This window comes from Kluyvera sp. CHPC 1.2972 (genome assembly GCF_036759925.1).
Classification (GTDB): Bacteria; Pseudomonadota; Gammaproteobacteria; order Enterobacterales; family Enterobacteriaceae; genus Kluyvera.
The window spans coordinates 114,782-167,487 of sequence record NZ_JAPKIB010000010.1; the positions used below are offsets into that span (position 1 = coordinate 114,782).

Annotated in this window: 44 protein-coding genes, 1 other RNA gene and 1 other annotated feature; of the genes, 30 read left to right on the forward strand and 15 right to left on the reverse strand. The window is 51.5% G+C overall.

Annotated features, from left to right (window positions below; all coding sequences use genetic code 11):
* The first annotated feature begins 43 nt into the window (after window positions 1-43).
* Together V6944_RS16030 and V6944_RS16035 are read left to right on the forward strand one after the other, a co-directional pair.
* Entirely contained in the window at window positions 44-580 is a 537-nt protein-coding gene (locus V6944_RS16030) for a hypothetical protein (protein ID WP_333499670.1), read from the forward strand.
* Window positions 581-1,143: 563 nt separating this feature from the next.
* Window positions 1,144-1,347, forward strand: a complete 204-nt coding sequence (locus tag V6944_RS16035; protein ID WP_053896513.1) for a helix-turn-helix transcriptional regulator — start codon at window positions 1,144-1,146, stop codon at window positions 1,345-1,347.
* 910 nt (window positions 1,348-2,257) lie between these two features.
* Here V6944_RS16035 and V6944_RS16040 read toward each other — a convergent pair.
* The 3 genes from V6944_RS16040 to mobQ form a co-directional block, all read right to left on the reverse strand.
* On the reverse strand, window positions 2,258-2,635 hold the full coding sequence (locus V6944_RS16040; RefSeq protein ID WP_333499671.1) for a hypothetical protein: 378 nt from the start codon (window positions 2,633-2,635) through the stop codon (window positions 2,258-2,260).
* 36 nt (window positions 2,636-2,671) lie between these two features.
* Entirely contained in the window at window positions 2,672-3,166 is a 495-nt protein-coding gene (locus tag V6944_RS16045; RefSeq protein WP_333499672.1) for a DUF4755 domain-containing protein, read from the reverse strand.
* Window positions 3,167-3,528: 362 nt separating this feature from the next.
* Window positions 3,529-4,830 (reverse strand): MobQ family relaxase, encoded by a 1,302-nt coding sequence (gene mobQ, locus V6944_RS16050; protein ID WP_333499673.1) that lies wholly within the window; start codon window positions 4,828-4,830, stop codon window positions 3,529-3,531.
* Window positions 4,831-5,170: 340 nt separating this feature from the next.
* On the opposite strand from mobQ, the gene V6944_RS16055 reads away from it, so the two are divergent.
* From V6944_RS16055 to V6944_RS16090, 8 genes are all read left to right on the forward strand, one after another.
* The gene (locus V6944_RS16055; protein ID WP_085335200.1) at window positions 5,171-5,356 is read left to right on the forward strand and encodes a hypothetical protein; all 186 of its coding nucleotides are present in this window, start codon (window positions 5,171-5,173) and stop codon (window positions 5,354-5,356) included.
* Window positions 5,353-5,688 carry a hypothetical protein gene (locus V6944_RS16060; protein WP_085335201.1) on the forward strand — a complete coding sequence of 112 codons (336 nt, stop codon included), beginning with the start codon at window positions 5,353-5,355 and terminating at the stop codon, window positions 5,686-5,688. The genes V6944_RS16055 and V6944_RS16060 overlap by 4 nt, the downstream gene beginning before the upstream one ends.
* Complete coding sequence (locus V6944_RS16065) at window positions 5,678-6,019, forward strand: hypothetical protein (protein ID WP_085335202.1); 342 nt, start codon at window positions 5,678-5,680, stop codon at window positions 6,017-6,019. The genes V6944_RS16060 and V6944_RS16065 overlap by 11 nt, the downstream gene beginning before the upstream one ends.
* Entirely contained in the window at window positions 6,012-6,425 is a 414-nt protein-coding gene (locus V6944_RS16070) for a hypothetical protein (protein ID WP_130953981.1), read from the forward strand. The genes V6944_RS16065 and V6944_RS16070 overlap by 8 nt, the downstream gene beginning before the upstream one ends.
* Entirely contained in the window at window positions 6,422-6,658 is a 237-nt protein-coding gene (locus V6944_RS16075) for a hypothetical protein (RefSeq protein ID WP_085335204.1), read from the forward strand. The genes V6944_RS16070 and V6944_RS16075 overlap by 4 nt, the downstream gene beginning before the upstream one ends.
* A gap of 1 nt (window position 6,659) precedes the next feature.
* Window positions 6,660-7,118 carry a hypothetical protein gene (locus tag V6944_RS16080; RefSeq protein WP_333499674.1) on the forward strand — a complete coding sequence of 153 codons (459 nt, stop codon included), beginning with the start codon at window positions 6,660-6,662 and terminating at the stop codon, window positions 7,116-7,118.
* A gap of 312 nt (window positions 7,119-7,430) precedes the next feature.
* Entirely contained in the window at window positions 7,431-8,258 is an 828-nt protein-coding gene (locus V6944_RS16085; protein ID WP_085335206.1) for a hypothetical protein, read from the forward strand.
* Window positions 8,259-9,035, forward strand: coding sequence for a hypothetical protein (locus V6944_RS16090; protein WP_109885629.1), 777 nt, complete (start codon window positions 8,259-8,261; stop codon window positions 9,033-9,035).
* A 63-nt stretch (window positions 9,036-9,098) separates the two neighbouring features.
* On the opposite strand, the gene V6944_RS16095 is transcribed toward V6944_RS16090, so the two are convergent.
* Together V6944_RS16095 and ssrA are read right to left on the reverse strand one after the other, a co-directional pair.
* On the reverse strand, window positions 9,099-10,319 hold the full coding sequence (locus V6944_RS16095; RefSeq protein ID WP_333499675.1) for an integrase domain-containing protein: 1,221 nt from the start codon (window positions 10,317-10,319) through the stop codon (window positions 9,099-9,101).
* A gap of 167 nt (window positions 10,320-10,486) precedes the next feature.
* Window positions 10,487-10,849, reverse strand: a transfer-messenger RNA (tmRNA) gene (gene ssrA / locus V6944_RS16100).
* 554 nt (window positions 10,850-11,403) lie between these two features.
* On the opposite strand from ssrA, the gene V6944_RS16105 reads away from it, so the two are divergent.
* From V6944_RS16105 to V6944_RS16120, 4 genes are all read left to right on the forward strand, one after another.
* Entirely contained in the window at window positions 11,404-23,589 is a 12,186-nt protein-coding gene (locus V6944_RS16105) for an Ig-like domain-containing protein (RefSeq protein ID WP_333499676.1), read from the forward strand.
* 97 nt (window positions 23,590-23,686) lie between these two features.
* Window positions 23,687-25,000, forward strand: coding sequence for a TolC family outer membrane protein (locus V6944_RS16110; RefSeq protein ID WP_333499692.1), 1,314 nt, complete (start codon window positions 23,687-23,689; stop codon window positions 24,998-25,000).
* A gap of 23 nt (window positions 25,001-25,023) precedes the next feature.
* Window positions 25,024-27,171 (forward strand): type I secretion system permease/ATPase, encoded by a 2,148-nt coding sequence (locus tag V6944_RS16115; RefSeq protein ID WP_333499677.1) that lies wholly within the window; start codon window positions 25,024-25,026, stop codon window positions 27,169-27,171.
* The gene (locus V6944_RS16120; RefSeq protein ID WP_333499678.1) at window positions 27,168-28,337 is read left to right on the forward strand and encodes an HlyD family efflux transporter periplasmic adaptor subunit; all 1,170 of its coding nucleotides are present in this window, start codon (window positions 27,168-27,170) and stop codon (window positions 28,335-28,337) included. Before V6944_RS16115 ends, V6944_RS16120 begins: the two co-directional genes overlap by 4 nt.
* Window positions 28,338-28,381: 44 nt before the next feature.
* Here the strand turns inward: V6944_RS16120 and smpB are convergent, their stop codons facing one another.
* Complete coding sequence (smpB, locus tag V6944_RS16125; protein ID WP_035894933.1) at window positions 28,382-28,864, reverse strand: SsrA-binding protein SmpB; 483 nt, start codon at window positions 28,862-28,864, stop codon at window positions 28,382-28,384.
* Window positions 28,865-29,015: 151 nt separating this feature from the next.
* Here smpB and V6944_RS16130 point away from each other — a divergent pair, with 151 nt between their 5' ends.
* Together V6944_RS16130 and V6944_RS16135 are read left to right on the forward strand one after the other, a co-directional pair.
* Window positions 29,016-29,453: a type II toxin-antitoxin system RatA family toxin gene (locus V6944_RS16130; protein ID WP_035894934.1), complete on the forward strand. Its 438-nt coding sequence runs from the start codon at window positions 29,016-29,018 to the stop codon at window positions 29,451-29,453.
* Window positions 29,443-29,727 carry an RnfH family protein gene (locus V6944_RS16135; protein WP_333499679.1) on the forward strand — a complete coding sequence of 95 codons (285 nt, stop codon included), beginning with the start codon at window positions 29,443-29,445 and terminating at the stop codon, window positions 29,725-29,727. The genes V6944_RS16130 and V6944_RS16135 overlap by 11 nt, the downstream gene beginning before the upstream one ends.
* Window positions 29,728-29,873: 146 nt before the next feature.
* Here the strand turns inward: V6944_RS16135 and bamE are convergent, their stop codons facing one another.
* From bamE to nadK, 3 genes are all read right to left on the reverse strand, one after another.
* Window positions 29,874-30,212 carry an outer membrane protein assembly factor BamE gene (gene bamE / locus V6944_RS16140; RefSeq protein ID WP_333499680.1) on the reverse strand — a complete coding sequence of 113 codons (339 nt, stop codon included), beginning with the start codon at window positions 30,210-30,212 and terminating at the stop codon, window positions 29,874-29,876.
* A gap of 148 nt (window positions 30,213-30,360) precedes the next feature.
* A complete protein-coding gene (gene recN / locus V6944_RS16145; protein ID WP_333499681.1) occupies window positions 30,361-32,022 on the reverse strand; it encodes a DNA repair protein RecN in 1,662 nt (553 codons plus the stop codon).
* 85 nt (window positions 32,023-32,107) lie between these two features.
* Window positions 32,108-32,986 carry an NAD(+) kinase gene (gene nadK, locus V6944_RS16150; protein WP_185668761.1) on the reverse strand — a complete coding sequence of 293 codons (879 nt, stop codon included), beginning with the start codon at window positions 32,984-32,986 and terminating at the stop codon, window positions 32,108-32,110.
* A 121-nt stretch (window positions 32,987-33,107) separates the two neighbouring features.
* Here nadK and grpE point away from each other — a divergent pair, with 121 nt between their 5' ends.
* Window positions 33,108-33,701 (forward strand): nucleotide exchange factor GrpE, encoded by a 594-nt coding sequence (gene grpE / locus V6944_RS16155; protein WP_333499682.1) that lies wholly within the window; start codon window positions 33,108-33,110, stop codon window positions 33,699-33,701.
* Window positions 33,702-33,743: 42 nt separating this feature from the next.
* Here the strand turns inward: grpE and V6944_RS16160 are convergent, their stop codons facing one another.
* Both V6944_RS16160 and V6944_RS16165 read right to left on the reverse strand, forming a co-directional pair.
* Complete coding sequence (locus tag V6944_RS16160; protein ID WP_333499683.1) at window positions 33,744-35,030, reverse strand: HlyC/CorC family transporter; 1,287 nt, start codon at window positions 35,028-35,030, stop codon at window positions 33,744-33,746.
* Between the two features lie 16 nt (window positions 35,031-35,046).
* Window positions 35,047-35,838, reverse strand: coding sequence for a cytochrome C assembly family protein (locus V6944_RS16165; protein WP_185668764.1), 792 nt, complete (start codon window positions 35,836-35,838; stop codon window positions 35,047-35,049).
* Between the two features lie 225 nt (window positions 35,839-36,063).
* On the opposite strand from V6944_RS16165, the gene ffh reads away from it, so the two are divergent.
* The 10 genes from ffh to V6944_RS16215 all read left to right on the forward strand — a co-directional run bounded on the left by ffh (window position 36,064) and on the right by V6944_RS16215 (window position 45,033).
* On the forward strand, window positions 36,064-37,428 hold the full coding sequence (gene ffh, locus V6944_RS16170) for a signal recognition particle protein (protein ID WP_185668765.1): 1,365 nt from the start codon (window positions 36,064-36,066) through the stop codon (window positions 37,426-37,428).
* A 221-nt stretch (window positions 37,429-37,649) separates the two neighbouring features.
* A complete protein-coding gene (rpsP, locus tag V6944_RS16175; RefSeq protein WP_185064520.1) occupies window positions 37,650-37,898 on the forward strand; it encodes a 30S ribosomal protein S16 in 249 nt (82 codons plus the stop codon).
* A gap of 18 nt (window positions 37,899-37,916) precedes the next feature.
* Window positions 37,917-38,465: a ribosome maturation factor RimM gene (rimM, locus tag V6944_RS16180; protein ID WP_035894946.1), complete on the forward strand. Its 549-nt coding sequence runs from the start codon at window positions 37,917-37,919 to the stop codon at window positions 38,463-38,465.
* A 30-nt stretch (window positions 38,466-38,495) separates the two neighbouring features.
* Complete coding sequence (trmD, locus tag V6944_RS16185) at window positions 38,496-39,263, forward strand: tRNA (guanosine(37)-N1)-methyltransferase TrmD (protein ID WP_333496747.1); 768 nt, start codon at window positions 38,496-38,498, stop codon at window positions 39,261-39,263.
* Between the two features lie 41 nt (window positions 39,264-39,304).
* A complete protein-coding gene (rplS, locus tag V6944_RS16190; RefSeq protein WP_006687325.1) occupies window positions 39,305-39,652 on the forward strand; it encodes a 50S ribosomal protein L19 in 348 nt (115 codons plus the stop codon).
* 250 nt (window positions 39,653-39,902) lie between these two features.
* On the forward strand, window positions 39,903-40,244 hold the full coding sequence (locus tag V6944_RS16195; protein ID WP_442910749.1) for a DUF2946 domain-containing protein: 342 nt from the start codon (window positions 39,903-39,905) through the stop codon (window positions 40,242-40,244).
* Window positions 40,245-40,299: 55 nt separating this feature from the next.
* Window positions 40,300-41,670, forward strand: a complete 1,371-nt coding sequence (locus tag V6944_RS16200) for a PepSY-associated TM helix domain-containing protein (RefSeq protein WP_333499685.1) — start codon at window positions 40,300-40,302, stop codon at window positions 41,668-41,670.
* A 226-nt stretch (window positions 41,671-41,896) separates the two neighbouring features.
* The gene (gene aroF / locus V6944_RS16205) at window positions 41,897-42,967 is read left to right on the forward strand and encodes a 3-deoxy-7-phosphoheptulonate synthase AroF (protein ID WP_185668768.1); all 1,071 of its coding nucleotides are present in this window, start codon (window positions 41,897-41,899) and stop codon (window positions 42,965-42,967) included.
* Between the two features lie 9 nt (window positions 42,968-42,976).
* Window positions 42,977-44,098 carry a bifunctional chorismate mutase/prephenate dehydrogenase gene (gene tyrA, locus V6944_RS16210; RefSeq protein ID WP_333499686.1) on the forward strand — a complete coding sequence of 374 codons (1,122 nt, stop codon included), beginning with the start codon at window positions 42,977-42,979 and terminating at the stop codon, window positions 44,096-44,098.
* Between the two features lie 62 nt (window positions 44,099-44,160).
* Window positions 44,161-45,033, forward strand: coding sequence for an SMP-30/gluconolactonase/LRE family protein (locus tag V6944_RS16215; protein WP_333499687.1), 873 nt, complete (start codon window positions 44,161-44,163; stop codon window positions 45,031-45,033).
* On the opposite strand, the gene pheA is transcribed toward V6944_RS16215, so the two are convergent.
* The 4 genes from pheA to bamD all read right to left on the reverse strand — a co-directional run bounded on the left by pheA (window position 45,030) and on the right by bamD (window position 47,814).
* Window positions 45,030-46,190: a bifunctional chorismate mutase/prephenate dehydratase gene (pheA, locus tag V6944_RS16220; protein WP_333496757.1), complete on the reverse strand. Its 1,161-nt coding sequence runs from the start codon at window positions 46,188-46,190 to the stop codon at window positions 45,030-45,032. The two genes, V6944_RS16215 and pheA, sit on opposite strands and share 4 nt — an antisense overlap.
* A gap of 23 nt (window positions 46,191-46,213) precedes the next feature.
* Window positions 46,214-46,338, reverse strand: a sequence feature (Phe leader region).
* Entirely contained in the window at window positions 46,290-46,337 is a 48-nt protein-coding gene (pheL, locus tag V6944_RS23350) for a pheA operon leader peptide PheL (protein WP_369709598.1), read from the reverse strand. Its footprint overlaps the feature before it by 48 nt.
* A gap of 116 nt (window positions 46,339-46,454) precedes the next feature.
* Window positions 46,455-46,796, reverse strand: a complete 342-nt coding sequence (gene raiA / locus V6944_RS16225; protein ID WP_185668771.1) for a ribosome-associated translation inhibitor RaiA — start codon at window positions 46,794-46,796, stop codon at window positions 46,455-46,457.
* Between the two features lie 274 nt (window positions 46,797-47,070).
* Window positions 47,071-47,814, reverse strand: a complete 744-nt coding sequence (bamD, locus tag V6944_RS16230) for an outer membrane protein assembly factor BamD (protein ID WP_062779280.1) — start codon at window positions 47,812-47,814, stop codon at window positions 47,071-47,073.
* Window positions 47,815-47,946: 132 nt separating this feature from the next.
* Here bamD and rluD point away from each other — a divergent pair, with 132 nt between their 5' ends.
* The 3 genes from rluD to clpB all read left to right on the forward strand — a co-directional run bounded on the left by rluD (window position 47,947) and on the right by clpB (window position 52,358).
* Window positions 47,947-48,927 carry a 23S rRNA pseudouridine(1911/1915/1917) synthase RluD gene (rluD, locus tag V6944_RS16235; protein WP_035894959.1) on the forward strand — a complete coding sequence of 327 codons (981 nt, stop codon included), beginning with the start codon at window positions 47,947-47,949 and terminating at the stop codon, window positions 48,925-48,927.
* The gene (yfiH, locus tag V6944_RS16240) at window positions 48,924-49,655 is read left to right on the forward strand and encodes a purine nucleoside phosphorylase YfiH (protein WP_220439699.1); all 732 of its coding nucleotides are present in this window, start codon (window positions 48,924-48,926) and stop codon (window positions 49,653-49,655) included. Before rluD ends, yfiH begins: the two co-directional genes overlap by 4 nt.
* A 129-nt stretch (window positions 49,656-49,784) precedes the next feature.
* Window positions 49,785-52,358, forward strand: coding sequence for an ATP-dependent chaperone ClpB (clpB, locus tag V6944_RS16245; protein WP_185668773.1), 2,574 nt, complete (start codon window positions 49,785-49,787; stop codon window positions 52,356-52,358).
* The last annotated feature ends 348 nt before the right edge of the window (window positions 52,359-52,706 follow it).

Here is a 52,706-nt window from a genome sequence, read left to right on the forward strand (position 1 = left end):
ATATGCTAAACAGCAAATTAGAAAATACGACTTCAACGAGGTTATGGTGCGTTATTTATATTCTGGGATAGTGGTTGGTTTGGCATTACTGGTATCGGCTTGTGCTCCGGGACCTTTAGGTACACAACGTTACGAGCCCTATACCGGGCAGGATGCGGCTGTTGTGTACACTCAGCTCAATGACCAACATCAAGGGCTGGTTTATTTTCAGCGTTTTGCTAAAGAAGGTGATTGCTATAAAGATCAGGAGCTTATTTATATCAGTAATAACCTTATGGCCGGCAAAGTCCACCGTTTTTACGAAAGCCGACTTCGCCCGGAACAGTACTGGACTCTCTATGTGATGGATAACTCGAGCGGCCGTCAAATCGTCACGCAAACCGCGTTTATTCCTGAGGCTGGAAAGCATTATGTTGCCATTCCTTATCAAGGTGTTGTGGAAGTGCCGCTGGATTTGAAGCTATCGGGTAGCGACAACTTAGATAAAATTTATGAGCAATATAAAGATAAACCGGCTAAGCAATGGAATGTGCGTAGTGGGGTGTGTAAGTTCTGGTTTGCGAAAATGATGGGGGCGTAGGTTTTTGCTTTGTTGGGGACGAGACATCTGATGATGTAAGGCTTTGGCTCTCATCTGGGGAAGTACTCAACACTTTACCTATAGCGGATGGCAATGCTCGCTGCTGTGCGAACTTCTGCTTATGAGGTACCTGCCAACGCGCCTGAAGGCTTCAAACTTCTCGAGCTAAATCGCAGACACAAAAAAGCCCGCCAGGCTTACGCCATGCGGGCTTTCAGGACTTCATCTCAGGCTCTGGTGACCATCGACAAAGAATTTTGGTGGGCTGGCGTCCCTGTAATCCACTCTTTAATTGTTTGATTATTATATATATTAATGATTTGTATTTTACATTGAGGTGCAATAAAGGGATAAAAAAAGTATTGTGGCTAAAAATCAATCACATTTTGAATGTCATGACTAGCGGTGAGGAGTTGAACTCATGAGTTCAACTTCCGAAAGTGATTGAATGACTGTTAATTTAAAATAGTCAACAAAAAAAGCACTTTTTGCTAAAAAAGTTGTTGATCGTCATAAGCGATATTCGAATAATAGCCTCTGTCGAAAAACAATGGGAGAGATAAATGAAAGAAAAAAACAACTTTATACGTCTACCTGAAGTTCTGGAAAGAACAGGATTTTGTAAAGCTTGGATTTATCGTTTGATTAGTCGTGACGAATTCCCTTCACCTATAAAAATCGGTGATCGTGCAATCGGGTTCGTAGAAAGTGAAATAGATGCGTGGATTGACGAAAAGATTTATTTATCAAGAAATAAAGCCGCCTGAATGTTATTAAATGCTTTTTTGATTTATTCCTGACAGATTCATCATTAAAAGTGAAAACCTCTCAAAATCGCGTATAGAGCGTTTTAGAGCTACATATGAAAAATATCTTTTATTTAAAATAAAAGACTGGGTTTTGAACTGGTCTTTTTTTATTTTATCATCTAATCATTTTATTAAATATTTTTGATTTTATCTATTGACTGATGTTATAAATGGATTTATATAATATAAAGATACGAAAAATTAAAAACTCTTCGCCGACTTTTAACTTACGTTAAATACCACTTCCAGAAGATTTTAATCTTTAATAAAGCAATAACGCTAATCCTGTGTATCGGGTATAAGAATGAAGGTTCCTCAAGTGTTTGGCAATTCTTATGTTATTGTGGCAGTGCCGGATGACGCGTAGCTGCCAACCTGAATCGCATAATCTAAAAAATTTACAAACTGTAGTATAGACTCTTTAGTAAAACGAGAGTCATTTGAAAGTTTCATGATTTGTGTTTGCGCGGGTCGTGGGGGAAGTATCAGGATGGAAACGTTCTGAATATTTTCAAGGCGCAATGAGCATCTCCTATCTCTCTATTTTAGCCTTTTTGGCGTGGGGGGTAGGGGGGGAATGCTTAAAGAAAAACTATTTCCTCCTTCGGAGGAAAACTACTACGGCTGAAAGCCGCCCCGCTAAAACACAAACCCCAAAACCTTAAAACCAAAAACTTTTAAATTAATTAATTAGTACTACTAGTACAAAATTTTAATAAAAATAAATATAAAACCCAAAATATAAAAAGTAAAGTGTTATTTAATGAAGAGCTAATAGAAATATAAGTGAAGTTAGATTATGGATAAAATATAAAAGAAGTCAGATTACGCCAACTTCTTTTATAGATAAAATGGTATTCGATTTAGATTAATCTAACAAACCGCGAGAAGTTTTACTTGCCGTTTGTCTAAAGGTATAGCGTTCAACAACATCACCTTTAAACCAGATCTCAAGATCTTTCATGTGCGCTGTGCTGCTGTTCTTTAATAATGCTAATCCCGGTATGTAATTTGAAATCTGGGATTCACCGGACATAACGGAATAGCCCCACATTTCTTTACCATCGTTAGTTTCTTTAGTCTGAGGCTCCCCATAAAAACGAAGGATATCTTGTTGAGTAGTTTTCCCCTTGATAATCTTAGAGGTTATATTCTGCTGTGTTTCGTCTTTAATAGATTTGTTTCCATAAACGGTACAACTCGCTAAAGGAAGAATAATAAATGCTGCCGTAATCAATCTTTTCATATCAACTCCAAATATAAATAATAAAACATAACAAGGTTATAAAACGTATTTATTAAAAATGAGAAGCCAGCGATCGCAGATCTCGTGATTGGTCGATGATGTTTTGTTTTTCATTGGTAGATTGATTTTCCATGAAGGATTTTTTATATCATCTGTCAGTATAAAAATACCGGAACGCTGATTAGCTAACATTTGTTCATTACTGTTAGCTCCAGCGGACTTTATCATAGAGTTTAGATTATTACCTGTGCTATAAATTTTTCCAGCTTCGGATAGCGTATAATTTATTTCCCTGATGTTGTCGTATTTGAAAGTGCTGTCCTTATCTGTATTGAAAATACGTACTGTGTGTTTTTTAGTATCAATGACTACACCGGTGTTTTGACATTCATATGAGAGGACATCACCATCTAATACCTCTGTATAAGTATTGAGATATCTTCTTTTTTTAGGGCCAAAGTAAAACAGTTGGCAGAGAATCAGGATAAAAATCACTGCCCAAAAAAGAAAAATAATGTATTCGGTTTTCATAAAATTTCATTCCTCATAGAGCGATAGTTTTTAGCTTAATCATGAAGATACCAAGGTGATTCGCCCGGTCTTCCACGCTCCGAGCATACCATGAGGAGGGCTGCTCTCAAGCAAAATGATCGTTATTACAGATCAATTATTTAATATTGATAGTTTTTGGCGATTAAAAAGTGCCTATCGATCGGTGTTTTAATTGTTTTAATCGATCGATGATATAAGTATGATAGTTGCAAGCTATCATTATATCGATTTTGATCGATATAAACGATACGACGGCAGGTAGAAATAAATCAATACTATCAATTGGTTAAAGTTAATATAACTCCAAGTCATTCATTGGGGATGAAAAATGAGCAAAATATTTAGCGCGTTATTGGTCGGTTTCTTCTGTTCTCATATGCTTCACGTTCTTCATTAAATCTCTGTTCAGTTAATGATATTGATTGTTTTGCTATATGAAGCTTATTTTTAAACTCACTTTTTGACTGTGTTTTGTTATCTTGAGAAAATTCAGGAACGACAGCGCCGCCCATCAGATAAGCTTTTTTCTTCGCTGCTGTTTCTTTATTTTCTAAATCCTCTAACTCTTCTTTTTGTGCTTCTGTTAAGTGTAGATTCTTATCTACTTTCTCATCGGTTAAATTAATATTTGATGTTGAACCTATAGCCGCTGCTGAACTGCTTTTACTATTATTTTTAGTGGTGTGAACTTTGATTTCATTATCAGCATTAAGATCTGCTTTATCTTCTTTATTGAGTTTAGATTGAAGATATTCGCCAACTTCGCCGAGTCTATTTTGCGGGTTGTTTTCATTGCCTCCCTGTGTAGCATCTTGCAAAGATGCGGCAGGGGAGGAAGTTGGAGCCAACGGCGAGGGCTTAAGCTGTTTCTGTTCAATGTGGTTAAGTGCTTTTGCCTCTTGTGATACTTTCACTTCTTGGAGCACGTCAAAGCGTGCTTGTCGCTCTGGATTGCGGCTATGGCCTCTATGGATAGTCGGCGGTCTGTCTAAGCTGATTGCCTGCGCCTCTTGCTCAACCGTTCTGAGAGGGGGCAGGATAGCGTCAAACTCTGCTTTTTGTTCTTTCAGTGATCTGTGATCGATATGCGCATCGATGCCAGCCTTTTGCATGTGCTCGTTTGCTGCGTCTGCCCAGCTCTTGCGCCATTCCTCTAACAGTTCTTTATCGTTCCATTTCCTTTCCTTCTGACCGAACCCCGCGCCGTCAGGAGTAAGGAGGCGAGTAGTTAGCATTACGTGAAAATGCGGGTTGTCGCTATCGAGTTTGTGGAAGGCTATATCAGCAATCATTCCATTTTTTACAAAATTCTCTTGGCAAAAATCTATTGCTAACGCCTTTTTTTGTTCGTCTGTCATTTCGACAGGAAGCGCAATATTAAACTCGCGTGCTAACTGCGCATCTTTTCTTTTTTCGCTTTTTTCTATCGTGTTCCATAAATATGCAGGCTTTAAAAAATTACGGTCTGCGCTTTCAGGTATTAATATCACACTGTCTGAAATACCTTTCTTTTTGCTGTAGTCGTGGATCTCTCCTGTGTGTTCGTCCATTAACTTTTCGCCGTGGCGATAAGCTGCCGCAGCTACGCTACTATGCCCCTTGCTGCGTGTTATTGTTTGAGCGCTCATATGAAATATTGCCATTGTTTTTATCTCCTGATATTGAAAGCACATACTTTTTAAAACAAGCAAAATATATTTGCTTTTTTTAAAATCGATTAAGTAATATTGAGCATAAAGCGAATATTACTTTTTATTTTTATGCGTTAGTAAATCCTCATTTATGGGGCGCGCACATTCGAAGAATGTATAAGTGCGCTATTGTAGTTTTTAGTAAAGCTAAAATAGCCGCTATATGTAAACCTTTTATCTATAAAATCGCGCTCTGGAAATGAAAATACATATATCGCGCTTTACTTAAATAAATAAATATATTACTTAAAATATATATAACAGAAAAACATAAAAATAGAAGAGGTGAAATATGAATGATAATGATAAAAAAATAGAAGTGGCAGCGTCTGAACTTGTTAGATTGATTATTAGAAAGCTACAAGATGAAAATACGGATGTTATATGTAGAACGAGCTTATTTATAACTTACAATCTTTTTTCTCATGAAAGCGATTTTACTGTTGTTTATGACACGTTAGGGGGAGATCTGGAATGATTGGAAATTATAACAATGATTACGACTATGATGATAATGAGTATTTAAATGATGACACTATAGAAATCCCTTTGAGCTGTGAAGATGACGAATATAGAGAGGATTATTTAAGAGAACAAGAGCAAGAACAAAAATCTGTTTTACAGAAAATGATTGAGTATAAAAATGAAAATGCATTTTTTGGTCATTTATACGAAATGTCCGGTGTTTTTGGTTTTACTGTTGTTTTATTGTTAGGGTTTATTTTTACGCTGCCGATTTTGTTTATAGCTGGATTGATTGCGTTTTTTATTACATTGAAAGAAAAGAGGGGTGCGAAAAATGGCGTTTAATATAGAAAAATATAATAAAGTAAAAAAAGAGCTTGAGCAAAAAGCAAACTTATTGACTAGAATGGAGCAAGAAATGAAGGCAGAGGAAAGGAAAAAAGAGGCGGCACGTAAAATAAAAATTGGCGCTGAACTAATAAGAATAGTTAGAGAAAATAACATCGAGACATTAGATTTTGCTAATGATATTTCTTTGTTAGTAGGATCGTTAACTAATAATCTAATACTGAAAAGAATACACGATCAGCGTGAGTTCTTAAAAGTTGAAGGCGATAAAAGATTGAATGAATGGAAGCTAAAAAACAACAAGAAAAGGAGTAAAGCAGATGAATAACTTAAGACCTAACCCGAACCCTCGAAAAGAGGGAACGGCGGACATGATGAACCGCCTAAATTTCTATGATACGTCTTTCACTTGCTTGCATTTTCTAATGATAGATTTCGATAATGACATGCAAGAAATGAAAAGAAAAAAAGATTTTCATCCTTTGATGCTTTTGAATAAACACGATAGAGAGAGCTTAGATTTAGAGATACGAAACATTATTAGAATATCACTTGCAAGCAAAATGTTAAATATTAAAAGCGAAAAGTTATTGAGCGCTGATTTATATTTTGAAAAACAAGATGAGTTAGATATGGGCGAAGATGCGAGAATAGTCAGTTATGTGTTTAGAGACTTTGTAAAACAAAGAATAGAAGCAGCGATTAAAACTATTGAAGAAGAGAGAAGTATATGAGCATATTATCATTGTTAGCAAAAGCAAAACCAGCAGTAGATGATGGCGGGGCTAGTTTCATGGGTCCGGCGATGGGGTTTTTTGTTGCTGCTTTTTTAGTTGCTATCATTGCGTCTGTTGTTTCAAGTGCTTTTCGTTCTGCTAAAAACTCAGCAGATGTGAGTATAAGTAATGCAAAAAAATATCACGTAGCACTAATAAAAGAGCAATACAGAAAGAAAGGTGGTGGGTAATATGTATTATTTAGTATTTGTAGTTTTTATGATTTTATTTATTATTTTTTGTATGCTTTCAGTTATTTACGCTGCTGAGATCTATCAATGGCAGCATTATAACGGATATAAGTTTAAACGGTGGCTAAAAAGCGGAAGTATAAAAAAAGATGAGAATGAAGGGAAAATAAAAAGACAAGTGAAGAAAATGACTATAGATTATATATTAAAGCTTCTTAAAAAATACAATATTGATTTTGACGCTAACGAGTTAGCAAAAGCAAGTTTTAATATTAAGCTAAAGTACTATAAACTTATATTGGCAGAAAAAGAAAGGATAAAAGAAAATAAACTATTAGATGAAGGATTGAAGAAAAAAATAAAAACTGATACTTTTGACGCTGAAAAGTTTCAAAAAGAAGCTGATGAACGTTATAAGTTATTCATGGAACGCCGCAATCTCTCCAGTAAGACTAAATGACAACTCCAATATTTAGGACGTCAAGAAGAATGGCGGGGGTTCCCTTTTGAGGGTTCCGCTATTGTTCTTGACGACGGTCAGATCACATATCCTTCGCATTGTGGGATGGTGCACTTGGTGAGCCATCCTGCCTGCGACGCTCGGTTATCTTATTTTTATTGTTATTAATCATTTGGTTGCGTCCTTTTGGAGGCAAGGTAAGGCTGCGGAAAAATTTTTTGTAATACATATAGGCATGATTGAAATTTTTAGACATAATTAAGATATTTCTGAGTGAAAAGCACTCAACATCAACACATAAAGAGAACTTCAATGATTAATCTAGATATGGATGTTGTAGTCGGTCATGGGCAAGATGATTTTGAAGAGCTAGAAATGACTTCTGGCATAAAAGTTTTCAGTGGGGCTTCGGATATAACACAAATTACAGCAAGCACAATATTAGATGATTCGGTTCCTAAAAAATCAACATCTATACATGGGCTTAGGAATATTTTTAAACATACTTTCGATGGTTCTTTTGGACAGAAATTTTGTGTCAGGATAGAAGATCCAGAAAAAATAACCAGATTTAACGAAATTGGGAAAACTGTTTTTTTTGATGTTATGTCTTATTACATCTCCAAAGGGATGGGAGAGGTTCATAATCTAACTAATCAAGCTTCGATAGATCTTGTAAATGAGCTTGAACCTTTAGAGAGAACTCTCCTGAATAGGATTCAGGATCCTATTGAAAACATGCATCGCACTGTTGATAAACAAGGGTATAATGTCCTATTAAGAAGGAGAACTCCACAAAGGAAAATTATCGTAGCTAAAATGGATTCGGCTACTTTATATAATATAAATATTGAACATGAGTCTCCTCAACCAGTACAAGAAAATGTCATAATAACAAGATTTAATATGTTAACTGGAACAGGTAGGCTTTTACTTGACAGGCAATCTGATTCTATTGCTTTTAGGCATGCTTTAAATTGGGAGCATGTTCTTCAAAGCCAAAAAAACAAATTTTCAAGGAATCTTGATGTTAACAACAGGGGCGGTAGAGATGCTTTCATACCAATAACTATCTCTGCTATTGAATTAAGAAATCACATAGGCGAACTTAAAACTTACATTATACAAGAAGTCCTTTAAATGAAGATGTCTACCTTGAAACTGATTACTGTTTTAATAATATTGGTTGTTTGGTATTTGTATTTTTCTCACTTTAATCATTGGGATAACCCTTTAGATCTCCTAAATAAAGAGAAGTGGATGGGGTTTTCTGATGATAAAGGGGATTGGGGAACTTTCGGTGATTTCGTTGGTGGAGTATTAAATCCCCTTCTCACATTCATAACTATTGTTATGCTTATAAACTCTCTAAAATTGCAGAGGGAAGCTAACGAAATATTGATTAAAGATGAAAGAAGGCAAGAAAAAGATCTCATGTTAAAGAGGTTTGAGGATAGCTTTTATAATCTCATATCTTCGGAGCGGGAAGAGTTTAGCTCTTTTTCTATAACTATAAATAATACTGAGTTTAAGTCATCTAATGCGGTCTCGGAAATCGAGCAAGCTATATGGGATTTTATTCAAGCACAGATAAGTGATAATGGAGAATGCGAAGTTATTGAGGTTAGACGTTTTATAGATAACATAGATAATGAGTCTTCTATGTCTATATTTTCAATGGTAAGGTGTGTGTATGTTGTTTTCAAAGTTGTAAAGGAAAAGTGCCCAGAAGAACACCGAGACTATTATCTTGATATTTTTGTTAATATGATGCCTGTAAAGTTAGTTAATTTGGTTTCTATAATGTCTGTTTATATGGACTGGAAGAGTATTTCTTATATTAATGGTAATGGGAAAGGGTTCATAGATAACGAAGGTGTTCAGAAGTATATAAATACTTTGAAAGATCTCCACTGATGATTAATCATCAGTGTGAGAGGATTTTTATAACATAATATGTTAAGTTAGGTATCATCCATCTTAAGCAACCATAAACTTATATTTTTGTGCTTGAACGTAATCACTCCACCATTGCATTAGCTCGGCACGTTCAACTAAATATTCCGCACGGTTATAAGCAGCGATAATTTCATCTTTTTTTGAATGAGCGAGAGCTGCCTCAAGAACTTCTGTTCTGAACTTACCAGATTCCTCTGCGGCTGTTCTGGCTATAGAACGCATACCGTGAGCAACCAGTTCACCTCCGAATCCCATTCTAATTATGGCGGCATTAGCTGTTTGCTCATGCATATGATTAAGAGGTGCTTTGATGCTGGGGAAAACCCACTCACGATGCCCGCTGATTGGCTGCATTTTTTCGAGGATGCGTAGTGCTTCTTTGCTAAGCGGAACTTTATGAGGCCGTTTCATCTTCATGAACTCTGGCGGGATGTTCCAAAATTTATTCTTTACATCAATATCTCCCCAACGCGCCCGAACGGCTTCACCGGGACGAACCCAAGTCAACAACTGCCATTCAATCAGCAGACGCGTCTCAAGACGGATAGAGGCGTTAGATAAAGCAATCATGAATCGCGGTAGCTCATTTGGAGGTAGAGCTGGCATATTTTGCTTCTTAGGCTTACTGAAACGGTGACCGAGGTTATCCGCTGGGTTGAACTCGATGAGTTCTTCTGTTGCTGCCCAGCGGAATATTTCATTTAGTCGGGAAATGATGCGGCGTAGCGTCTCAAGCACACCTCTCTGTTCTATAGGGTCAAGATGCTGTTTTAAAAGCTTTGGACGTATTTCTTTAATTGGAAGATGCCCAAGACCGGCGAAGATGTTTTTTTCAAGGCTGCGCCAGATGTCTTTTGCGTGATCTTCTGAGATGCCGGAAGTTTTGACCTTCTCTTCAAGCCACTGCTTCGCAACTGTCTGCAGTGTGTGTTCAGCCGCATCTTTTAGCGCGTTAGCTTTTTGTTCGTTATGAGATTGTGGATCTATACCATTCGCTAGCAAAGATAAATATTCGTCGCGCAAAGCTCTTGCTTGAGCAAGCGTTAAGTGCGGATAAAATCCAAGACTCATTTTCGAGCGCTTCTTTGACACTGGAGCGGCATAGGCTAGATGCCAGATTTTCTTACCACTTGGTTTGATACGCAGGAACAAGCCGTCTCCATCCCATAGCGTGAACTCTTTCTCTGTGGGCTTGGCCTTTTTGATCTCTGTGTCAGTGAGTTTTGTTGCTACCTTCGGCATTTTTGCTCCCTCGTTTTTACTCCCTCATCGACGAGGGATAATAGGAGGGTGCCATAAGGAGTGGTTTCTAGCAATTCTCAGTAGACTTCACTGGACATGAAAAAGGCCGCAAACCCTTGTGGAATGCGGCCTTAGTAGACTTGAGTAGACGTCATTTTACTAAAAAGTGGTGGAGCTGGCGGGAGTTGAACCCGCGTCCGAAATTCCTACATCCTCGGCACTACATGCTTAGTCAGTCTTTACATTCGCCTGGCACCTGCGGACAGACACGCCACTACCAGACTAGCCTGATTAGTTTTAACGCTTCAACCCCAGGCAGGGCTTCCACGCGATCTCTTTTGGGTTTGACCTCTCTTTGATCCCCGTCTTAAGAGCGGAAGCTAGGGAGAGAGGGCTCAGAGCAGGTTATTAAGCTGCTAAAGCGTAGTTTTCGTCGTTTGCGACTATTTTTTGCGGCTTTTTACGAGGCCAACCGCCCCTCGGCATGCACCTTGGGTTTCGCAAATCCCGTCGAATCCAGAATCAGCCCCAATAGTGTGGCGACAAGTATAACAGATTTGTTATGTGGCGTGCCAGCCCTGATTGTGGCGAGGGGCGATATGGAAGATGTGGCTAAAATCTAAACGGCTAAAGCGTGTCGAATGTGGTCCATTTTTTGCATTTACGGCGATAGAAACGTATCGCTGAGGAAATATAAAAGCGAAAAATAGGATATATCATGTATATCAAAAAACTCTTTTTAACATGTTGATTGTTTAAATTTTAATTAATTTTCTTCTATTACTGATTTAGCACTGCTTAACTTATTTTAGGTAATTTAGAGATATATTGTACATCGCGAAAAACAACAATATTTTGTTACCTTTGCATTTGCCTATACATAGAAAGTTGTATATATGTTTTTATATTGTAGTTCTTTAGTACTAATGAGGATTTATTGAATTTTACTTAAAAAACAATCACATGCATTTTATCGCGATGTGCGTAGCAGAAGTGATGATTTTCGCAAATCTAATACTGTGCGTTAGCTCTCGTGTAAACGAGAGCTGTCGATCATATTCGATGTTTTTTTCGAGGTGAATCTATGCCCCCGTCAAATAGCCTGCCAGGCAGCGTCGATGTATTAAACCGGAAAACCGGTAATCTTGTGATGGAATATACCAAAGAAAGCGATCGGGTTGTTAATCTGACGCAGTCGAGCATTGTTCGCGTTCATGCATCTCCGGATGTGGTGGGGTCTTATGATCGTCAGGGAAATGACCTGATTATCCATATGAAGGACGGCACGACGGTACGCTACCAGAACTTCTTCCTGCTGGATGAAGAGGGGTTACATAGCGAGCTTGTCTTTGAAGATCAGAATGGCGTGCATCATGCTGTATTCCCGGCGGTGACGGAGGCTAGCCCCGTTGCGGCAGAAGCCATTGTGCCGGTATACGCTGATGTGGCACTCGGTTCGCTTATTGGCGCAGGCGGTTTGTCAGCGCTTGCCATATTGGGCGGCATTGCTGCCGTTGGCGGCGTGATCGGTGTGGCGGCAGCGGCGAGTAATAGCGGTGGTGGTCATAGCGGTAATAATGGCGGTGGGGATAATGGCGGCGGGGATAATGGTACCAATCCTCCGCAGCCAACGACGCCGGTCATCACGATATCTCCTGTTGCGACCGATAACATCATTAATAAACAAGAAATTGGGTCGGCGCAGACCGTTAGCGGCAGCATTCAGGCGCAATTTGCGGGCAGTACGCTGACGATTAGTGTAAATGGGCAGACCTGGAGTACCACGATTCATTCTGACGGCAGCTGGAGCACCCAACTGCCGCTGTCACTGCTGCAGACGCTGGCTGATGGAACCTATTCTCTGAAAGTGAGCATCACCACGCCGGGTGGTTCGACGTTCAGCAAAGAGAGCGTCATCACGGTTGATACCACGCCACCTGACCTGACGTTAACCTCCTTTGCGACCAATAATACGGTGACGCAGGCGCAGCAAAACGCCGATAAGATTGTCCGCGGCTATATTGATGAGAAAGATGCGGGGGCAACAATCGTTGTCACGTTTAACGGGAAGCCATATTACGCGGTGGCCGATGCAAAAGGTCAGTGGCAGCTGACGATCCCTCAGGCCGATATGGCGCTTTTGCAGGATGGGCACACTTACACGGTGACCTACAGCGTTAAAGATCACGCCGGTAACGAGACCCAGCAGCAGGTCACCGTAACCACCAACTTCTCTAAACCTGACCTCACTTTCGATCTGTTTGCTAGCGATAACGTGGTTAACTCGGCGGAAGTGCAGTTGAATCAGATTCTTTCTGGTCATACGGTCAACGTTGCCGCCGGGCAGATTATTACTCTTACTCTGGGGACGAAAAAGTATTATGCGGAAGTTGGCGGTGATGGAAGCTGGAAGGTCACTATCCCATCTGGGGATTTAGCGGCGCTTGCGCAAGGCGTAAATGCGATTAGCGCTGTTGTCACCGACATTAACGGTGATCTCATCAACAGAACGACTAACGTCACGATGAGTACCACCCAGCCGGGGATCGCCATTGCGATTCTCTCTACGGATGATTACTTGAATGCTGCTGAAGCGCAGCAATCGCTGGAGGTTCGTGGTATCACCACGGTGACCGGCCCTGGTGCTGCAATTGTCGTTACCGTGAACGGTAAAAATTATACGGTCACTAACATCGATAGCGCGGGTTACTGGAGCGTGAGTATCCCGTCTGCGGATCTGCAGCAACTGAAAGATGGCGCGAATGTCATTAAGGCTGTCGTGACGCAAGGGACCAATACCGCCCAGGATGAACACACCTTAAACGTTCAGATTCACCATCTGCCGCAGCCAACAATCAATGCGCCTTTTGTTGATGGCTATCTGAACAGCGCCGAGAAAACCACAGATCAAATCCTGTCCGGGAGCACCGGGGTGTCCGGTACCGGTCAGCATGTCACGGTGACCGTTGGCGGGAAAATCTACCAGGCAACGGTAGATGGTGATGGTAACTGGAAAATCACCGTGCCCGTCGCCGATCTGCAAACCTTCCCTGATGGCCCACTGGCGATTGCCGTCAGCGTGACCGACGCATCGGGCAATGCGGGATCCCTTGCGGAGATTGTGCAGGTGGATACCATTGCGCCTGCATTGTCGGTGTCACCGTTAACGAGTGATGACAAACTGAACGCGGGTGAGTTGAGCAAAGATCAGGTACTCAATGGCGTCAGCGCGACCAGTGAAAGTGGTCGAACGGTCACGGTAACGCTGAATGGGAAAACCTATACCACGGTGGTGGGCGGGGATGGTAACTGGCAGGTGAAGCTCCCTGCGGCGGATCTGGGACAGCTCAGCAACGGCACGTACACCCTCACCGCATCGCTCACTGATGCGGCGGGTAACAAAACCACCATCACGCATAACGTGGCGGTCAAAACGACCGTTCCGACCCTCAGCGTACAAGACCTCACTGACGGCAACTCCCTGAATGCCGCGGAAGTGAAGGTTGATCAAACCTTGCGCGGCTCAAGCAACGCCGAAACCGGCAGCGTGGTGACGTTGAACCTGGGGGGGAAAAGCTATACCGGCGTGGTAGATGCGCTGGGTAATTGGCAGATTGTTTTACCGGCTGTTGAATTACAAAAATTCACTGATGGCACGCAGAGCTATTCCGTCAGCGTTATCGACGCCTACGGGCAGACGAAAACCATCAATGCCAGTTTTGGCGTGGATACCACGACCAAGGCGATTGCGATTAGCATCGTCGCCAATGATGACTATCTGAATCTCTCTGAGTCGGGGAGTCCGCTGGTTGTGAAGGGCAATAGCGCGGGTCTGCCGGAAGGCACCATTATTGTGGTGACGCTCAATGGCAAAGTTTATACAGCGGCAGTCACGGCGAATGGCAGTTGGCAAACGACGATTTCGGCTGCCGACCTGGCTCTGCTGAGCGACGGTCTGAACACCATCACTGCTCAAGCTACGACGCCGGATGGCACGGCAAGCGATAATCACAGCTTCACTGTGATTATCCATAATTTGCCACAGCTTCAGGTGGATCTACCGTTTGTTGATGGTACGGTCAACCTGGCGGAATCCACCCAGAACCAGCTACTGACCGGCCATACCAACGTAACGGGCGCAGGTCAAACCGTAGTGGCCACGCTTAACGGTCAGCAGTATATTGGCGTGGTTCAGAATGACGGCTCATGGTCAGTCACGCTGCCTGCCGGGGCGATGGAAAGCTTACCGTCGGCACCGGGTACCATTACGGTCGATGTTAAAGATGCCGCGGGTAATACCAGCTCCGGAACGATTGCTTTTAACGTGGATAAAACGCCGCCAACCGTGACGGTCTCGCCGCTCAATGGCAACGACGTGCTGAGTGCCGCGAACGTGCAGAGTGGACAGACGGTCAATATCAACGCATCGGGGGATACGGCGAGCGTGGTGGTTACGCTTAATGGCGTACCGCATGCCGCGACCCTGACCGGAGGCGTCTGGCAGGCGCAGTTATCCGCGACCGAACTGGGTGCGCTGCCAAATGGCGTAACGTCCTATACGGTGACGGCGACCGATAATGCTGGCAATACCACCACCGTAACCCGCACCGTCACCCTGGATACCCTAGCGCCGAATGTGATTATCGATCCGGTCACTCGCGATAACCTCATTGATATTGCTGAACTGAACAGCGGCATTATCCTGACCGGGAAAACCGTGCCGGCGGATCCGGGGAGCGTTGTTACCATCAACATTAATGGCGCGACCGTCTCGGGCACGGTTGCTGCCGATGGCAGCTGGTCTATCCCGGTCAACGCCAATGTGCTCACCGGGATGGTCAACGGCACGTATCTGATGTCAGTGACGGCGTCAGACCCGGCGGGTAACACCTCAACGGCGCAGAATGTGAGCTTTAAGGTGGATACCACCAAGAGCGCCATTATGGTGAGCCCCGTTGAATCTGACGATAAAATCAGCGCTGCGGATATCAGCGATGGTTTAACCATCGCCGGGAGCACGGCGCGGGTTGCCGAAGGCACCACGGTCACCATCACCCTCAACGGTAAGCAGTACACCACGCAGGTTAACGGTAGCGGTAACTGGCAGCTCACCATCTCGAAGGCGGATGCTGCCGCCGTTGCCGATGGCACCGCGACGGTCACCGTGGCCACGAGCGATGTTGATAATCTTCCTGTCAGCGGCGAACGGCAGTTCACCATTATTACGCATCAACTCCCGCAGCCAGCGATTAGCGTTCCCTTCACCGACGGCGTGGTGAATGCGGCTGAAGCCGCTGCCGGTGGCTCGCTGAACGGCACCACGGGGAACAAAGGCGGGGGACAAACGGTCACCGTTACGCTGGATTCAGGCACACCGATGACGGCAATCGTGGACGCGAACGGCAACTGGACATTACCGCTGACGCCTACGCAGTTGGGGGCGCTCGGCCAGGGTAACCATACCATTACCGTGACGGCAAGCGACGCGGTGGGCAACCAGAGCAGCACCACTACCGGGCTGATGGTTGATACGACGCCTCCGACGCTGGGAATTAATAGCGTCACCAGCGATAACATCGTCAACACGGTGGAAGCGGGCGGCGCGCTGAATATTACCGGTACCGGGTCGTACGATCCTCTGCATGCGCAGGCGGTCAAAGTGCTGGTGAATGGGCAGAACTACGATGCCATCCTGCAGCCGAACGGAACATGGACTATCACACTGTCTGCTGGCGCATTGGCAAATGTGCCGGATGGGCCGGTCACGGTTAAAGCGACCATTACCGACTACGCAGGCAATACCACGACCACCTCCTCTAGCTTTATGCTGGATGCCTCAGCGGCTAACGCCCCATTGGTGCAGGTGAATAAAGTCTCCGGCGATGATTTTGTCAGTAAGCTGGAGTCACAAAGCGATCTGACCGTGAGTGGGACGACGACGAGGGTGGAAGATGGGAGAACGGTCACCGTCACGCTTAACGGGCAGAAATACACCACTACGGTCTCTGGCGGTGTCTGGTCGCTGGATATTCCTAAAGGGGATGTGGCTGCGGTACCGGACGGTTCTCAGGTCATTTCAGTGTCGGTTAGCGATGTCGCGGGTAACGTTGCCTCGGCTGGCCATAGCGTGACCTTTGTAACGCACGAGGCTTCGCAGCCAACGTTAATCATCAATACCGTCGCGCAAGACGATGTGATTAACGCCCAGGAACATGACAGGCCTTTGGATATCACCGGGACGTCTACTCATCTTGCCTCGGGTACGGTTGTCACCGTGACGTTAAATAACAAAACCTATACCGGTACGGTGGATAGCGCCGGGAACTGGAAAATTACCGTTCCTCAAGCCGATGTGGGTAACCTGCCTGAGTCCACCCCGGGCACTCCTTACTACGAGATCTCTGCCAGCGCTCAGGATGCGGCACATAACCCGGCATCGGCGACGCATAATGTTGCTGTCGATACCAGCGGCCCAGAGTTGACGGTGACGCTACCAGGCTCAATTTTGGCTGACGGGTTGATTAATATTGTTGAAGCCAGCGTAGACCAGATCATCACCGGGACCGGTACGCCGGGGCTGATGGTGAAACTGGATATCAACGGCACGACCCTGGTCGCCTCGGTGGGCAGCACGGGTAGCTGGAGTATGACTATCCCGTCGAGTGTGTTGCAAAGCCTGGGACAAAGTACGACCAATCTGCTGTTCACTTCCACTGATGCTCAGGGCAACACTAAGCCTGTATCTGTTCCCGTCGACGTGAATACCGTGACCGCGCCGACGATAGCGTTGGGCAAGCTGTACACCGATAACATTGTCAGTATTGCCGAAGCCGCAGTGAAAACGACGCTGACCGGCGCGGCTACCGGGCTGGCTGATGGTACGCCGGTGACGCTCACCATTGGTTCGCAGACATTCTCTGGCAGCGTCTCTGGCGGTATCTGGAGTGTCGATATTGGCGCGGGGGCGCTCAAAACCAGCGGTGAGTTGACCGCTACCGTGTCGGCAATGGATGCCTGGAAAAACCCGGCAACCGCGAGCGGTTCGTTGTCGGTGATACTGACGCCGCCGACGGCGACGTTGCCAGCGACACTCTTTGGTGACAACTATATCAACCAGTTGGAAGCGAATGCGGGTTCTCAGCTGTCGGGCTCTACGGGGCAGTTGGGTGCAGGCCAGAAAGTGAGTATCTCCATTGACGGCGCGGCGGGCATTCCAGGTGTTGTCGATGTTAACGGCAACTGGTCGGTAGTATTGTCGCCAGCGCTGCTTAATAGCCTGGATGACGGCTCGCATACTGTAACCGTGACGGTCATTGACCGTGCAGGTAACAGCACCACCTCCACGCCTGTTAATTCATTCAATGTATTGACCGATTTGTTGCTTCCACCGCAGCTAGGAACGGTGTTCACCGATGGACTGCTGAATAAAACGGAGTCAACGGGTCAGCAGACCATCTCTGGTCAGATCAATACCAGCGTGTCCAATGTTGCCAGCGTAACGGTGAGTCTGAATAACGGCACGCCTGTTACCGCGACGATTAATAGTGATGGTACCTGGTCGTTGGATCTGTCACCTACGGTGCTGGGCGCACTGCCGGATGGCACCACGACGGTGGTTGTCACCGTGACGGACAAAGCCGGTAACGTTGTCACGGGGCAGGGTAACTTTGATGTGCTAACCCATAGCCTGCCTGTCGCCGCATTTAACACGCCATTTGGCGATGGCGCCATTAATTTCAATGAAATCAGCGCCAATCAAATCATTACCGGAAATACGGGGGTAACGGGGACCGGTCAGACGATTAAGCTGAGCTTTAACGGCCATATCTATAGTAACGTGACGGTGGGTACTAACGGTGAATGGTCGTATACCCTGACACCGGCAGATATGGTGGGTCTTAAGGATGGTGACACGTCGACCCTGACGGTTACCGCGACTGACCGGGCGGGCAACGTCAGTGCTCCGGTCAGCGTAGATATCGGGGTGCATACTAATGTGCCGGCGCCAACAGTGAATGGTCTCTTTGGCGGCGACGCTATCCTGAATATTGTTGAGGCGGCCGGGCCGCTGACGCTGAGCGGTAGCACGGGTATCACTAACGGCAGCAACCAGTACGTCACCGTGCAGATTGATATCGGCGGCGTCACTTACACCGCCAGTGTGAATAACAGCATATGGACGGTGAACTTGCCTGCCGGGGCATTGCAGTCGCTCGATCCGTCCAACTCTCACGCGATCATCGTCACCGCCGAGGATCAGTACGGAAATAAAACCTCTGAATCGGTTGGCTTTAACGTTGACTTCACGGTACCAACCGTACAAATCACCTCGTCTATCTTTGGCGATGGTTATGTGAACAATGCGGAATATACCCAGTCAGGCGCGACAGTGACCCAACTGAGCGGGACGTTTACCACGTCACCGTTATACCTAACGGGCGCAAAAGTGACGGTCACGATTGGCAGTCAAAGTTTTGATGCTGATGTCACCGGTAATAGCTGGGCACTGAATGTCTCGGCTAACGATTGGAAAAGCATCACCGAGCGAGGTCAGACGAACATTCTTGTCACCGTGACGGATGGCGGAAAAAACAGCGGCACCACAAGTGCGCCGGTGATTATCCAGATTACTGAGCCGACGGTGAGCGTCACCACCTTATTTGCTGGCGATGGCAAATTGAGCTATCTCGAGAGCCAAACCGCGCAGACCATCGCCGGGAACTCCACCAACTTGCAGGTGGGTGATACGGTTCGCGTGACCTTCACCGGGAACAACGTGGTAGGCGGCATTGCCCACAGCTTCGATGCGCTGGTGAAGGCAGACGGCAGCTGGTCTCTGCAGATTTCGACTGCCGATATGAAGCTGTTGCAGCCGGGTGAGGTAACAGTTCAGGGGATCGACAAAGCCGGTAACACCGGTAGCGCGACAGGGGTTCCGGATCTGACTATCGATCTCACTCCGCCGTCTTACGCGGTGCTGATGGACCCGGTGACCGGGAATAACCTTGTCGCTGCAGACGAGGTCGTCAACGGTTTGGTAACGATTACCGGGCACGCACTGAATCTGGCGGGGCAGCAGATTACGCTCTCCTTGCAGCCCAGCGGTGGCTCTGCCACGCTGCTGACGACAGTGACAGTTCAATCGGATGGCTCCTGGACTTACGCTCTACCGCAAGGGCTGATACCGGACGGTACCTATACCATTACTGCCACGAGCGTGAGTCAGCCACAGACGCCCGTGGCCTCGCAGACCTTTACGGTTGATACCATTCCTCCCACGCTCACCGTTAATCAGTTTACCGGTGACAACATGGTCAACATTAATGAGAAAGCCGCCGCGCAGACGATTACCGGGACATCCGATGCCAACGGTAGCCAGGTCGTGGTCACTCTCAATGGGAATACCTATTACGCGGTGGTAGCCAACGGCAGCTGGTCTGTACTGGTGTCGCAGGCGGACATGGCGGCACTGAGTGGGAACAGCGCGACCATCACCGCGAAAGTGAGCGATGCGGTGGGTAACCAGGCTCAGCAGTCGCAGACGTTCACCATCGATACCACTGCACCGCTGTTGAAGGTCGACGCGGCCAGTATCCCTGCCGTGCTTAACACGGGGGCTGCCCTCGCAGGCCTTGTGGTTAAAGGGCTGGCAGACCCCAATACGGATGTGAAAATTGTCGTCGGCCCGCTGACCGTGACGGCGCACAGTGATAACGATGGTAACTGGAGCTACACCTTCCCTCAGCTTGATCTGAATAAGCTGACCGATGGGCCGCAGGTGATCAGCATCACCTCAACGGATAGCGCAGGTAACGTGAGTTCCAATACCGTGTCGCTGAACGTCGCGCTCAACAAAACGCTGGGTGTCGTTATCGATCAGGTCTTTAACGATGGCATTCTGAACGTTGCTGAATCACTGGTTACTCAAACCCTGACCGGGCGGATCAGCGGTGATTATCGCGGCGCAAAAGTCTCGCTGACGATTGCCGGGGCCAACTTCACGATTAACAATCTGGCTGTAGGTAGCGACGGTTCTTACTCCTTCCAACTGCCGCCGTCTATCTGGCAGGGGTTGATAAACCAGACGCTGACCGCGCGCGTGGATGTGGTGGATGCCAACCAAAACACCACTTATCAGACTATCGACTTCAACCTCGCGCTGACCAACCTCCCGGTGGTCAGCAATGTGCTGACGGCGGTCGATAACGTCATTAACGTGGCGGAAAGTAAGGTCGATCAGACGATTTCCGGTACGGTGAGTACGCTGGCGAATGTTACCAACGTCGCCATTACCTTTGGTGGGCGGGTGGTCAATGCCACGCTGACCGCCTTAGGCGATGGTACCGGGAAATGGGTCGCCACGTTGCCAACATCCATCCTGAGTCTCCTGCCTGACGGCCTGGCGACGGTAGGTATTGCAGTAACGGATAAATACGGCAACGTCGTGAACTCGACATCAACGATCACTATTGCAACCCGCAACTTGCCGACAATCACCCTGGATCCGCTTTTTGGCGACGGTACGTTGAGCATCAAGGAGCTGACGAACGCCCTGCTGAGTGGTACCTCTACGGGGCTTGCCAACGGCGTGATTACCGTCACGCTGGGGAGTGGCCAGACCTTCACCACCAATGCGGATGGGAGCGGGCGCTGGTCAGTCGATTTAAGCACGGTGGTATCTGCGTTGCAGACGCTGGGAACCGGTAACGTTTCAGTGACGGTCACCGCCAACGACCAGTACGGTAACCCGGCATCGCAAACGGGTCAGTTCAAACTCGACCTCGTCGCGCCGGTTATCAGTAACGTGGTGGCCTTTGGTGATGGCCTGCTGAACGTGGCGGATTCGCTCCTCAATCAGACCATTACCGGCGTAGTGAGCAACGCGCCGCTGGGGTCGACCGTCGAGGTGGTGATTGGGGCGAAAACCTTTACCGGTACCGTGGCGGCAAACGGCACCTTTACCATCAACCTGACCCCCGCAAACCTAAGTGGTCTGCTGGATGGGGTCTTTGCACCGCAGATCAAAGTGACGACGCCGGATGGTAACGTCGGGACGGGCGTGGGGGCGAATGTCACCATTGGCGTGACAAACTTGCCGTCGGTCGCCATTACTTCGCTGTTTGGTAATGATGGCTGGCTCAATCATAACGAAACGACGTTAGCGCAAACCATCTCCGGTACGGTAACGGGCACGACGACGGGTACCGTCACGGTAACCATTGGTTCAACGCCGTATCAGGTGCCGGTAATCAATGGTACCTGGGCGCTGCAACTGGCTGCCGGTACGCTGGCCTCTATCGCTGATGGTTCATTGAAAGTGACGGCCAGCGTGACGGATGCGGTGGACAATATCATCAGCAGCAGCCAGGTGGTTGGCACTATTGTACAGGCGGTACCGTCCATTACCCTGGGAACCTTGTTCGGCAATGGCGTGCTGGATTTGCTTGATTTGCTCACGAACCCGATCCTCTCCGGCACGAGCAGCAACCTGGCTGTTGGTACACAAATCAACGTGACGGTAGGAGGCTTGTCGCTGACTGCCACCGTTGGTGCGGGCGGAGCCTGGCAGATTCCGATCGCCGCCGTCTCGCTACAAGGATTAACCGACGGTACCAATAACTTGCAGGTAAGCGTGACGGCAACAGACGTTGCGGGCAACGTGGCAACGGCGAGCAAATCGGCTAGCGTGTCTATTCAGGCGACGCCGACGGTCTCGATTACGTCGCTGTTTGGTGATGGCGGCCTGAGCCTGGCGGACCTGAGTCTCGACCAGGTTATCTCCGGGAGCAGTGCGAACGCGATTGGTTCAGTGCTGACCGTGACGCTTGGCACGAAGAGTTATACGGCCACTGTCGCGACCGACGGCAGTTGGGCTGTGACGGTACCAAAAGCCGATCTTAGTCTGTTAGCGGATGGTACCCCGACGGTGAGCGTGTCGGTGAAAAACAGTGCGGGCAACACGGCGAGCACCTCCGGCGTGTTGGATGTCATTACCCACAACCTGCCGACGGTGACGTTGAACACGCTGTTTGGCAGCGATGGCTTACTGAACATTAGTGAGGCTGCCGCCGGACAAAGCATTACTGGCAAGATAACGGGGGTAGTGAGCGGGACGAAAGTCGTGGTGAGCATAGGTGGTGCGCAGATCAATGCCGTTGTTGCAGCAGATGGTACGTGGTCGGCAGCGGTGAGCTCCACCATCCTGAAGGGCTTGACCACCGGCAGCGTGCATATTGGCGTGGCCGTAACAGACCCGGTTGGGAACACCGCCGCAACCTCGGTTGATGCAGGGGTTAGATTTACGCCGCCAACGTTATCGTTTAACGCGCTGGGTAGCCTTGTGGGGGTACTCAATGTTTTGCTAGGGAAGTTAACGCTCACGGGCGGTTCAACCGGTCTGCAAACGGGCGCTACCGTCAATCTCAATCTGGCTAATCTGGCGAAAGGAACGACTACCGTAGGTGCTGATGGCAAATGGACGGCGCAGCTTGATATCTCATTGAATCTAATATCAATTCTATCGCTCAGTACGATTGTTTACCTCTCAGCAACCGATGCAGTGGGTAATACCGGCTATCTCAACATTGGATTAAACGGGAGCAATCCGACCACGACCCCACCTGAGGGAACAACCACGCTGGCGGCAGAAGCCGCCACCTTCTCTCTGATGGCTGCCAGCGTGCCGGATAGCTCAGATTCATCGAGCCAATCTGCGGATACCAGTAGCACCACCACGGCGCATGCCACCACCGTGGCAACCACGGAAAGCGTAACGACGGAGACCACCTACACCATCGGCGGCCTGAGCGTCGACCTTGCCGACGGCACCACGCAGACCGGCGACACGGTACATGGCGGCGCCGGTAACGACACCATCCATCTCTCATCGCTGGGCTTTACTGAAATCGACGGCGGCGCGGGAACCGATACCCTGGTGCTGGATGGCGCCAATATCATCCTGAATCTCATCGAACTGGCAGGAAAAGTTCACAACATTGAAGTTATCGATCTAGGCAAAGCCGGGAACAACAGCATCACGCTGGACGTTAACGAAGCGCTGACGATCACCGATAAACCGGAAGACGACCTGCTGATCAAAGGCAGCGACGGCGACCAGATCAACCTGAAACACGGCACCGGTGATACCTGGGCGATTACCGGTCAACGTGAAGTGAACGGCGTGCAGTTCGACGTTTATCACAACAGTTCGCAAACCAATACGCTTAGCGATGTCCTCATTCAGCACGGACTGCATGTCAACATGGTCTAACGGGAATTAACACCTCAGGGACGAGGCGGGCAATCAACAATATCACCACGGGCAATCCTAAGGTGGAAAAATGAAACGTGCCGTATCTCTACTGTTAATGATGTTACCGATGGCTAATCTGTTGGCGGCTCCCGGTAACGAAGGACAATATCGGTGGCAATCGGCCCCAAGCGAACAGCTTCAGGCTCAGCTGACCATTAAGGAAGCGATACTGCGGGCGTTTGCCCGCAACCCGAAAATCGCCCAGGCCTCCGCGCAGATCCGCGTAGGCCGGGCGAATCTTGATGAAGCGAAAAGCGGCTGGTTCCCGCAGATCTCCCTGCAGGGCAACATGGGGCGATCGCACCGAACTGACTCTGCCGGATCGTTGAATAACAACGGTTCTGGCGGCGTTTCGCTAAAACAGCTGCTGTACGATTTTGGTAAAACCGGCGGCAGCATCGATGAGCAGTACAACCTCTCCGACGCATGGCGCTTTGAGCTATACAGCGCCCTCAACGATGTTGGCACACAAACGCTGCAAACCTATCTGCAGGTCAAGCGCTACCAGGCGCTGGCGCAGGTCGCGCGCAATAATATCCAGTCGCTTCAGGCTATTCAGGAGATGGCGAAACTGCGTGCCCAGGCGGGCCTGAGCTCGCAGTCCGACGTGCTACAGGCGGAGTCGCGTATCGCCGGCATGAACGCCACGGTTGCCCAGTTTGAGGCGCAGAAACGCACCGCGCAGGCGGCGCTAAGCGTGCTGACGGGCGTCGTTTCTGACAACCTGCCGGATCTCCCTGAAGATCTGATGAAGCAAAAATTCTCCGTTAACTCCCTTCCGTATGAACGCAGCAATGCGGTGCGCAGCGCCCAGTCGAAGCAGCTGGCGGCGGAGCAGCGTATTCGTCAGGCGCAGGCCCAGCACTGGCCGACCATCTCGGTGCAGGCCGGGCGGACGCGCTATGAAAACGATCAGAGCAACTACTGGGACGATCAGGTGCAGCTGGTGGTGGATGCGCCGCTCTACCAGGGCGGCGCGGTCAGCGCTCGCGTGGATGCCGCCGAAGGGGACCGGGCAAGCGCTCAGGCTCAGGTTGAAGCGAGCAAGCTGGACATGAACCAGCGCGCCGCGACCGCCTGGGCCGATCTGACCGGTGCCCAGATTCGCCAGCAGGCTGGGGAAGCGCAGTCGGCCACCGCCGAATTGGCCCGCCGGGTTTATCGCGATGAATATCGCCTCAGCAAGCGCAGCCTGAACGATTTGCTGAGTATTGAACAGGACGTTTTTCAGGCCGATAACGCCACCATAACCGCACGCTATGACGCGTGGGATGCTGCCGTACGTTACGCGGGGGCCGCCGATAACCTACTTGATATGTTAGGTATCGAGCGCAGCCGAACCGTTGGTGATGACTTACCCGCACTATAGACAACACGGATGCAGGAGTGGTTATGCAACAGCCGGATACCGAAAGCTGGATCAATGTGATGGTGCGCGCGGCAGGCCGCTTTGGCCTGCCTGCGGATGCGCCTGCCGTGCGTCAACAGATGCGCTGGTTTGAAAATTTACCGATCGACGTGCGCCTGCAAAGGCTGAGTGGGCTGATGGGGCTACAGGTGCACCGGGTCCCGGTGGCGAAAATGCGCTGGAGCGCGCAGAACCTGCCCGCCATCGTGCAGATGGAAAGCGGCGAAATCATGCTGCTGGAGTCGCTCAACGCCGAGGGGCTGGTGACCTACTGGCTCAGCAACGGCGGCGATCTGGTGCGGGAGGAGGCGCTGGAGACGCTGCTTGAGCGGATCACTTCCGATGTGGTGATGCTGGGTATTGCGGTACGCGGGCGTGACTCGCGTATCGATGACTTTACCCGCCCGTGGGAGGCGCACTGGTTCTGGCGTCATTTCCGCCATACCGGGCGCAAGCTCTCTGAAATCGCGCTGGCTTCTATCGTCGGTAACGTCATGGCGCTAGGGGGGATTCTGTTTTCGATGCAGGTCTATGACCGGGTTATTCCTGCCCAGTCGTTCCCTACGCTGTGGGTACTGTTTTTTGGCGTGCTGCTGGCGGCAGCGCTGGAGTTCTCTATCCGCCTGGCGCGAACCTACATTTCGGACATCATGGGCAAACATATCGACCTGAATTTATCGTCGATGTTTTTTGCCCGGGCGATGTCGATTAAAAACGATGCCAGGCCGAAATCCACCGGATCGTTTATCTCGCAGCTACGCGAGCTGGATCAGGTGCGCGAACTGCTGACCTCCACGACGGTGGGTGCGGCGATGGATATGCCCTTCGTGCTGCTGTTTCTCGTGATCATCGCGATGGTCGGCGGCCCGCTGGTGGTGATCCCGCTGATCGCGATCCCGTTGATTGTGATCCCCGGTCTTCTGGTGCAGTGGCCGATGGCCAAGCTTGCTAAAGAGGGGATGCGTGAGAGCGCCATTCGCAACGCCGTGCTGGTGGAGTCGATTGAAGGGGTAGAGGACATTAAAGCGCTGCAGGCGGAGCCTTACTTCCAGCGCCAGTGGGAAACGACGCACGCCGTTGGGGCCAGCATCGGCATGAAGCAGCGAATCTGGGGGGCGCGGCTTAGCGGCTGGGCATCCACCGTTCAGCAGATCACCTACGCTGGCATGTTGGTATTTGGCTGTTTTCTGGTGATTGATGGCAGCATCACTACCGGTACGCTGGTGGCGTGCAGCATGCTGTCGTCGCGCACCATTGCGCCGCTGATGCAGCTGACGATGGTCTTCTCGCGCTGGCAACATGCGAAATCGGCGATGACCGGGTTGAACGAACTGCTGAAAAAACCGCTGGATAAAGAGTCGGACAAGAAGATGGCGCACTGCCCGGTGCTGGCGGGGCACTATCAGATGCAGCAGATGCAGTACAGCTATGACGTGGAAAAGGGCGAGCAGGCGCTGAGTATTGACGGGCTGGAGATTATGCCCGGCGAACGGGTCGCCATTCTGGGGAAAACCGGGGCCGGGAAATCCACGCTGCTGCGGCTTTTTTCAGGGCAGGTTCAGGCCACCAAAGGCAAAACGATTATCGATGGCGTTGATATGGCGCACATCGACCCAACCGATGTCCGGCGGCAGGTTGGGTATCTCTCGCAGGACTCAAGGCTCTTTTTCGGCACGCTGCGGCAGAACCTGATGCTGGGTCATCCTCATGCGACCGAAGCGGAACTGATTCAGGCGCTGCGGATTAGCGGGGCGATTACGCTGGTGCAGCAGGATGCCGCGAGCCTCGACCGCATGATCAACGAAGGCGGGCGCGGTTTATCGGGCGGGCAGCGGCAGATGGTGCTGCTGAGCCGCCTGATTGTGCGTAACCCGCAAATTGTGCTGCTGGATGAACCAACCGCGTCGATGGACGAACAGCTGGAAGAGTGGGTGATTCGCCAGCTTCAACAGTGGCTAACCGGGCGCACGCTGGTGCTGGTCACCCATCGCCCGGCCCTGCTCAAGCTGGTCGACCGCATTGTGGTGCTGGAAAACGGGAAGGTGGTGGCCGACGGCCCGCGCGATACGTTACTGAACCAGGCGAGGAAGAACAGCAACGTCGCCTCGCTTGTTCCCGGAGGTGCGCAATGATTGAAGCGAAAATGCAGGATGAGCTGAACCGCCAGAGCCGTCTCTCGTCGTCGGTGGTGTGGTTAAGCTTTCTGGGCCTTGCCGTCTTTGTGCTGTGGGCCCGTTGGGCGATTCTTGATGAGGTCACCGTGGGGACCGGCAAGGTCACGCCCTCTACCCATGCGCAGGTGATTGAGAGCCTGGACGGCGGTATCGTCAGCCAGCTGCTGGTGAAAGAGGGCGATATTGTCAATCGTGGGCAGATGCTGGCGCGCCTCGACCAGACGCGCTTTCAATCGAACTTTGGCGAAGCGGCGGTACGCGCTCGCTCGCTTAGGGCATCCAGCGAGCGTTTAAGTGCAGAGCTGAGCGGGCTACCGCTGAAGTTTAGCGCCGAATCACTGCAGGAGCCCGCGCTGGTCGCCCGTGAGAAGCAGCTCTACGAGTCCCGACGTAGAACGCTGATTGAAACCCTCAGTAATCTGCAAAAAACGCTGCAGCTGGTGGATGCGGAAATCCGGATGACGAAGCCGCTGATTGCCCGAGGGGCAGCCGGTGAGGTAGAGGTGATCCGCCTGGAACGTCAGGCCGCTGAGCTGCGCGGAAAGATGGATGAAGCGCGCAACCAGTATGCGGTGCGGGCGCGGGAAGAGCAGGTGAAGAATGATGCCGATCTGGATGCGCAACTGCAGGTGATGGCGGGTAAAGCCGACCAGGTTCAGCGTGCATCACTCTTTTCACCAGTGCGCGGGGTGGTGAAAGATATTCAGGTGAATACCGTCGGGGGCGTGCTGCAGCCCGGCGGCAAGCTGATGGAGATTGTCCCGCTGGAAGATCAGCTGCTTATCGAATCGCGGATTAACCCTCGCGATATTGCCTATATCCGCCCAGGCCTGCCGGCGACCGTCAAAATTACCGCCTACGACACCTCTATCTACGGCGATTTAAAAGGCACCGTCGAAGTGGTTTCGCCTGACACCTTGCAAGATGAGGTGCGCCGCGATCAGTTTTACTATCGGGTTTACGTACGCACGCAACAGGCGGAGCTGGTGAATAAACAGGGTAAGCATTTCCCGATCATGCCGGGGATGATTGCTAACGTGGAAATTAAGACCGGGCAGAAATCGGTACTGGATTACCTGATTAAGCCGCTGAACAAGATGAAGGAAGCGCTGAGGGAACGGTGATGGAAACGACGCTTGCCTGCGGGTGCAGGCAAGCGTTGCCATAACTAGCGGCCAGCATGTTTCATAATGCGGGCTTTATCGAGTTGCCATTCGCGATCTTTCAGATCGGAACGTTTATCGTGCTGTTTCTTCCCTTTCGCCACGCCGATTTTTACCTTACACCAGGCGTTTTTCCAGTACAGCGATAGCGCCACCACGGTGTAACCTTCGCGGTTGATACGCCCGAACAGCGAGTCCAGTTCGCGCTGGTTAAGCAGCAGTTTACGGGTACGTGTAGGATCGCAAACGTAGTGCGTTGATGCCACGGCCATCGGGGTGAAGTTCGCGCCAAACAGGAAGGCTTCGCCGTCTTTCAGGATGACGTAGCTGTCGCCAATGTTGGCTTTACCTGCGCGCAGGGATTTCACTTCCCAACCCTGGAGGGCAAGGCCCGCTTCAAATTCTTCTTCGATAAAGTATTCGTGGCGGGCGCGTTTATTCAGCGCAATCGTGGCTGATCCAGGTTTGTGTGCTTTTTTCTTTGTCATAATGTCCTGAACTTATCGCTTATCTCAATAACACTGCCTCAAGCTCCCGCGAGGCGCAATGGGTTATCTTAGCACGATATAGCCCGCCTCCGTTTTTTTTAGCAGTAGATAAATGATACTATTTACGCCGTGTTCGATCATGGAAATTGCTATGCCTCAGATTAGCCGTACTGCGCTGGTTCCCTACAGCGCGGAGCAAATGTATCAACTGGTGAACGATGTGAATGCCTACCCGGATTTTATCCCCGGTTGTACAGGCAGCCGTGTTCTGGAGTCCGGCCCGACGCAAATGACGGCGGCGGTGGATGTCTCTAAGGCAGGCATCAGTAAAACCTTTACCACGCGCAATACGTTAACCAGCAACCAGAGCATCCTGATGCATCTGGTCGATGGGCCGTTCAAAAAATTGATTGGCGGCTGGAAGTTTACGCCGCTGAGCCAGGATGCCTGCAAGATTGAGTTCCAGCTTGATTTTGAGTTTACCAACAAGCTTATTGAGCTGGCGTTTGGCCGCATCTTTAAAGAGCTGGCGCTGAATATGGTGCAGGCGTTCACGATGCGCGCTCGCGAGGTCTACAGTGTCGGGTAAAATCGCCGTAGAAGTCGCGTATGCGCTGCCGCAAAAGCAGTATCTGCAGCGGGTGACGCTGGATGAAGGCGCAACGGTGGAGCAGGCCATTCAGGCAAGCGGCCTGCTGACCCTGCGTGATGATATTGACCTGACAAAAAATAAAGTCGGTATCTATAGCCGCCCAGTAAAGCTCGACGATGTGATTCACGACGGCGACAGGGTAGAGATTTATCGCCCGCTGATTGCTGACCCGAAAGAACTGCGTCGCCAGCGCGCCCAGCAAAAAAGCTGACTATTCTGTAGCCCGGACGAGGTGCGAGAGCACCGACTCCGGGGTTTCCCCGGCGTCACTACGTTCGGCCGGGCTACACAGATTGTAGACATAAAAAAAGCGCTCATTGAGCGCTTTTTTTGCATCTGTTACACACCGCCGCTGATTTATTTGGTCAGCGCTGGCTTGTTGTCGATATTCGTCAGTACGCCGCTGCTGTTGAAGGTCAGGGTCAGCGTCTGCTGAGTGACAGCTTCATGACCCGGCTGCTGGCGGAAAACGTAGAACCAGGTGTTGGTACCGAACGGGTCGGTCATCATCGGGGTACCTAAGGTATAGGCAACCTGTTGTTGCGTCATGCCAACGCGGATTTTGGCAATGTCGTTAGGTACCAGGTAGTTCCCCTGACTAATATCAGGACGGTAAACCACTCGCTCCAGAGTGGAACAGCCTGCAGTCATCATCAGAAGAACCGCTGCGGCAGCAGTCAGCGTTTTACAGCGCATAGTGATTTGATTCCTTTTCGGGCCCGAGCAGTACGCGGCTCATATGTAATGTGCCGATGATAATAGACCTGAGGTAAGTTGGAAACCTTTGATATCAGGTCTTACGGCGTTTTTATTGTGAACTCAGACTCTAAGAAATCAAAAAAGTTTATGCGGCCAGCAACTCTTTCGCGTTTGCCAGCGTGTTCCGCGTAACTTCGCTGCCGCCGAGAAGGCGCGCCAGTTCCTGCAGGCGAGCACGTTTATCCAGCGGCTGCATGTGCGTTTCGGTCATTGCGCCGTCGGTCTCTTTGCTGACGTAGAAGTGGTGGTGCCCACAGCCTGCAACCTGCGGCAGGTGCGTTACGCACATTACCTGAGTCGATTCACCCAACTGGCGCAGCAGCTTGCCGACGACTGCCGCCGTTGGGCCGCTGATCCCTACGTCCACTTCATCGAAGATCAGCGCCGGGGTTTCCATTTTACGCGCGGTAATCACCTGGATGGCTAACGCAATACGCGACAGCTCACCGCCGGACGCTACTTTAGCAATCGCCTGCAGCGGCTGGCCGGGGTTGGTGGTCACGCGGAACTCAATGCGGTCTGCGCCTTCGGCGGTCAGGTGCTGTTCTTCAAAGCGGACGTCGATATCGAACAGACCGTGCGGCATGGAGAGCATGTGCATACTGTCGGTGATTAGCTGTGAAAGCTCCTGGGCGCTTGCCTGACGCTGTGCGTGCAGCTGGCAGGCCGTTTCCATCGCTAACTGGTGATGACGGGATACCGCGTGTTTCAGCGTCTCCAGCGAATCGCTCTGGTCGTCGAGCAGTTGCTGTTCATCCAGCAAGGATTGATAGTATTCCGGCAGTGCTTCCGGCGAGATTTGGTGCTTACGTGCGAGTGAAATCTGTTTCGATAGACGCTGTTCCAGCTCGTACAGACGGTTGGGGTCGAGATCCAGACGGTCGCAGTAGTGGCGTAGCTCGTCGCTGGCTTCACTCAGCTGAATGGCCGCTTCTTCCAGCATATCCAGCACGCCAGCGAGTTTACCGTCCATGCTTGCCAGTTCACCTGCCAGCTGGCGGGCGGTGTAGAGCTGGCTTTGCAGGTTGACGTCCTCACCATCGGCGAGGATTGCCAGCGCATGCTGGCTGGTGGCGATAAGCTGCCCGCTGTTGGCGAGGCGCTTGTACTCTTCGTCAATTTGTTCGTATTCGCCCGGCTGTGGGTTGAATTCGATAAGTTCTTTCAGCTGATACTGCAGTAGCTCTGCGCGAGCGGCGCGTTCCTGACTTTGCTGCTGATGGGTGGCCAGATCGCGGCAGCTTTGGTTCCACAGACGGTAGTGTTCGGCCATCTGACGGGCGAGCTCTGACTCACCGACGTAGGCATCAAGCAGGGTTTTCTGATGTTCAGGCTTCACCAACTGCTGGTGGGCGTGCTGACCGTGAATCTGGATGAGTAGCTGACCCAGTTCACGCAGCTGCGACAGTGGTACCGCGGTGCCGTTGATAAAACCGCGTGAGCGGCCGTCGCTGCTGATGACGCGGCGCAGCAGGCACTCGCGGCCATCTTCCAGTTGGTTCTCTTCGAGCCAGCGCAGGGCGGCCGGGGTATCTTTGAGTGCGAAACGGGCGCAGAGGTCAGCACGGCTGGCGCCAGCACGAACCATGTCAGCTTCGGCGCGTCCCCCCAGGCATAAGCCGAGGGCATCGATTGCAATTGATTTACCGGCCCCGGTTTCGCCGGTGATGGCCGTCATGCCGCTGTTGAAGTCGATTTCAAGTTCACGAACGATGGCAAAATTGCTGATGGTCAGTTGTGCTAACATAGCCGTTTTCCTGTATGAAAACCCATAACTGTATTTTCATACAGTATAAACGGGTTTTTCATCCAGTAAAGGGGCGGCGATAAAATTAGAACAATTTTTTTGACCAGCCGAGCTTGGTGCTTAATGTGTTGAAATAGCTGTAATCTTTAGGGTGGATCAGGTTGAGGTGGTAGTCGCTGCGGCGAATCAGCACGTCTTCGCCTTCCTGAATTGGCAGAGCTATCTGGCTGTCACAGCTGATCTCAAGGTCACTACGGCGATGCGAGAAGCGTAGGCGGATGGTGCTGTTGCTGTTAATCACCAGTGGACGCGCCGACAGCGTGTGCGGGAACATCGGCACCAGGGTAATGGCATCCAGCGACGGCGTCAGAATGGGACCGCCCGCCGAGAGCGAGTAGGCCGTGGAGCCGGTTGGCGTAGAGATAATCAAGCCGTCGGAGCGCTGGGAGAAGGCAAAGGTCTCGTCGATATAGACTTCAAACTCAATCATATGCGCGACTTTGCCCGGATGCAGCACCACTTCATTGATGGCGGTGCTGATGCGTTTCTGGCAGTTTTGCTGGCAAACCTGTGCTTCCAGCAGGAAACGTTTTTCAGCAATAAAGTTACCATCCAGCACATCGGCTAATTGCTGATGGGCGTTATCCGGGTCAAGGTCGGTGAGAAAGCCGAGATTGCCGCGGTTAATACCAATCACGCTGATGTCGTAGCGGGCAAGCGTGCGCGCCGCACCAAGCATATTGCCGTCGCCGCCGACCACCACCGCCAGATCCGCTTTTTGGCCAATTTCCGCCAGCGTGCCGGTCTGGACGTTATCCAGCTTGAGTTCTTTGGCTATCTGGCGTTCAACAATCACCTCATAGCCTTTGGTGCACAGCCAACGATAGAGCATTTCATGTGTCGTCAGGGCCGTCGGGTGACGAGGGTGTCCTACAATACCGATACACTTGAAATGATTGTTCATTTTCTGAATGTCCTTGTGCCGAAGATGGGTGACAATGTGACAGCTTCCCTTGAAACCCGGAATCTGATCCCCATAATAAGCGAAGTTAGCGAGATGATTGCGAAAAAACGCGGAGAAATTCATGAGTAGTAAAGAACAGAAAACGCCTGAGGGGCAATCCCCGGAAGAAATTATCATGGAACAGCACGAAGAAGTTGAGGCGGTTGAACCAAACGCTTCTGCTGACCAGGTGGATCCGCGCGACGAAAAAATTGCGAACCTTGAATCGCAGTTAGCGGAAGCCGAAACCCGCGAGCGCGAAAGCGTCCTGCGCGTGAAGGCAGAAATGGAAAACCTGCGTCGCCGTACCGAAATCGACGTTGAGAAGGCGCATAAGTTCGCGCTGGAAAAATTCGTCAACGAACTGCTGCCGGTGCTGGATAGCCTGGACCGTGCGCTGGAAGTGGCGAATAAAGACAACGAAGAGATGGCGCCGATGATCGAAGGTATCGAACTGACCCGTAAGTCGATGCTGGACGTAGTGGCGAAGTTTGGCGTACAGGTTGTGGCGGACATCAATGTCCCTATGGATCCGAACGTACACCAGGCCATTGCGATGGTTGAGTCTGAAGAGGTGGCTGCTGGCAACGTGCTGATGGTGATGCAGAAGGGTTACACCCTGAACGGTCGTACCATTCGCGCGGCGATGGTCTCCGTCGCGAAAGCGAAGGCATAATCTTCGCTTAACCCTCTCCCCTGGCGGGGAGAGGGGCTATTCTTAATCCTTCACGCTTTCCCGAAGCGGCTTCACCGGATTCACCTGCACCTGCTTAATCACGTTATCCTGTACGTCGAGAATATCGATATCGTACTGGGCAATGCGCACGCGCGTACCCGCAGCCGGGATCTCTTCTAACGCTTCCACAATGATGCCGTTAATGGTGCGCGCTTCGTCTTCCGGCAGATGCCAGTTGAAGGCTTTATTCAGCTCGCGCACGTTGGCGCCGCCGTCGATAATCACCGAGCCATCGTTCTGCGGGTTGACCTCTTCGGCCAGCGATGGCGACATTGAAGTGGTGAAATCGCCGACGATCTCTTCCAGGATATCTTCGACCGTCACCAGCCCCTGAATATCACCGTACTCGTCGACGACCAGCCCGACTTTCTTCTTGTTGCGCTGGAACTTCACTAACTGCGTGCTCAGCGGTGTGCCTTCAGGAACGAAGTAGATTTCGTCGGCGGCGCGCAGCATGACCTCTTTGGTGAACTCTTTTTTCTCGGTCATCAGGCGATAGGCTTCGCGTACGCGCAGCATGCTAATGGCATCGTCCAGCGAGTCGCGGTACAGCACGATGCGGCCGTGCGGCGAGTGGGTGAGCTGGCGAACAATCGATTTCCAGTCGTCGTTGATGTTGATGCCGACGATTTCGTTGCGCGGCACCATGATGTCATCGACGCTGACTTTTTCGAGATCCAGCACCGACAGCAGCATGTCCTGGTTACGGCGCGAGATTTGCGAGCGGGACTCGTTCACGATGGTGCGCAGTTCGTCTTTGCTGAGCGCACTGCTGATGGTGATGTCGGTTTTAATGCCCATCATACGCATCAGAATGCGGGTAATCAGGTTCAGGAACCAGACCAGCGGCATCATCAGAATTTGCAGCGGCGCGAGCAGGAAGCTGCTTGGATAGGCCACTTTTTCCGGGTAGAGCGCGGCAATGGTTTTTGGCAGGACTTCTGCGAATACCAGCACCACGAAGGTCAGCACCCCGGTCGCAATGGCGACGCCCATATCGCCATAAAGGCGCATGCCGACGATGGTGCCAAGCGCGGAGGCCAGGATGTTGACAAGGTTGTTGCCAATCAGCACCAGGCTGATAAGGCGGTCAGGCTTTTGCAGCAGTTTTTCGACGCGACGCGCCGGTTTATTGCCCTGTTTTGCCAGATGACGAAGCCGATAGCGGTTCAGCGTCATCATGCCGGTTTCAGAACCTGAGAAATAGGCAGAGATGACCACCATGATGATCAGCGTAACGATCAGCGTGGTGGTTGAGATATGTTCCAAGTGGATTCCTTAGTACTTAGCCCACGAATTGTTGAATGACACGACTACCGAAATAGGCGAGCGTCAGGATGCCAGCGCCGGCAACGTTAAACCAGACGACCCGGCGACCGCGCCACCCTTCATGGTAGTGGCCCCATAACAAGACGATATAGACGAACCAGGCGATGATGGAAAGGACGGCCTTATCGATATTTTCCATGCTGAAGAGGTTATGCATGTAAAACAGGCCGGTACAGAGCGTCAGCGTGAGCAGCACGACGCCAACCTGGGTGATGTGAAACATTTTACGTTCAATGACCATCAGCGGCGGCATTTCATGGCTGAACGCCAGCTTCTTGTTCTTAAGCTGATAGTCAATCCACGCCAGCTGCAGCGCATACAGCGCGGCAATAATCAGCGTGGCGTAGGAGAACAGCGATAGCCCGATATGCACCATCATTCCCGGGGTGGCTTCCAGGTGAGTAATAAACTCGTTGGGCATAAAGGTGGCGAAGGCGAGGTTGATGAGCGCGAAGGCGTAGACGATAGGCAACAGCAGCCAGCCGCGGTTTCGCGAGGCGACGATGGTCATCACCGTACAGATCATCAGGCTCACCAGCGAGCCGACGTTCAACAGGCTGAGGTTCTGCCCGCTTTCACCGCCCGGCAGAATACGGGCTTCCAGCGCAAACGCGTGGCACACCAGCGCAACGGTGGCAGAAAGAATCGCCATACGCCGCCAGCCGCTGTTTTTTTGCAGCAGACCGGGAATGATCAGCGCCAGGCTGATGGAGTAGGCAACAAGCGCGAGCAGGGCAAAAACAGGCATAAAGTGTCGGCAGTCGTCAAATAGAAGAAAGAGAAGCAGTATATACGCAAAATCATTCGAGTTGTATCAAGGCGCATCGCCTGCGTGAAGGATGATGTGAATGGCGTAACGTGATGCAGCGCTAACCGCAGCATCACAACTCCTTCGCTGTCGTGTTATACTCCGGCAAATTTCCGTATTTTTGGTCGCGCTAGCGACTCACGTTTCCACCCCAGGCGAGAGACAATGTTTGATAATTTAACCGATCGTTTGTCGCGCACGCTGCGCAATATCAGTGGCCGTGGACGCCTTACTGAAGACAACGTAAAAGAGACGCTGCGCGAAGTGCGCATGGCGCTGCTGGAGGCTGACGTTGCGCTGCCGGTAGTGCGTGATTTTATCAATCGCGTAAAAGAAAAAGCGGTTGGTCACGAAGTTAACAAGAGCCTGACCCCGGGTCAGGAGTTCGTCAAAATCGTTCGTAGCGAACTGGTTTCGGCGATGGGCGAAGAGAACGAGACGCTAAACCTGGCGGCGCAGCCACCGGCCGTAGTGCTGATGGCGGGCCTGCAGGGTGCGGGTAAAACCACGAGCGTCGGTAAGCTCGGTAAGTTCCTGCGCGAGAAGCACAAGAAGAAAGTGCTGGTCGTCTCTGCCGACGTTTATCGCCCGGCGGCGATCAAACAGCTGGAAACCCTGGCTGAACAGGTTGGCGTAGACTTCTTCCCGTCCGACGTGGGCCAGAAGCCTATCGACATCGTTAACGCGGCGCTGAAAGAAGCGAAGCTGAAATTCTACGACGTGCTGCTGGTGGATACCGCCGGTCGTCTGCACGTTGACGAAGCGATGATGGACGAAATCAAGCAGGTTCACGCGGCGATCAAGCCGGTTGAAACCCTGTTTGTCGTTGACGCAATGACCGGTCAGGATGCGGCGAATACCGCGAAGGCCTTTAACGAAGCGCTGCCGCTGACCGGCGTGGTGCTGACCAAGGTCGACGGTGATGCGCGCGGCGGTGCGGCGCTCTCCATTCGTCACATTACCGGCAAACCAATCAAGTTCCTCGGCGTCGGCGAGAAAACCGAAGCGCTGGAGCCGTTCCACCCGGATCGTATCGCTTCTCGTATCCTCGGCATGGGCGACGTGCTGTCGCTTATCGAAGATATCGAAAGCAAGGTTGACCGCGCGCAGGCTGAGAAGCTGGCGACTAAGCTTAAGAAGGGCGACGGTTTCGACCTGAATGACTTCTTAGACCAGCTTAAGCAGATGAAAAACATGGGCGGCATGGCAAGCCTGATGGGCAAACTGCCGGGCATGGGTCAGCTCCCTGACAACGTCAAATCCCAGATGGATGACAAAGTGCTGGTGCGTATGGAAGCGATCATCAACTCGATGACGCTGAAAGAGCGCGCGAAGCCGGAAATCATCAAAGGTTCCCGCAAGCGTCGTATCGCCCAGGGCTGTGGCCTGCAGGTGCAGGACGTGAACCGTCTGCTGAAGCAGTTCGACGACATGCAGCGCATGATGAAGAAGATGAAGTCGAAGGGCGGCATGATGAAAATGATGCGCGGAATGAAGGGGATGATGCCACCAGGATTCCCAGGTAGATAATCCCACCGTTGAAGTGTGCTGGCTTCGGTTAGCGCACTTCGACATTGTAAACACGCCGACTTTGCTCTGCCTATGACGGTAACGCCCTGGTTATCGTGCGGTAAAAGGCAGATGTTGATTGCAATTCCCCCAGAAATGAGTAAAATTTTCGGGCTTTTAATATGACACCGGGCCCCTTCCCTCGATGGGGCCCGGTTGTTCTATTCACACAAGAGGATGTTATGGTAACTATTCGTTTAGCTCGTCACGGCGCTAAAAAGCGTCCGTTCTACCAGGTTGTTGTTACTGACAGCCGTAACGCACGCAACGGTCGCTTCATCGAGCGCGTTGGCTTCTTCAACCCAATCGCTTCTGCGACCGAAGAAGGCACCCGTCTGGACCTGGATCGTATCGCACACTGGGTTGGCCAGGGCGCAACTATCTCTGATCGCGTATCTGCGCTGATCAAAGAAGCTAAGAAAGCAGCTTAATCTGTCACGGTGGTCATGATGAGCAAGCAACACACCGCACAAGCACCTGTTGATCCGATCGTATTGGGGAAAATGGGTTCTTCCTACGGTATCCGTGGTTGGCTCAGAGTGTTTTCCTCCACCGAAGACGCCGAAAGCATTTTTGACTATCAGCCCTGGTTAATCCAGAAGGCGGGTCAGTGGCAGACCGTTGAGCTGGAAAGCTGGCGCTACCACAATCAGGATATCGTCATTAAGCTGAAAGGCGTTGACGATCGCGATGCCGCGAATCTGCTGACGAACTGCGAAATTATCGTGGATTCTTCGCAGCTGCCGGCGCTGGAAGATGGAAGCTATTACTGGAAAGACCTGATGGGCTGCCAGGTAGTGACCACTGAAGGCTACGGTCTCGGTAAAGTCATCGATATGATGGAAACCGGGTCGAATGACGTTCTCGTCATTAAGGCAAACCTGAAAGATGCATTTGGTATCAAGGAGCGGTTGGTTCCGTTCCTCGATGGGCAGGTTATCAAGAAAGTCGATCTCGCTACTCGTACTATCGAAGTAGATTGGGATCCTGGTTTTTAAACCACCGGATAAACGGTAAAAGACGGCGCTATGTGGATTGGCATAATTAGCCTGTTTCCTGAAATGTTCCGCGCAATTACCGATTACGGGGTAACTGGCCGGGCAGTTAAAAATGGCCTGCTGAACATCCAGAGCTGGAGTCCTCGTGACTTCACGCATGACCGGCACCGTACCGTGGACGATCGTCCTTACGGCGGCGGACCGGGGATGTTAATGATGGTGCAACCTTTGCGGGACGCCATTCATGCAGCAAAAGCCGCGGCAGGTGAAGGCGCGAAGGTGATTTATCTGTCACCTCAGGGACGCAAGCTTGATCAAGCGGGCGTCAGCGAACTGGCCACGAATCAAAAGCTGATTCTGGTATGTGGTCGCTACGAAGGCATAGATGAGCGCGTGATTCAGACCGAGATTGACGAAGAATGGTCTATCGGCGATTACGTTCTCAGCGGTGGTGAGTTACCGGCAATGACGCTGATCGACTCCGTGTCCCGGTTTATTCCGGGTGTACTGGGTCATGAAGCTTCAGCATTCGAAGATTCGTTTGCTGATGGATTGCTGGACTGTCCACACTATACTCGCCCTGAAGTGTTGGAAGGGATGGAGGTACCGCCGGTTCTGCTGTCGGGAAACCATGCTGAGATACGTCGCTGGCGTTTGAAGCAGTCGCTGGGCCGCTCCTGGCTTAGAAGACCTGAACTTCTGGAAAACCTGGCTCTGACTGAAGAGCAAGCAAGGTTGCTGGCGGAGTTCAAACAGGAACACGCAAAACAGCAACATAAACATGATGGGCTGGTCTGAGACCCCCAAATATCAGTTTACCCAGGATAAGAGATTAAATTATGAGCAACATTATTAAGCAACTTGAACAAGAACAGATGAAGCAGGACGTACCTTCCTTCCGTCCGGGTGATACCGTGGAAGTGAAAGTATGGGTTGTTGAAGGTTCCAAAAAACGTCTGCAGGCATTTGAGGGCGTGGTTATCGCTATTCGTAGCCGCGGTCTGCACTCTGCATTCACTGTTCGTAAAATTTCCAACGGCGAAGGCGTTGAGCGTGTCTTCCAGACTCACTCTCCAGTTGTTGACAGCATTGCTGTTAAACGTCGTGGTGCTGTACGTAAAGCTAAACTGTACTACCTGCGTGAGCGCACTGGTAAGTCTGCTCGTATCAAAGAGCGTCTTAACTAAGATTCGCGCAAGCGACATCCTGTTAAAAAGGGCTGGCCGAAAGGCTGGCCCTTTTTTATGTCTGCGGCTAACGACATGACAGCGTAGCGCTAACGATGTAAAAATCCCCCATAAAAAATGGCACCTCTCGTTAACAGTTATTAGCTAAATCATTTACAATGCCCGCTCGCGTCAGGAGAGTCGAGTGAGCAGAAAAGCCTTCAACCTATCAGCACTAAAACAGCGAGCCGCCTGGCTGGCGCTGTTTGCTATGGCGCTGATTATTGTTGCCCCGCTCATCTCGATTTCGTTGCAGCAAGCGCCCATGAGCGCCATGCCGGGCATGCATCATGACATGAGTATGTCGATGCCGATGTCAGGTCACCATTCTGCCCCTGAAAGCATGCCTATCGATCACGGTGAGGCCTGCGGCTACTGCGTGCTTCTCACCCATGTCCCGGGCCTGATTCTGGCCCTGTGCGTTTTGCTAAGCGCGCTGATGCTTCGTGTGGCGACCGCGTCTTTCCCGCCGTTGGTTTTCCACTGGCGCGACTTCCCCTGGCTGTTCCCCGATACCCGTGCGCCACCGGCGCCGTCTGCTTTACCTGCTTAATAACGATAACTGACGCTTTAGCGTCTCATCGCTCTCGTTTGCATAAAGGAAGAGTATGACAACCTGCACCTCGCGGGCGGCATGGGTGCACCTGCTGCGCCGCCTGCATTTTTTTATCGGCCTGTTTGTCGGGCCTTTTATTTTCGTCGCAGCCCTGACCGGCACGCTGTATGTCGCCACGCCTCAACTGGAGAACCTGATCTATCGTCAGGCGCTGCAAGGGGAGGTGAGCGGTGAACGGCATTCGCTCGCTGAACAAATTGCCGTGGCTGAACGTGCGTTGGGTGCACCGCTGCGTCTGAGCGCAGTACGGCCTGCGCTGGAAGCGGGGGAGACGACGCGGGTGATGTTCGACGACCCTGCGCTTGCGCCCTCTGAAAACCGCGCGATCTTTATCGACCCGATAACCCTCGCGGTGAAAGGCGATATGACGGTCTACGGCACCAGCGGCATCTTACCGCTGCGGCAATGGATTAATTATGCCCATCGTTCGCTGCTGTTGGGGGATATCGGACGTTTGTACAGTGAGCTGGCAGCATCGTGGATGTGGATTGCTGCGCTGGGTGGAGTTGCACTGTGGGCCTTTACCCGGCCAAAACGCCGCATTAAAAACCGCCTGCAGAATACCCGCCGCGTTCACGTCACCCTTGGCTGGTGTCTGCTTGCCGGCATGCTGCTGTTTTCGGCGACCGGCTTAACCTGGTCCCAATGGGCGGGCGGCAACGTTGATAAGCTTCGCGCGACTTTTGGCTGGTTAACGCCGCAGGTGAATACCCAGCTACACGGTAGTGAGGCGATGGTGATGGACCCGCATGCGGAGCATCATGCGCATCATCATGGAATGGTGATGAGTGAGCCGCCGATCGCCGTGGATCGGATTGATGCGATCCTCCAGGCGGCACAACGAGGCGGTATTGCTGCAACACATCTCGAGATCCGACCGCCGCGCAGTGTGGATCGCGCCTGGACGGTGACGGAAATCGATCGCCGCTGGCCGACGCAGGTTGATGCGGTGGCTATCGATCCCGGCTCGCTGGCTATTCTCGACTATACCCAGTTCGCCGATTTCCCGCTGATGGCAAAACTCACCCGTTGGGGTGTGGATTTCCACATGGGCGTGCTGTTCGGCTTGCCTAACCAGCTGCTGCTGATGGCGTTTGGCCTGGCGCTCTGTGTCGCGATCGTGATGGGCTATCGCCTCTGGTGGATCAAACGTCCGGCGCAGTCAACGGTGAGCCCTATCCAGACGCTGGCGCAAAGCTGGCTGGCACTAGCTCTCCCTGGCAGGGTTCTCACACTGCTGCTGGCGATAGCGTTCGGCCTGGCGCTGCCGGTGATGGGGGCGAGTCTGCTACTGTTTGTGATTATCGACTGGCTACGCTGGCGTAATACGCTGGTTCAGCGAGTGTCGCAGACGGCTGAGTAGCGGCCTCAGTGCCGTTGCGTATTGTATGGCGAGCACGCAGGTGCTCGCCTTTTTTATGTGTGTAATTTTTAATTTACACTTATTGGGCGATTATTTTGCGATTAAATGGCATCTGTAAATAATAATTTACGGATTTTGGATTGAAATCTTTACTCGTTATGATATTGTGGCTGCACCTCATTGAGGAAACCACTATCGCAAACGAGCCATAACAGGTAATGCCAACATGCAAAAAGACGCGCTGAATAACGTAAATATCGCCGATGAACAGATTCTGATCACCCCGGATCAGTTGAAAGCTGAATTCCCGCTCACCGTTGAGCAGGAAGCGCAAATCGCCCAGTCACGTAAAACGATTTCTGACATTATCGCCGGCCGCGATCCGCGCCTGCTGGTAGTGTGTGGGCCTTGCTCTATTCACGATCCTGAAGCTGCCATCGAATACGCGCGTCGATTTAAAACCCTTGCGGAAGAGGTCAGCGATAGCCTCTACCTGGTTATGCGCGTCTATTTTGAGAAGCCTCGTACTACCGTTGGCTGGAAAGGGCTTATCAACGATCCGCACATGGATGGCTCGTTTGATGTGGAAGGTGGTCTGAAAATTGCGCGTAATCTGTTGGTAGAACTGGTCAGCATGGGGCTGCCGCTGGCAACCGAAGCGCTGGACCCGAACAGCCCGCAGTACCTGGGCGACCTGTTTAGCTGGTCCGCGATTGGTGCGCGTACTACCGAATCTCAAACCCACCGTGAAATGGCGTCTGGTCTGTCGATGCCGGTTGGTTTCAAAAACGGTACCGATGGTTCACTGGCGACCGCTATCAACGCCATGCGTGCGGCGGCAATGCCACACCGTTTTGTCGGTATCAACCAGGCCGGTCAGGTCTGCCTGCTGCGTACCCAGGGTAACCCGGATGGTCATGTGATCCTGCGCGGTGGTAAAAAACCGAACTACGGCCCGGAAGATGTGGCGCAGTGTGAAAAAGAGATGGAACAAGCAGGACTGCGCGCATCGCTGATGGTAGATTGCAGTCATGGTAATTCCAATAAAGACTACCGCCGTCAGCCTGCGGTGGCGGAATCCGTTGTCGCACAGATCAAGGATGGTAACCGTTCCATTATTGGTCTGATGATTGAGAGCAATATTCACGAAGGTAACCAGTCTTCCGAGCAGCCGCGCTGTGAGATGAAATACGGCGTATCGGTCACCGATGCCTGCATCAGCTGGGAAGCGACGGACGCGCTGCTGCGTGAGCTCGACAAGGATTTGCGCGGCCATCTGGCGGCTCGTCTGGCGTAAGAGGATTGTATGGTTGCTGAACTGACCGCGCTGCGCGATCAAATTGATGAAGTAGATAAAGCGCTGCTGAGCCTGCTGGCTAAGCGCCTGGAACTGGTGGCGGAAGTCGGGGAAGTCAAAAGTAAATATGGCTTACCGATTTACGTCCCGGAGCGTGAAGCGTCGATGCTGGCTTCACGCCGTAAAGAAGCGGCCGCGCTGGGCGTGCCGCCCGATTTGATTGAAGATGTGCTGCGTCGCGTAATGCGCGAATCTTACTCCAGCGAAAACGACAAAGGCTTTAAAACCCTGTGTCCGTCGCTGCGCCCGGTGGTGATCGTGGGTGGCGGTGGCCAGATGGGGCGGCTGTTTGAAAAGATGCTGACGCTGTCAGGCTATCAGGTACGGACGCTGGAGAAAAATGACTGGGCACGCGCGCCGGAGCTGGTCGCTGACGCCGGAATGGTGATTGTCAGCGTCCCTATCCACGTGACCGAGCAAATCATTGAGAAGCTGCCGCCGTTGCCTGCGGATTGTATTCTTGTCGATCTGGCGTCGGTAAAAGCGGGCCCGTTACAGGCCATGCTTTCCGCGCACCAGGGCCCCGTTTTAGGGCTGCACCCGATGTTTGGCCCGGACAGTGGTAGCCTGGCAAAACAGGTGGTGGTGTACTGCGACGGCCGCCAGCCGGAAGCGTACCAGTGGTTCCTCGAGCAGATTCAGGTCTGGGGCGCGCGTTTGCATCGTATCAGCGCGGTTGAGCATGATCAGAATATGGCCTTTATTCAGGCGTTACGTCACTTTGCGACCTTTGCTTACGGTCTGCATCTGGCAGAAGAGAACGTCCAGCTAGAGCAACTGCTGGCGCTCTCATCACCCATTTACCGCCTGGAGCTGGCGATGGTCGGGCGACTGTTCGCTCAGGACCCGCAGCTGTATGCCGACATCATTATGTCGTCCGGTAACAACCTGGCGCTGATTAAACGCTACTACCAGCGTTTCGGCGAGGCTATTGGCCTGTTGGAGCAGGGGAACAAACAGGCGTTTATCGACAGCTTCCGTAAAGTTGAACACTGGTTTGGCGACTACGCTCAGCGCTTCCAGAGTGAGAGCCGCGTCCTGTTACGACAGGCGAACGACAGTCGGCAATAACGAAACTGTATATACTTGAAAGCCAGGGGAAATCCTCTGGCTTTTTTTATGGGATAACGAGAATGGCTGACGCAAACCTGCTGTTTGATTACACCGGCCACCTGCCGGAATGTCCGACCTGGAGCGAAGCGGAACAGGCGCTCTATTGGGCGGACATCATGGAGTGTGAAATTCACCGCTATGCGCTGGCGACCGGTGAGCACCGGGTTTTACAGTTCCCGGAAGAGGTGGGCTGTTTTGCGCTGCGGGAGAACGGTGGCTTTATTGTCGCTCTACGCAGCGCTATCTGGCTTGCCGACAGCCGCGGCCTGCTGCAGCATAAAGTTTGCGATAACCCGAGTAACCCGCAGCTGGCGCGCTTTAACGACGGCGGCACTGACCGCGACGGACGTTTTTATGCCGGAACCTTCTGGGGGCCGGGTGACTATAACGGCGCGCTGCTGGTGCGGATTGATAATCAGCTGACGCCGAAAGTGGTGCAGTGTGATATTCACGGCGCCAACGGGCTGGCCTTTAGCGAAGACAAACGCTGGATGTACACCTCCGATACGCCAAATGGCGTGATTTATCGTACGCCGCTGGATGAGCATGGCGAGCCGCAAAAGCGTGAGGTGTTCCGCCAGTTTATAGCGGGGGAGGGCATTCCTGACGGGGCGGCTATCGACGAAGAAGGGTGCTACTGGAGTGCGATGTTTGACGGCTGGCGGGTGGCGCGTTTCTCGCCGACGGGTGAACAGCTTGCTGAGTATCGCTTACCGGTACGCTGCCCGACGATGGTGTGCTTTGGTGGCGCGGATAGGCGCACGCTGTTTATCACCACCACCCGCGAGAACATGTCGGCGGAGGAAATCGCGCAGTATCCGCTTTCCGGCGCCATCTTCACCCTGCCGGTAGAGGTAGCAGGGATGAAGAAGCTGCCGTTTATTGAACGTTAAACCGGGTCGACGGGGACCACGTTTTCACTTGGATAGCAGCCCAGTACTTTCATGGAACGGGTGATCCCGGAGAGTTCTTTCAGCGCCTTTTGCATTGGCAGGGATTCCAGGTTGGCCTGGATATCGAGATAAAACATCTCTTCCCACGGGTTGCCGTAAATAGGGCGTGATTCGAGCTTGGTCATGATCAGGTTGTGGTTGCGCAGCACCAGCAGCGCCTCAACCAGCGCACCGGCCTGTTGTCCGGTCGCGATAAGCAGAGTGGTCTTCGCCGGAACCTGGTCGGAAACATTGACTGATTTACGTGCCAGCACCAGGAAGCGGGTAATGTTCTGCGTCTGGTTAGCCTGGCAATGCTCCAGTACTTGCAGACCATACAGCTTCCCGCCAGCTTCGCTGCCCAGTGCGGCAACGGTTGGGGAGTTGGCCTGCGCCACTTTTTCCATCGCCGCCGAGGTGCTCTCGGTGTACTCAATTTTCCACTGCGGGTAGTGGCTCAGGAACTGGCTGCACTGCTGGAACGGCTGTGGGTGGCTGTAGACCGTCTCGATGGTCTCAAGCGTCGTCGTACCGTTCACCAGCACGCAGTGGTCGATAGGCACCGTCATCTCGCCCACAATCGACAGGCTGGTGTGCTGCAGCAGGTCGTAGACATCGTTAATCCCGCCGGAGCTGGTATTTTCAATCGGCACGACGGCGTAGTCGGCCTGACCGGTCTCGACCTGATTAAAGATATCGGCGAACTTCAGGCAGCCGCTTTCGATGAACTGTTCAAAGTGGCGAGCGGCGTACTGACGTGCCGCCAGATGGGAGTACGACCCTTTTGGTCCCAGAAACGCGATGCGCGCTGAGTGCGGGTTAATCTGGTTTAAATGCTGTTGCAGCAGGGTTTGCTGGGTCAGGACAGAATCTTCAATGATGAGCTGGAACAGCCGCGTGATGTAGTGCGCATCAAGCTGGTGGGTTTTGCCGATGGTGATAAGACGCTCCAGCAGGTCACGCTCGCGGTCGATGTCGCGCACCGGGCGATGGGAGGCTAGCTTGGCTTTGCCAACTTCCACGGCGAGGCCGCGGCGTTCTGCCAGCAGGCTGACCAGTTTTTCATCGAGGGCGCTTATCTTATCGCGTATTGCCAATAACGGGTTTTCCGAAGTCATCATGTTTGCCTTTCTTGTTATCAATAAAAAAGGCCTCCCGGGTGGGAGGCCTTATTGTTCGTCTTCGCATTCTTTATCTCACGACGAAACGCCTCCCAATCAGGGGAAGGTAAAAAAGAATGCGAAGAAAAACGGTAGTCGTATCACTGCAGGTTAATTCCTTAGGGTGGTGAGGTTTTACAGTACCCGCTCTGTTTTCGTTCTGTCAATAAAAAACGCGCCCGAAGGCGCGTTGGCGATACACATTAAAGTACAAAGTTCAGTTTACTCTTCTTCAACTTCTTCAACGAAGCTTGCGTCTTTCACCGATGTGGTGGCGCGACGGGCTTCCCCTTTGTGTTGCACCTTATTGAGCTGCCGTTCCAGCTTGTTGATCAATTCGTTAATGGCGGTGTACATATCTTCATGTTTAGCGCTGGCGACCAGATGCCCGTTCGGGGTATTCATCGTGGCGTCCGCTACAAATCCCTGTGGCTCTTTGGACAGGATGATATGCGGGTTGATTAAGTGGGTTTGCCATTTTTCCAATTTTGAGAGACGGTCTGCGACATGCTGGCGAATAGCCGGAGTAATTTCCATTTGTTTACTGGTAATGTTCATTGTCATAAATTTTACCTCTTGTCTTTCCGTCTTGGTGATTCCAGCATACCTCGGATTTGGTTAAAATGTGTGATCAAGATCACATTATTTTGTCACTTTTTGTCAGTGCATTCATTTTGTGAGTCAGGACAGGAAGAAGTGATTTTTTACTTGTCGGTTCGGGAAAATGCAGCCATATTTGATAGGATGACCTGGAGCTAAACCGCTTCAGCAATGACGTGAAACGAATAAAAAAACGGCAGCCTCAGGGCTGCCGTTTTGCTTGATAGGATTGTCCGAATCAGGACTGGGTGTTTTTGCTGTTGGCCGCAATGATTTTTGCGACTTTGTCAGCCTGCGCGGTCATCTGCATTTCACGATAGGCGTTTTCCATCTTAGGAAGCGCGTCGCGGGTGGCCTGCGTGTCCGGGTAGTTACGCATCATATTTTCAGTGCGGTTAACCACGGCTACCCATGCACCACGTGCAGTGTAGTAATCAACAACGGAAAGTTCATATTTCGCCAGACGATCTTTCAGGAAGACCAGACGCTTGTTGGCATCGGTGACGTACTGACTGTTCGGGTAGCCGCGCACCAGCTTCGAGAAGTCATTGAATGCGTCACGCGCGTGCTGCGGATCGCGGTCGGAACGATCGACGCCGAAGAAGCCCTGCAGCGCGCTATCATCCAGCGCCATATTCGTCAGACCACGCATGTACATCACGTAGTCGATGTTCGGATGGGTTGGATTCAGACGGATGAAACGGTCAATTGCGGCCTGGGCCAGCGGCAGATCGGCATTTTTATAGTATGCGTAGATCAGATCCAGCTGAACCTGCTGAGAATATGGTCCGAACGGATAGCGGTTATCCAACGCTTCCAGTTGCGTTATTGCCTGTTTCCAGTTACCGTCCTGCAGCTTTTGCTGAGCAGTTGCGTAGATTTCATTAGGCGGATTATCAGGAACTTCGTCCTTTGAACCAGAGCACCCCGCCAAAGCCAGGCTCAACGTGGCCGCTGCCACCAGATATTTCATGCGCGTCATGACGTTTTGACTTTCCTCAAAATGTTTATACGGGATATTCATAGTTCCTGTTCCCGATTAAGACCAGCTACAATAGCACACTATATTAAACGGCGAAGCCGTAAAAACCCAACGTTAACGAAGAAGCTGTATATGGCACAACGAGTACAACTCACCGCAACGGTGTCCGAGTCACAACTTGGACAACGCTTAGATCAGGCTTTGGCCGAAATGTTCCCTGATTATTCGCGTTCGCGCATAAAAGAATGGATCCTCGACCAACGCGTACAGGTAAATGGCAAAGTTTCAGACAAGCCAAAAGAGAAAGTCATGGGCGGCGAAACCGTCTCTATTGACGCCGAAATCGACGAAGAGATCCGCTTTGAAGCGCAGGATATCCCACTCGATATCGTTTATGAAGATGACGACATTATGGTCATCAACAAACCGCGTGACCTCGTGGTGCACCCTGGTGCCGGTAACCCGGACGGCACGGTGCTGAACGCGCTGCTGCACTACTATCCGCCGATTGCCGATGTGCCGCGTGCGGGCATCGTACACCGTCTGGATAAAGACACGACCGGTTTGATGGTGGTGGCGAAAACCGTCCCTGCGCAAACGCGTCTGGTGGAATCGCTGCAGCTGCGTGAGATCACCCGTGAGTACGAAGCGGTCGCGATTGGTCACATGACCGCAGGCGGTAGCGTTGAAGAACCGATCAGCCGTCACCCGACCAAGCGTACGCACATGGCGGTACACCCGATGGGTAAACCGGCGGTAACGCACTATCGCATCATGGAGCACTTCCGTGTGCACACGCGTCTGCGACTGCGTCTGGAAACCGGACGTACGCACCAGATCCGCGTGCACATGGCGCATATCACCCATCCGCTGGTGGGCGATCAGGTCTATGGTGGCCGCCCGCGTCCGCCGAAAGGCGCATCGGATGAGTTCATTTCCGTACTGCGTAAGTTTGACCGTCAGGCGCTTCACGCGACCATGCTGCGTCTCTATCACCCGATTTCGGGGATTGAAATGGAATGGCATGCGCCAATCCCGCAGGATATGGTTGATCTGATTGCGGTGATGCGCGACGACTTTGAAGAACATAAGGATGACGTAGACTGGCTATGACCAAAATCATTGTCCCGGAGTGGCCGCTGCCAGCAAGCGTAGCGGCCTGCAGTTCAACGCGCGTGGGCGGGGTTAGCGAAGGGGCATGGGATTCTCTGAATCTCGGTGCCCACTGTGGCGATAACCTGGAGCACGTAGAAGAGAACCGTAAGCGTATGTTCGCGGCAGGTAAACTGCCGTCGAAACCGGTGTGGCTTGAGCAGGTGCACGGTAAAGAGGTTTTGCATCTGACCGGTGAACCTTATGCCTCTAAGCGCGCCGATGCTTCCTATAGCAATACGCCCGGGACTGTGTGTGCGGTGATGACAGCCGATTGTCTGCCGGTGCTTTTCTGTAATAAAGCCGGAACCGAAGTCGCTGCGGCGCATGCCGGATGGCGCGGGCTGTGCGACGGCGTGCTGGAAGAGACCGTTGCCTGCTTCAAAGATAGCCCAGAGAACATTATTGCCTGGCTTGGCCCGGCGATTGGGCCGCTGGCTTTCGAAGTCGGCCCGGAAGTGCGTGAAGCGTTTATGGCGAAAGATGCCAATGCGGTCAGCGCCTTCCGTCCTGCCGGCGAAAAATACTATGCTGATATCTACCAGCTGGCGCGTCAGCGTTTGGGGAATATCGGCGTAACCGCACTCTTTGGCGGTGACCGCTGTACCTTCAGCGAAAAAGATGATTTCTTCTCTTACCGCCGTGACCGTACTACGGGTCGTATGGCAAGTTTCATCTGGCTGATATAACCTATAGAATCAAGACGATCCAGAAGGCAGACATTTTTTTCTCATTGACTAGGTCATTTAACCTTGAATAATTGAGGGATGACCTCATTTAATCTCCTGTAGCAAATTTGACCTAGTATGGGAGGAGTCATGCGTCTGGATCGTCTTACCAATAAATTCCAGCTTGCTCTTGCCGATGCCCAGTCGCTCGCACTGGGGCACGACAACCAATTTATCGAACCTCTTCACTTAATGAGCGCCTTGCTGAATCAGGAAGGGGGCTCGGTACGTCCATTATTAACCTCTGCCGGCATTAATGCTGGCCAGTTGCGTACCGCTATCGATCAGGCGTTGAGCCGTTTACCTCAGGTGGAAGGCACCGGTGGTGACGTGCAGCCGTCTCAGGATCTGATGCGCGTGTTGAATCTTTGCGACAAGCTGGCGCAAAAACGCAACGATAACTTTATTTCGTCAGAGCTGTTCGTTCTGGCGGCGCTTGAGTCACGTGGCACTCTGACCGACCTGCTGAAATCAGCGGGGGCGACAACGGCCAATATTACTCAGGCTATTGAACAGATGCGCGGGGGGGAAAGCGTGAACGATCAGGGTGCCGAAGACCAACGTCAGGCATTGAAAAAATACACGGTCGATCTGACCGAGCGCGCCGAGCAGGGAAAACTTGACCCGGTTATCGGTCGTGATGAAGAAATTCGCCGTACTATTCAGGTGCTGCAGCGTCGTACGAAAAACAACCCGGTATTAATCGGTGAACCGGGCGTCGGTAAAACCGCCATCGTTGAAGGGCTGGCGCAGCGCATTATTAACGGTGAAGTTCCGGAAGGCTTAAAAGGCCGCCGTGTACTGGCGCTGGATATGGGCGCGCTGGTGGCCGGGGCGAAATACCGTGGTGAGTTTGAAGAGCGTCTGAAAGGCGTACTGAACGACCTGGCGAAACAGGAAGGCAACGTCATCCTGTTTATCGATGAGTTGCATACCATGGTCGGTGCGGGTAAAGCCGACGGCGCGATGGACGCCGGTAACATGCTGAAACCGGCGCTGGCGCGTGGGGAACTTCACTGTGTGGGGGCAACAACGCTGGATGAATACCGCCAGTACATCGAAAAAGATGCGGCGCTGGAACGTCGATTCCAGAAAGTGTTCGTGGCTGAGCCTTCGGTGGAAGATACCATCGCGATTCTGCGTGGTCTGAAAGAACGTTATGAACTGCACCACCACGTGCAGATTACTGACCCGGCAATCGTAGCGGCAGCAACGCTGTCTCACCGCTATATCGCCGACCGTCAGTTGCCGGATAAAGCTATCGACCTTATCGATGAAGCGGCGTCCAGTATTCGTATGCAGATTGACTCGAAGCCGGAAGAACTCGACCGACTCGACCGCCGTATCATTCAGCTGAAGCTGGAACAGCAGGCATTAATGAAAGAGTCTGATGAGGCGAGTAAGAAACGTCTCGACATGCTGAACGATGAGCTGAGCGATAAAGAGCGTCAGTACTCTGAGTTGGAAGAAGAGTGGAAAGCGGAAAAAGCCTCCCTCTCCGGCACGCAGACGATTAAGGCAGAACTGGAGCAGGCGAAAATCGCCATCGAGCAGGCGCGTCGCGTCGGTGACCTGGCGCGGATGTCCGAGCTGCAGTACGGCAAAATTCCAGAGCTGGAAAAACAGCTGGAAGCGGCAACGCAGTCTGAAGGTAAAACCATGCGTCTGTTACGTAATAAAGTGACGGATGCAGAGATTGCCGAAGTACTGGCGCGCTGGACCGGTATTCCGGTTGCCCGCATGCTGGAAGGCGAGCGTGAGAAACTGCTGCGTATGGAGCAGGATCTGCACAGCCGCGTCATTGGACAGAACGAAGCGGTTGAAGCGGTATCGAATGCGATTCGCCGTAGCCGTGCGGGGCTGTCCGATCCTAACCGTCCGATTGGTTCATTCCTGTTCCTGGGGCCAACCGGGGTAGGTAAAACCGAACTGTGTAAAGCGCTGGCTAACTTTATGTTCGACAGCGACGACGCGATGGTGCGTATCGACATGTCCGAGTTTATGGAGAAACACTCCGTGTCTCGTCTGGTCGGTGCGCCTCCGGGATATGTCGGTTATGAAGAGGGCGGTTATCTGACGGAAGCGGTGCGTCGTCGTCCTTATTCCGTCATTCTGCTGGATGAAGTCGAGAAAGCGCATCCGGATGTGTTCAACATTCTGCTGCAGGTTCTGGACGACGGTCGTCTGACCGACGGGCAGGGGAGAACGGTCGACTTCCGTAACACGGTGGTCATCATGACCTCTAACCTCGGTTCCGACCTGATCCAGGAACGTTTCGGCGAACTGGACTACGGGCATATGAAAGATCTGGTACTGGGCGTGGTCAGCCACAGCTTCCGTCCAGAGTTTATCAACCGTATTGATGAAGTGGTTGTCTTCCATCCATTGGGTGAAAAACATATCGCTTCGATTGCCCAGATTCAGCTGCAGCGTCTGTACCAGCGTCTGGAAGAGCGTGGCTACGAAACGCAGATGTCTGATGAAGCGCTGCAGTTGCTGAGTCAGAATGGTTACGATCCGGTATATGGCGCACGTCCGTTGAAACGTGCTATCCAGCAGCAGATCGAAAACCCGCTGGCCCAGCAGATTCTGTCTGGCGAGCTGATTCCTGGCAAAGTTATCCGCCTGGAAGTTAAAGACGACCAGATTGTGGCAGTGCAGTAAGTCACAAAAAGAAGAAAACGAGCCCTTTTGGGCTCGTTTTTGTTTAAAAACCAGGCAAAAATAAGAGAGTTGGATGAAAAGTGAACGAATGATAAGTTTTTTATAATTTATGCTTGCGACTTCTCAGTATCTCCCTATAATGCGCCTCCACTGACACGGAACAACGGCAAACAAGCCGCCGGGTCAGCGAGGTTCTCCTGAGAATCTCGAGAGACGAAAGCGAAAATAAATGCTTGACTCTCAAGCGGGAAAGCGTAATATGCACATCCCGCGCCGCTGACAAAAGCGAAGCGGCACTGCTCTTTAACAATTTATCAGACAATCTGTGTGGGCACTCGAAGATACGGA

What these genes read in the sequence shown, in the direction of transcription:
- V6944_RS16030 (WP_333499670.1), top strand. Translation starts at nt 44, where the DNA reads ATGGTGCGTTATTTATATTCTGGGATAGTGGTTGGTTTGGCATTACTG.
- V6944_RS16035 (WP_053896513.1), top strand. Translation starts at nt 1,144, where the DNA reads ATGAAAGAAAAAAACAACTTTATACGTCTACCTGAAGTTCTGGAAAGA.
- V6944_RS16040 (WP_333499671.1), bottom strand. Translation starts at nt 2,635, where the DNA reads ATGAAAAGATTGATTACGGCAGCATTTATTATTCTTCCTTTAGCGAGT.
- V6944_RS16045 (WP_333499672.1), bottom strand. Translation starts at nt 3,166, where the DNA reads ATGAAAACCGAATACATTATTTTTCTTTTTTGGGCAGTGATTTTTATC.
- mobQ (WP_333499673.1), bottom strand. Translation starts at nt 4,830, where the DNA reads ATGGCAATATTTCATATGAGCGCTCAAACAATAACACGCAGCAAGGGG.
- V6944_RS16055 (WP_085335200.1), top strand. Translation starts at nt 5,171, where the DNA reads ATGAATGATAATGATAAAAAAATAGAAGTGGCAGCGTCTGAACTTGTT.
- V6944_RS16060 (WP_085335201.1), top strand. Translation starts at nt 5,353, where the DNA reads ATGATTGGAAATTATAACAATGATTACGACTATGATGATAATGAGTAT.
- V6944_RS16065 (WP_085335202.1), top strand. Translation starts at nt 5,678, where the DNA reads ATGGCGTTTAATATAGAAAAATATAATAAAGTAAAAAAAGAGCTTGAG.
- V6944_RS16070 (WP_130953981.1), top strand. Translation starts at nt 6,012, where the DNA reads ATGAATAACTTAAGACCTAACCCGAACCCTCGAAAAGAGGGAACGGCG.
- V6944_RS16075 (WP_085335204.1), top strand. Translation starts at nt 6,422, where the DNA reads ATGAGCATATTATCATTGTTAGCAAAAGCAAAACCAGCAGTAGATGAT.
- V6944_RS16080 (WP_333499674.1), top strand. Translation starts at nt 6,660, where the DNA reads ATGTATTATTTAGTATTTGTAGTTTTTATGATTTTATTTATTATTTTT.
- V6944_RS16085 (WP_085335206.1), top strand. Translation starts at nt 7,431, where the DNA reads ATGATTAATCTAGATATGGATGTTGTAGTCGGTCATGGGCAAGATGAT.
- V6944_RS16090 (WP_109885629.1), top strand. Translation starts at nt 8,259, where the DNA reads ATGAAGATGTCTACCTTGAAACTGATTACTGTTTTAATAATATTGGTT.
- V6944_RS16095 (WP_333499675.1), bottom strand. Translation starts at nt 10,319, where the DNA reads ATGCCGAAGGTAGCAACAAAACTCACTGACACAGAGATCAAAAAGGCC.
- V6944_RS16105 (WP_333499676.1), top strand. Translation starts at nt 11,404, where the DNA reads ATGCCCCCGTCAAATAGCCTGCCAGGCAGCGTCGATGTATTAAACCGG.
- V6944_RS16110 (WP_333499692.1), top strand. Translation starts at nt 23,687, where the DNA reads ATGATGTTACCGATGGCTAATCTGTTGGCGGCTCCCGGTAACGAAGGA.
- V6944_RS16115 (WP_333499677.1), top strand. Translation starts at nt 25,024, where the DNA reads ATGCAACAGCCGGATACCGAAAGCTGGATCAATGTGATGGTGCGCGCG.
- V6944_RS16120 (WP_333499678.1), top strand. Translation starts at nt 27,168, where the DNA reads ATGATTGAAGCGAAAATGCAGGATGAGCTGAACCGCCAGAGCCGTCTC.
- smpB (WP_035894933.1), bottom strand. Translation starts at nt 28,864, where the DNA reads ATGACAAAGAAAAAAGCACACAAACCTGGATCAGCCACGATTGCGCTG.
- V6944_RS16130 (WP_035894934.1), top strand. Translation starts at nt 29,016, where the DNA reads ATGCCTCAGATTAGCCGTACTGCGCTGGTTCCCTACAGCGCGGAGCAA.
- bamE (WP_333499680.1), bottom strand. Translation starts at nt 30,212, where the DNA reads ATGCGCTGTAAAACGCTGACTGCTGCCGCAGCGGTTCTTCTGATGATG.
- recN (WP_333499681.1), bottom strand. Translation starts at nt 32,022, where the DNA reads ATGTTAGCACAACTGACCATCAGCAATTTTGCCATCGTTCGTGAACTT.
- nadK (WP_185668761.1), bottom strand. Translation starts at nt 32,986, where the DNA reads ATGAACAATCATTTCAAGTGTATCGGTATTGTAGGACACCCTCGTCAC.
- grpE (WP_333499682.1), top strand. Translation starts at nt 33,108, where the DNA reads ATGAGTAGTAAAGAACAGAAAACGCCTGAGGGGCAATCCCCGGAAGAA.
- V6944_RS16165 (WP_185668764.1), bottom strand. Translation starts at nt 35,838, where the DNA reads ATGCCTGTTTTTGCCCTGCTCGCGCTTGTTGCCTACTCCATCAGCCTG.
- ffh (WP_185668765.1), top strand. Translation starts at nt 36,064, where the DNA reads ATGTTTGATAATTTAACCGATCGTTTGTCGCGCACGCTGCGCAATATC.
- rpsP (WP_185064520.1), top strand. Translation starts at nt 37,650, where the DNA reads ATGGTAACTATTCGTTTAGCTCGTCACGGCGCTAAAAAGCGTCCGTTC.
- rimM (WP_035894946.1), top strand. Translation starts at nt 37,917, where the DNA reads ATGAGCAAGCAACACACCGCACAAGCACCTGTTGATCCGATCGTATTG.
- trmD (WP_333496747.1), top strand. Translation starts at nt 38,496, where the DNA reads ATGTGGATTGGCATAATTAGCCTGTTTCCTGAAATGTTCCGCGCAATT.
- rplS (WP_006687325.1), top strand. Translation starts at nt 39,305, where the DNA reads ATGAGCAACATTATTAAGCAACTTGAACAAGAACAGATGAAGCAGGAC.
- V6944_RS16195 (WP_442910749.1), top strand. Translation starts at nt 39,903, where the DNA reads ATGGCGCTGATTATTGTTGCCCCGCTCATCTCGATTTCGTTGCAGCAA.
- V6944_RS16200 (WP_333499685.1), top strand. Translation starts at nt 40,300, where the DNA reads ATGACAACCTGCACCTCGCGGGCGGCATGGGTGCACCTGCTGCGCCGC.
- aroF (WP_185668768.1), top strand. Translation starts at nt 41,897, where the DNA reads ATGCAAAAAGACGCGCTGAATAACGTAAATATCGCCGATGAACAGATT.
- tyrA (WP_333499686.1), top strand. Translation starts at nt 42,977, where the DNA reads ATGGTTGCTGAACTGACCGCGCTGCGCGATCAAATTGATGAAGTAGAT.
- V6944_RS16215 (WP_333499687.1), top strand. Translation starts at nt 44,161, where the DNA reads ATGGCTGACGCAAACCTGCTGTTTGATTACACCGGCCACCTGCCGGAA.
- pheA (WP_333496757.1), bottom strand. Translation starts at nt 46,190, where the DNA reads ATGACTTCGGAAAACCCGTTATTGGCAATACGCGATAAGATAAGCGCC.
- raiA (WP_185668771.1), bottom strand. Translation starts at nt 46,796, where the DNA reads ATGACAATGAACATTACCAGTAAACAAATGGAAATTACTCCGGCTATT.
- bamD (WP_062779280.1), bottom strand. Translation starts at nt 47,814, where the DNA reads ATGACGCGCATGAAATATCTGGTGGCAGCGGCCACGTTGAGCCTGGCT.
- rluD (WP_035894959.1), top strand. Translation starts at nt 47,947, where the DNA reads ATGGCACAACGAGTACAACTCACCGCAACGGTGTCCGAGTCACAACTT.
- yfiH (WP_220439699.1), top strand. Translation starts at nt 48,924, where the DNA reads ATGACCAAAATCATTGTCCCGGAGTGGCCGCTGCCAGCAAGCGTAGCG.
- clpB (WP_185668773.1), top strand. Translation starts at nt 49,785, where the DNA reads ATGCGTCTGGATCGTCTTACCAATAAATTCCAGCTTGCTCTTGCCGAT.